The 51587-nt window shown below is 39.2% G+C and carries 46 protein-coding genes and 2 tRNA genes; 34 read left to right on the top strand and 14 right to left on the bottom strand.

What is annotated here, in order from left to right:
• Positions 1–68 precede the first annotated feature (68 nt).
• From ACJ004_RS28235 to tsaD, 6 genes are all read left to right on the top strand, one after another.
• Positions 69–142, top strand: a tRNA-Met gene (locus tag ACJ004_RS28235).
• 3 nt (positions 143–145) lie between these two features.
• A tRNA-Asp gene (locus tag ACJ004_RS28240) sits at positions 146–222 on the top strand.
• Between the two features lie 203 nt (positions 223–425).
• Positions 426–881, top strand: a complete 456-nt coding sequence (gene tsaE / locus ACJ004_RS28245) for a tRNA (adenosine(37)-N6)-threonylcarbamoyltransferase complex ATPase subunit type 1 TsaE (RefSeq protein WP_410896411.1) — start codon at positions 426–428, stop codon at positions 879–881.
• Complete coding sequence (tsaB, locus tag ACJ004_RS28250) at positions 878–1576, top strand: tRNA (adenosine(37)-N6)-threonylcarbamoyltransferase complex dimerization subunit type 1 TsaB (protein WP_410896412.1); 699 nt, start codon at positions 878–880, stop codon at positions 1574–1576. The genes tsaE and tsaB overlap by 4 nt, the downstream gene beginning before the upstream one ends.
• Positions 1577–1597: 21 nt before the next feature.
• Positions 1598–2050, top strand: a complete 453-nt coding sequence (gene rimI, locus ACJ004_RS28255) for a ribosomal protein S18-alanine N-acetyltransferase (protein ID WP_410896413.1) — start codon at positions 1598–1600, stop codon at positions 2048–2050.
• On the top strand, positions 2044–3066 hold the full coding sequence (gene tsaD / locus ACJ004_RS28260; protein WP_410896414.1) for a tRNA (adenosine(37)-N6)-threonylcarbamoyltransferase complex transferase subunit TsaD: 1023 nt from the start codon (positions 2044–2046) through the stop codon (positions 3064–3066). Before rimI ends, tsaD begins: the two co-directional genes overlap by 7 nt.
• Before the next feature lie 372 nt (positions 3067–3438).
• Here tsaD and ACJ004_RS28265 read toward each other — a convergent pair whose 3' ends face one another.
• Positions 3439–5358 (bottom strand): ABC transporter ATP-binding protein, encoded by a 1920-nt coding sequence (locus tag ACJ004_RS28265; protein ID WP_410896415.1) that lies wholly within the window; start codon positions 5356–5358, stop codon positions 3439–3441.
• A 179-nt stretch (positions 5359–5537) separates the two neighbouring features.
• Between ACJ004_RS28265 and moaC the strand changes: the two genes are divergently transcribed.
• From moaC to ACJ004_RS28325, 12 genes are all read left to right on the top strand, one after another.
• Positions 5538–6035, top strand: coding sequence for a cyclic pyranopterin monophosphate synthase MoaC (moaC, locus tag ACJ004_RS28270; protein ID WP_410896416.1), 498 nt, complete (start codon positions 5538–5540; stop codon positions 6033–6035).
• A 35-nt stretch (positions 6036–6070) separates the two neighbouring features.
• Entirely contained in the window at positions 6071–6736 is a 666-nt protein-coding gene (locus ACJ004_RS28275; protein WP_410896417.1) for a redox-sensing transcriptional repressor Rex, read from the top strand.
• Positions 6737–6892: 156 nt separating this feature from the next.
• Positions 6893–8140, top strand: a complete 1248-nt coding sequence (ystJ, locus tag ACJ004_RS28280; protein WP_410896418.1) for an NADP-dependent malic enzyme — start codon at positions 6893–6895, stop codon at positions 8138–8140.
• A 227-nt stretch (positions 8141–8367) separates the two neighbouring features.
• On the top strand, positions 8368–9120 hold the full coding sequence (locus ACJ004_RS28285; protein ID WP_410896419.1) for a sulfite exporter TauE/SafE family protein: 753 nt from the start codon (positions 8368–8370) through the stop codon (positions 9118–9120).
• A 38-nt stretch (positions 9121–9158) separates the two neighbouring features.
• Positions 9159–10760, top strand: coding sequence for a DcuS/MalK family sensor histidine kinase (gene dcuS / locus ACJ004_RS28290; protein WP_410896420.1), 1602 nt, complete (start codon positions 9159–9161; stop codon positions 10758–10760).
• A complete protein-coding gene (locus ACJ004_RS28295) occupies positions 10757–11464 on the top strand; it encodes a response regulator (protein WP_410896421.1) in 708 nt (235 codons plus the stop codon). The genes dcuS and ACJ004_RS28295 overlap by 4 nt, the downstream gene beginning before the upstream one ends.
• Before the next feature lie 117 nt (positions 11465–11581).
• Positions 11582–12928 carry a 2-hydroxycarboxylate transporter family protein gene (locus ACJ004_RS28300; RefSeq protein WP_410896422.1) on the top strand — a complete coding sequence of 449 codons (1347 nt, stop codon included), beginning with the start codon at positions 11582–11584 and terminating at the stop codon, positions 12926–12928.
• A gap of 113 nt (positions 12929–13041) precedes the next feature.
• Positions 13042–14256: an NAD(P)-dependent malic enzyme gene (locus tag ACJ004_RS28305; RefSeq protein WP_410896423.1), complete on the top strand. Its 1215-nt coding sequence runs from the start codon at positions 13042–13044 to the stop codon at positions 14254–14256.
• A 185-nt stretch (positions 14257–14441) separates the two neighbouring features.
• Entirely contained in the window at positions 14442–15065 is a 624-nt protein-coding gene (locus tag ACJ004_RS28310) for a YhbD family protein (protein ID WP_410896424.1), read from the top strand.
• Between the two features lie 12 nt (positions 15066–15077).
• A complete protein-coding gene (locus tag ACJ004_RS28315; RefSeq protein WP_410896425.1) occupies positions 15078–15797 on the top strand; it encodes a polymer-forming cytoskeletal protein in 720 nt (239 codons plus the stop codon).
• 17 nt (positions 15798–15814) lie between these two features.
• The gene (locus ACJ004_RS28320; RefSeq protein ID WP_410896426.1) at positions 15815–16528 is read left to right on the top strand and encodes a cytoplasmic protein; all 714 of its coding nucleotides are present in this window, start codon (positions 15815–15817) and stop codon (positions 16526–16528) included.
• Between the two features lie 12 nt (positions 16529–16540).
• Entirely contained in the window at positions 16541–18067 is a 1527-nt protein-coding gene (locus ACJ004_RS28325) for an MDR family MFS transporter (RefSeq protein WP_410896427.1), read from the top strand.
• Between the two features lie 45 nt (positions 18068–18112).
• Here the strand turns inward: ACJ004_RS28325 and ACJ004_RS28330 are convergent, their stop codons facing one another.
• Positions 18113–18325, bottom strand: coding sequence for a YdiK family protein (locus ACJ004_RS28330; RefSeq protein ID WP_410896428.1), 213 nt, complete (start codon positions 18323–18325; stop codon positions 18113–18115).
• The gene (locus ACJ004_RS28335; protein WP_410896429.1) at positions 18322–19041 is read right to left on the bottom strand and encodes a CPBP family intramembrane glutamic endopeptidase; all 720 of its coding nucleotides are present in this window, start codon (positions 19039–19041) and stop codon (positions 18322–18324) included. The genes ACJ004_RS28330 and ACJ004_RS28335 overlap by 4 nt, the downstream gene beginning before the upstream one ends.
• A gap of 446 nt (positions 19042–19487) precedes the next feature.
• Here ACJ004_RS28335 and groES point away from each other — a divergent pair, with 446 nt between their 5' ends.
• From groES to ACJ004_RS28360, 5 genes are all read left to right on the top strand, one after another.
• The gene (gene groES, locus ACJ004_RS28340) at positions 19488–19775 is read left to right on the top strand and encodes a co-chaperone GroES (RefSeq protein ID WP_026565252.1); all 288 of its coding nucleotides are present in this window, start codon (positions 19488–19490) and stop codon (positions 19773–19775) included.
• A 109-nt stretch (positions 19776–19884) separates the two neighbouring features.
• On the top strand, positions 19885–21522 hold the full coding sequence (groL, locus tag ACJ004_RS28345; RefSeq protein ID WP_410896430.1) for a chaperonin GroEL: 1638 nt from the start codon (positions 19885–19887) through the stop codon (positions 21520–21522).
• 84 nt (positions 21523–21606) lie between these two features.
• Positions 21607–21804, top strand: coding sequence for a hypothetical protein (locus ACJ004_RS28350; protein ID WP_410896431.1), 198 nt, complete (start codon positions 21607–21609; stop codon positions 21802–21804).
• Positions 21805–22289: 485 nt separating this feature from the next.
• Positions 22290–25862, top strand: a complete 3573-nt coding sequence (locus ACJ004_RS28355) for a S8 family serine peptidase (RefSeq protein ID WP_410896432.1) — start codon at positions 22290–22292, stop codon at positions 25860–25862.
• A gap of 479 nt (positions 25863–26341) precedes the next feature.
• The gene (locus ACJ004_RS28360; RefSeq protein WP_410896433.1) at positions 26342–26539 is read left to right on the top strand and encodes a hypothetical protein; all 198 of its coding nucleotides are present in this window, start codon (positions 26342–26344) and stop codon (positions 26537–26539) included.
• Between the two features lie 108 nt (positions 26540–26647).
• On the opposite strand, the gene dsdA is transcribed toward ACJ004_RS28360, so the two are convergent.
• From dsdA to ACJ004_RS28410, 10 genes are all read right to left on the bottom strand, one after another.
• Positions 26648–27988 carry a D-serine ammonia-lyase gene (gene dsdA, locus ACJ004_RS28365; RefSeq protein ID WP_410896434.1) on the bottom strand — a complete coding sequence of 447 codons (1341 nt, stop codon included), beginning with the start codon at positions 27986–27988 and terminating at the stop codon, positions 26648–26650.
• Positions 27989–28057: 69 nt separating this feature from the next.
• Positions 28058–28201: a hypothetical protein gene (locus ACJ004_RS28370; protein WP_410896455.1), complete on the bottom strand. Its 144-nt coding sequence runs from the start codon at positions 28199–28201 to the stop codon at positions 28058–28060.
• Positions 28143–28274, bottom strand: coding sequence for an SMR family transporter (locus ACJ004_RS28375; protein WP_410896435.1), 132 nt, complete (start codon positions 28272–28274; stop codon positions 28143–28145). The genes ACJ004_RS28370 and ACJ004_RS28375 overlap by 59 nt, the downstream gene beginning before the upstream one ends.
• A 156-nt stretch (positions 28275–28430) precedes the next feature.
• Positions 28431–29300 carry an HAD family hydrolase gene (locus ACJ004_RS28380; RefSeq protein WP_410896436.1) on the bottom strand — a complete coding sequence of 290 codons (870 nt, stop codon included), beginning with the start codon at positions 29298–29300 and terminating at the stop codon, positions 28431–28433.
• Between the two features lie 132 nt (positions 29301–29432).
• Complete coding sequence (locus ACJ004_RS28385; protein WP_410896437.1) at positions 29433–30215, bottom strand: DeoR/GlpR family DNA-binding transcription regulator; 783 nt, start codon at positions 30213–30215, stop codon at positions 29433–29435.
• Positions 30216–30242: 27 nt separating this feature from the next.
• Positions 30243–31256 carry an ABC transporter ATP-binding protein gene (locus ACJ004_RS28390; RefSeq protein WP_410896438.1) on the bottom strand — a complete coding sequence of 338 codons (1014 nt, stop codon included), beginning with the start codon at positions 31254–31256 and terminating at the stop codon, positions 30243–30245.
• Positions 31253–32128 (bottom strand): ABC transporter permease, encoded by an 876-nt coding sequence (locus ACJ004_RS28395; RefSeq protein ID WP_410896439.1) that lies wholly within the window; start codon positions 32126–32128, stop codon positions 31253–31255. Before ACJ004_RS28395 ends, ACJ004_RS28390 begins: the two co-directional genes overlap by 4 nt.
• Positions 32125–33063 (bottom strand): ABC transporter permease, encoded by a 939-nt coding sequence (locus tag ACJ004_RS28400; protein WP_410896440.1) that lies wholly within the window; start codon positions 33061–33063, stop codon positions 32125–32127. The genes ACJ004_RS28395 and ACJ004_RS28400 overlap by 4 nt, the downstream gene beginning before the upstream one ends.
• Positions 33064–33088: 25 nt before the next feature.
• Positions 33089–33922 carry an alkaline phosphatase family protein gene (locus ACJ004_RS28405; protein WP_410896441.1) on the bottom strand — a complete coding sequence of 278 codons (834 nt, stop codon included), beginning with the start codon at positions 33920–33922 and terminating at the stop codon, positions 33089–33091.
• Positions 33912–35024 carry an ABC transporter substrate-binding protein gene (locus ACJ004_RS28410; protein WP_410896442.1) on the bottom strand — a complete coding sequence of 371 codons (1113 nt, stop codon included), beginning with the start codon at positions 35022–35024 and terminating at the stop codon, positions 33912–33914. Before ACJ004_RS28410 ends, ACJ004_RS28405 begins: the two co-directional genes overlap by 11 nt.
• 347 nt (positions 35025–35371) lie before the next feature.
• Here ACJ004_RS28410 and ACJ004_RS28415 point away from each other — a divergent pair, with 347 nt between their 5' ends.
• The 3 genes from ACJ004_RS28415 to ACJ004_RS28425 all read left to right on the top strand — a co-directional run bounded on the left by ACJ004_RS28415 (position 35372) and on the right by ACJ004_RS28425 (position 39533).
• Complete coding sequence (locus ACJ004_RS28415; RefSeq protein ID WP_410896443.1) at positions 35372–36367, top strand: LacI family DNA-binding transcriptional regulator; 996 nt, start codon at positions 35372–35374, stop codon at positions 36365–36367.
• A gap of 183 nt (positions 36368–36550) precedes the next feature.
• Positions 36551–37999 (top strand): sucrose-specific PTS transporter subunit IIBC, encoded by a 1449-nt coding sequence (locus ACJ004_RS28420; protein WP_410896444.1) that lies wholly within the window; start codon positions 36551–36553, stop codon positions 37997–37999.
• A gap of 58 nt (positions 38000–38057) precedes the next feature.
• Entirely contained in the window at positions 38058–39533 is a 1476-nt protein-coding gene (locus ACJ004_RS28425; RefSeq protein WP_410896445.1) for a glycoside hydrolase family 32 protein, read from the top strand.
• 300 nt (positions 39534–39833) lie between these two features.
• Here the strand turns inward: ACJ004_RS28425 and ACJ004_RS28430 are convergent, their stop codons facing one another.
• On the bottom strand, positions 39834–41195 hold the full coding sequence (locus tag ACJ004_RS28430) for a sigma-54 interaction domain-containing protein (RefSeq protein ID WP_410896446.1): 1362 nt from the start codon (positions 41193–41195) through the stop codon (positions 39834–39836).
• Positions 41196–41583: 388 nt separating this feature from the next.
• Between ACJ004_RS28430 and ACJ004_RS28435 the strand changes: the two genes are divergently transcribed.
• The 8 genes from ACJ004_RS28435 (at position 41584) to ACJ004_RS28470 (ending at position 51557) form a co-directional block, all read left to right on the top strand.
• Positions 41584–42666: an aromatic ring-hydroxylating oxygenase subunit alpha gene (locus ACJ004_RS28435; RefSeq protein ID WP_410896447.1), complete on the top strand. Its 1083-nt coding sequence runs from the start codon at positions 41584–41586 to the stop codon at positions 42664–42666.
• On the top strand, positions 42663–44111 hold the full coding sequence (locus ACJ004_RS28440) for an aldehyde dehydrogenase family protein (protein WP_410896448.1): 1449 nt from the start codon (positions 42663–42665) through the stop codon (positions 44109–44111). Before ACJ004_RS28435 ends, ACJ004_RS28440 begins: the two co-directional genes overlap by 4 nt.
• A complete protein-coding gene (locus ACJ004_RS28445; protein ID WP_410896449.1) occupies positions 44111–45193 on the top strand; it encodes a tartrate dehydrogenase in 1083 nt (360 codons plus the stop codon). Before ACJ004_RS28440 ends, ACJ004_RS28445 begins: the two co-directional genes overlap by 1 nt.
• A 220-nt stretch (positions 45194–45413) precedes the next feature.
• A complete protein-coding gene (locus ACJ004_RS28450) occupies positions 45414–45602 on the top strand; it encodes a DUF3311 domain-containing protein (RefSeq protein WP_410896450.1) in 189 nt (62 codons plus the stop codon).
• On the top strand, positions 45599–47077 hold the full coding sequence (locus ACJ004_RS28455) for a sodium:solute symporter family protein (protein WP_410896451.1): 1479 nt from the start codon (positions 45599–45601) through the stop codon (positions 47075–47077). The genes ACJ004_RS28450 and ACJ004_RS28455 overlap by 4 nt, the downstream gene beginning before the upstream one ends.
• Before the next feature lie 85 nt (positions 47078–47162).
• Positions 47163–48920, top strand: coding sequence for a CocE/NonD family hydrolase (locus ACJ004_RS28460; protein ID WP_410896452.1), 1758 nt, complete (start codon positions 47163–47165; stop codon positions 48918–48920).
• 115 nt (positions 48921–49035) lie between these two features.
• Positions 49036–49743 (top strand): hypothetical protein, encoded by a 708-nt coding sequence (locus ACJ004_RS28465; RefSeq protein WP_410896453.1) that lies wholly within the window; start codon positions 49036–49038, stop codon positions 49741–49743.
• An 821-nt stretch (positions 49744–50564) separates the two neighbouring features.
• The gene (locus ACJ004_RS28470; RefSeq protein WP_410896454.1) at positions 50565–51557 is read left to right on the top strand and encodes an ABC transporter substrate-binding protein; all 993 of its coding nucleotides are present in this window, start codon (positions 50565–50567) and stop codon (positions 51555–51557) included.
• Positions 51558–51587: the final 30 nt, after the last annotated feature.

Here is a 51587-nt window from a genome sequence, read left to right on the forward strand (position 1 = left end):
GGTTTAAAAAAACCGTATATATTACTTAATTTAGTGATATAATAATATGGTGCAATAATTTCTATTGTCGCGGGGTGGAGCAGTCTGGTAGCTCGTCGGGCTCATAACCCGAAGGTCGCAGGTTCAAATCCTGTCCCCGCAATTTGGTCTGGTAGTTCAGTTGGTTAGAATGCCTGCCTGTCACGCAGGAGGTCGCGGGTTCGAGTCCCGTCCAGACCGCCATTTATATTGTAAAATGAGTACGAAACAAGGTTTCGTCTTTTTTTATGCAGTTTAATAATCGACAGCTTTTTTGCTCAATTGTAAAAAATCAGGTAAACTACATATGAAATAGGTATCCTTAGGAGAGATCCTAAGGTTTTTTTGCACATAAATAAGGTAAAATGAAGATATGTGCCACAATGTTAAAATAAAAAGGTGATTGAATGAACCAATTCGAACGGATTACAACAGATTCTGAAGAGACTTCCCAATTTGCTGCAAGATTGGCTGGCTTCTTACAGCCTGGAGATGTCATCGCGCTTGAAGGTGATTTGGGTGCGGGAAAAACAACCTTCACAAAGGGGTTGGCTAAAGGATTAGAAATCAAGAAAACGGTGAACAGCCCGACTTTTACCATTATCAAAGAATATAAGGGGAAGTTGCCATTATATCACATGGATGTCTACCGGGTTGCAGATGCCTATGAAGACCTGGGTTTTGATGAGTACTTTGAAGGAGATGGAGTAACTGTTGTGGAATGGGCTCATTTAATTGAAGAGCAGCTCCCGCAGGAAAGACTGACCATCTACTTGTATCGTGAAGAAGGGGATCAGAGAAGAATGGTTTTCGTTCCACAGGGAAAAAGATATGAGCAATTATGTAAGGAGACTTTTTCATGACCATATTAGCGATTGATACTTCTAACTATACCTTAGGAGTAGCGCTTTTAGAAGAGAACCAAGTACTTGGTGAATATATAACCAATTTAAAAAAGAACCATTCTGTTCGTATTATGCCTGCCATTCAAACACTGATGAAAGATTGTGATCGGGTGCCATCGGATTTAACGAAGATAGTGGTAGCCAAAGGACCGGGTTCCTATACAGGAGTTAGAATAGGGGTAACCATTGCTAAAACGTTAGCCTGGACCTTAAACATTCCACTTGTAGGTATTTCAAGCCTTGAAATACTAGCAGCGGGTGTCAGCCGTTATTTTAATAGCTATGTCTCGCCTATTTTCGATGCTAGAAGGGGACAAGTTTATACAGGCTTGTATCAATATCAGAGAAATGAACTTCTAGCGGTTAAAGAGGATCGCTTAGTCATGTTAACTGATTGGGCTGAATCTCTAGTAGAAGCCGGGAAACCGATCTTATTTATCGGGAATGACTTACCGCTCCATCAAGCAACCATCGAAGCTCATTTGGGATCGCAGGCGATTTTCGCGGCTATTACGGAACATAATCCTCGTCCATCCGAGCTTGCCCTTCTTGGTAAGGATAAACCAGGTGAGGACATTCATTCTTTTGTTCCAAATTATATCCGTTTAGCTGAAGCAGAAGCAAAATGGTTAGAAGCGAAAGGAAAAATATGAAATGGATAGGAATAGAGCGTTATGGTAGATTCATTTGTTTTTCGTAACATGAGGGAAGAGGATATTGACCAAATCTTAGAAGTAGAGCATGCATCCTTTACAACTCCATGGAGTCGTGAAGCTTTTTATAATGAATTACACAATAATCGATTTGCTGTTTATATTGTACTAGAGGAAAATAATAAAATCCTTGGATACTGTGGGGCCTGGATTGTCATTGACGAGGCCCATGTTACGAATGTAGCGATCTTGCCTGAATTTAGGGGCAGGAAACTTGGGGAAGCTATATTGAGAAAAATGATGTCAGTAGCCCGAGAGATGGGAGCAAAAAGCATGACTCTAGAAGTGCGAGTGTCCAATCATGTGGCACAATCTCTTTATCGAAAGCTAGGCTTTCAAAATGGCGGAATCCGTAAAAATTATTATTCTGATAATCAGGAAGATGGTTTAGTGATGTGGGTAAAATTATGTTAAAAGATCAATGGATTATGGGTATTGAAACGAGTTGTGATGAGACTGCTGTCGCCATTATTAAGAATGGCCGTGAAATTGTTGCGAATGTAGTGGCATCGCAAATTGAAAGTCATAAACGATTTGGGGGGGTTGTCCCTGAAATTGCTTCCCGCCACCATGTAGAGCAAATTACCATTGTTACAGAGGAGGCATTGAGGCAAGCAAATATTACGTTTGCTGAGATTGATGCGATTGCTGTTACTGAGGGACCAGGACTAGTCGGCGCCCTTTTAATCGGAGTAAATGCTGCGAAAGCATTGGCTTTTGCTCAAAACAAACCACTAGTTCCCGTTCATCATATTGCAGGACATATTTATGCAAATAGGCTGGTTACGGAAATGAAATTCCCGCTTCTTTCCCTTGTCGTTTCAGGTGGGCATACAGAGCTAGTATATATGAAGGAGCATGGTCATTTTGAAGTGATTGGGGAAACAAGAGATGACGCTGCAGGAGAAGCCTACGACAAGGTTGCCCGCACATTGAACATGCCTTACCCTGGCGGACCTCATATTGATCGCTTGGCCCAGTCGGGTAATCCGACGATTCACTTACCTCGGGCTTGGCTGGAGGAAGGATCCTATGATTTTAGTTTTAGTGGCTTAAAGTCAGCTGTTATTAATACGGTCCATAATGCTGAGCAGCGTGGTGAGGTGATTGCCCCAGAAGACCTAGCAGCCAGCTTTCAAGACAGTGTGATTGAAGTGTTAGTAACAAAAACAGAAAAGGCTGTCGCGGAATACGGGGTAGAGCAAGTATTGGTAGCTGGCGGGGTAGCGGCAAATAAAGGGTTAAGAAATGCGTTAGAAAAGGCTTTTTCAAATAAGCCAGGGATTGAATTAGTGATTCCGCCGTTATCGCTATGTACGGATAATGCGGCAATGATTGGTGCCGCTGGAAGTGTGATGTTTGAAAAAGGAATTCGAGCAAATTTGACGTTAAATGCCAATCCTGGACTAGATATCGAGTTATATAATTAAAAACTCTTCTGGATAAGAAGAGTTTTTTTGTTGATAAGATATTTTTAAAATTAATAGGAAAAGGTTTTAATGTGGATAAGTGACCTGTTTTCTGTGTATAATGTGGATAACTCAGGTTATTATTGTGGATATTGTGGAAAAGTAATAAAAACATTGCAATAACTCTGTTTACAATGTGAATAAGCTTGTGGAAAAGTGAATAAATTTTATCAAAAATACACTTATCGAATGTTGTCGAGATATGTCTTTTCTTCTCTTATGGCTTTGTTAAACTTGTCTGTTGATTTCTGCTCCAATCAACAGAGTGGAAAAATTAACAATAACCTTTAACACAGCCCTTCTAATAGAAAAAAACCGAGCTCTGCTCGGTTTTTACTCTGCCAGCTCCGCCCATGCTTCCATTAATTGCTCGAGCTCCGCTTTAGCTTTTTCATTTTTTATGTTGATTTCTAATACCTTCTCATGATTTTGAAAAATGTCAGGTTCGCATAATTGCTGCTCGAACTCCTGAATTTGTTCCTCTAACTCTTCAATTCTTTGTTCTACTTCGTCTAGTTTTCGTTGTCGTTGTCGTTCTTGTTTCTTACTTTCCTTATCCTGTTGATAAGTATTTTTCTCAAATGCATCCGTTTGGGCAGACTTTTTTGGTGAATCCGCCAGGGCTAGTGCAGCGAGTTCTTCCTGCTCAAGCTTCTTCTCTAGATAATAATCATAATCACCCAAATACTCCGTACTTCCATGACGGCTTAGCTCCAAGACCTTTGTGGCAATCCGGTTAATAAAATACCTGTCATGAGAGACAAAAAGAATCGTCCCAGGGTAATCGATTAATGCATTCTCAAGAACTTCCTTACTGTCTAAATCTAAATGGTTTGTGGGCTCATCCAAAATTAACACATTTGCTTTTTCCAACATTAGCTTAGCCAGTGCCAGTCGTGCCTTCTCCCCGCCGCTTAAGGTGGAAACAATTTTTAAGACATCATCACCGGAAAATAAGAAATTACCAAGTACCGTTCGAATCTCTTTTTCATTTTTTAACGGGTAATCATCCCATAGCTCATTTAAAACACGCTTATTGGAAGTTAATTCTGCTTGCTCCTGATCATAATAGCCGATGGCAAGGTTTGTCCCATAGAGAATTGTTCCTTCAAGGGGAGCCAGTTTTTTAATAAGGGTTTTTAATAAGGTTGATTTACCGATCCCATTCGGACCTACTAAGGCAATGCTTTCACCCTTAAAGGCGCGAAAAGAGATGTCCGCTGAAACCCTTTCGCCCTGATAGCCTACAGCTAGGGAATCGACCGTTAAAACGTCATTGCCGCTTTGTTTTTCAATTTCAAACGAGAAGGTAGCCGACTTTTCATCCCCAAATGGGCGGTCCATCAGTTCCATCTTCTCAAGCTTTTTGCGACGGCTTTGGGCACGTTTGGTTGTCGATGCCCGTGCTAGATTTCGGTTAATGAAGTCCTGCAGATCAGCAACCTCTTGCTGTTGTTTTTCAAAAAGCTTTAAATCACGCTCATAATTAGCCGCTTTTTGATCAAGGTAGGAACTATAGTTACCTGTAAACCTTTGAATTTGCTTACGGGATACTTCATAAACCTGCGTAACCACTTTATCTAAAAAATATCGGTCATGGGAAACAATTAAAATGGCCCCGTGGTAACTTTGCAAATATTGCTCCAGCCAGGAAAGGGTATCAATATCGAGATGGTTGGTCGGCTCGTCCAATATTAAGATATCGGGCTTGGTTAAGAGCAGCTTACCAAGGGCAAGCCGAGTTTTTTGACCTCCGCTTAAACTGGATATCATCAGGGATTTATCAGGAAAATTTAACCCATGAAGGACAGAACGCAGCTCTGCCTCGTACTGATATCCACCTTGCTCTTTAAATTTCACCTGCAGATGATCGTACTCTTTTAGGACTTTCTCGTATCTCCCATGGTCATCAAAAACAAGAGGATCGGCCATTTGTTCTTCAAGGGTACGGAGTGATTTTTCCATTAAAAGCAGTGGTTCAAAGACTGTCAGCATTTCTTCCCATATGGACAAAGAAGACTCTAAACCAGTATTTTGTGCTAGATAGCCAATCGTTACTTCTTTTGGCTTAATGATTTCTCCGCCATCATGCGACAGGTGTCCAGCAATAATCTTCAATAATGTCGATTTTCCTGCCCCATTGCGTCCCACTAAAGCCACACGGTCTCGAGTTTGTAATTCTAGTTTAATATTCGATAAAATAAGGTCAGCACCATAATATTTTTGTAGTTGATTAACCTGTAACAAAATCATTCTCATTCACCTCTATTACATAGGTTTAGTGTACCTTATTCCCGGTATGTCGGCAATAAACTGCTAAGCAGGTTAGGAGGATGAGAGTTTTAATTCGACAAAAAACCTTGGATTTAGTTCAAAGTTTCACACACATAGAAGGAAAAATAGTGTATGATTTGATGGGAGGATTTTTTTATATGGCAGAATTTACTCATTTTAATGAAGAAGGCCGAGCAAAAATGGTCGATGTCAGTGATAAGCCTGAAACGGCACGTACGGCAATTGCTCATTCCAGCATTACCATTAGTAAAGAAATTTATGATAAAATTACCAATAACGAGATGAAAAAAGGCGATGTCTTAGCAGTGGCTCAGGTAGCTGCAGTCATGGCAGCAAAAAAGACTTGGGATTTGATTCCGATGTGTCATCCGATTCCATTAACAGGGGTTAATATTTCTTTTTCCTGGGAACAGGACACGCAAGAGAACTATCGTTTAAATATAGCAGCAGCCGTTAAAACCAAGGGGAATACAGGGGTAGAAATGGAAGCGTTAACAGCCGCTTCAGCGTGTGCTTTAACGGTTTATGATATGTGTAAAGCCGTTGATAAAGGTATGGTGATTGGACCGACGTATCTTGTCGAAAAAACGGGCGGTAAAAATGGTGATTTTAAGAGAACTGAAAAAGTTAAATGATATTTAACTAAATTATCCAAGGGGTGTGGGAGATTATGAGTAATGAAACAATGAAAATACCACAGGCGACAGCAAAACGGCTGCCCCTCTATTACCGATTTCTAAAAAACCTGCATACATCCGGTAAACAAAGGGTCTCTTCAGCCGAACTAAGTGAAGCAGTAAAGGTAGACTCCGCCACAATTCGCCGCGATTTTTCTTATTTCGGTGCATTGGGGAAAAAGGGTTATGGGTACAATGTTAATTATTTGATATCCTTCTTCCGTAAAACTTTGGACCAGGATGAGTTAACAAAGGTTGCCTTAATAGGGGTTGGAAATCTAGGCACGGCGTTCTTAAATTATAATTTTTTAAAAAATAATAACACAAAAATAGAATGTGCCTTTGATGTTGATCCAGAAAAAATGGGAACCAAGATTCGCGAGGTCCCAGTTTATCATATGGATGAATTAGAGAAGGTTTTAACTGAGGGGGGTATATCCGTTGCCATTTTAACGGTTCCGGCCCCTGTAGCACAGATGATTACCGACCGACTTGTAAGTGCAAATGTAAAGGGGATATTAAACTTTACTCCAGCACGATTAAATGTCCCTCCACTGATTAGGGTGCATCATATTGACCTGGCAGTGGAGCTGCAATCGCTTGTCTATTTTTTAAAGCATTATCCGACGGTGGAAGTAGAGGAAGAAGAAGAAGAATAACTAGTTAAGAGGCTTTTCACAGAATTTGTGGAAAGCCTTTTGTATTTTTAAACCCTGCTTTTTTTAATTACATAATCTATCAAAATACGGACGTATGGACTAAGATTTAGGTAGATTAATGCAAACGGTTACTAAACCGGAAAGTGGGGAAATCCAATGTCAAGTTTACGAGTTGAAGCGTTAAAAATGCACAAGAAGCATCAAGGAAAAGTCGGGATTTATTCAAAGGTTAAGGTACATAATGCAAAGGATTTAAGCTTAGCATATTCACCTGGTGTGGCAGAGCCTTGTATGGATATTTATGAAGACGAAAGCAAAGTCTATGATTACACTTCAAAGGGCAATCTTGTTGCGGTCGTTTCAAATGGAACTGCAGTCCTTGGGCTGGGAAATATTGGACCAAAAGCAGCGATGCCTGTTATGGAAGGAAAGGCCGTGTTATTCAAATCCTTCGCAGATGTTGACGCATTTCCTATTTGCTTAGCCACCACTGACACAGACCAAATTGTAGAAACCGTTAAGTTACTAGAACCAACATTTGGAGGCGTGAACCTAGAGGATATTGCGGCTCCACAATGCTTTGAAATTGAAGACCGCCTCCGCAAAGCCTGTGAGATTCCAGTTTTTCATGATGACCAGCATGGAACTGCGATTGTAACAGTGGCTGGTTTAATTAATGCATTAAAATTGGCGGAAAAGAAAATTGAAGAAATTCGTGTCGTAGTTAATGGAGCAGGTTCGGCTGGAGTAGCAATTGTTAAGCTCTTGTTACATATGGGTGTTAAGGATGTTATTTTATGTGATACAAAAGGAATTATTTATGAAGGCCGGCAGTCCGGAATGAATCGATTCAAGGATGAAATGGCGCGAATGACTAATCGCAATCAAAAGCAAGGAACGTTAGCCGATGCACTAGTTGATGCAGATGTGTTTGTAGGGGTATCAGCTGCTGGTGCCGTTACAAAGGAAATGGTTGGTTCGATGCACAGTGACCCGATTATTTTTGCCATGGCAAACCCGGTACCGGAAATTATGCCGGATGAGGCAAAAAAAGCTGGCGCACTTGTAGTGGGGACAGGACGTTCTGATTTTTCAAACCAGGTCAATAATGTGCTTGCCTTCCCAGGCATTTTTCGGGGTGCTTTAGATGTACGTGCCAAAGAAATCAATGAGGAAATGAAGCTTGCCGCGGTATATGCGATTGCTGGTTTGATTTCTAATGAAGAGCTTCATGCGGATTATGTCATACCGGATCCATTTGACCCTAGGGTTGCTGCAGAAGTAGCGGCGGCAGTGGCTTTTGCTGCAATGAAAACAGGGGTAGCCAAAAGAAATGTCAATGTTGCAGAAATTAAACTGCGCCTAATGGAATTAACAGACACCAAACAACCAGTGCTTGTTTAAGTCCAAGTTTCAAAAAATACTAGCTTTTAATGAAGGACTATCTCATTCAAGTGTGAGATAGTCTTTAAATTTATGGAAATTAGAGCATGATTCAGATAGGATATAAAATTTTTAGTACAATAATAGATGATTCTGCAATTTTTTTTTCAAATCAGTCTGTAATCAGGACTATTTATAAGTCATTTCCTAGAAGGATATCTAGGGTTTTGCAATTGGAGGGGATGAAGTTGGCAATTGTGCTGACTATGTTTGTGCTGGGGGTTTTATTAGGATTTGTTGGAGCAGGGGGCTCTGGCTTTATTATTGCCATCTTAACAGTTATTTTTGGAGTTCCAATACATGTGGCGTTAGGGACTTCTCTAGCAGCAATGGTGTTTACTACTTTGTCAGGTGCCTACAGCCATTTTCGTCAAGGAAATATCTCTATTAAAACAGGTCTAATTGTAGGTGGGTTTGGTTCAGTTGCTTCCTATTTTGGTTCAAAGCTCGCTGGATTGATTCCAATCCATTCTTTACATTGGTTGACAGCGGGGATGTTATTTCTATCTGCGGTGATCTTGGTGGTCCGCTTATTCATTGTTCAGAAAATAAAGGCAGATAACAAAAAAGAGACAACAAGCAACCTTATTCTTATTAAGAGAGCGGCTGTAGTCGGAGTGGTTACAGGGTTGTTGTCGGGAACATTTGGGATTGGTGCTGCACCGTTTATTCAAATTGGCTTGCTTTTGATTATGGGACTCACACTTAAACAATCAGTGGGTACGACAATGCTCGTTATTTTGCCGATCGCTTTAGCAGGGGGAGTCGGCTATTATTTCCAAGGGTACTTGAATTTTACCCTTTTAATTGAAGTGGTCGCAGGAACAATGATTGGCACCTATGTTGGTGCTAAGTTTACAGACCTTGCACCTCAGCCTGTATTAAAAAGTGCGATGGTCCTAACCCCTATTTTAGCAGGAGCAATTTTACTCATAAGTTAATATATGGGGGCTGTCGACTGCCAAAGATGGAGGGAAATATGAGAAAGGGAAGATGGAGTTTAAAATCGGTGATTATTGTATTTGTTTGCCTTGTGGTTACTTTTTCCCTATTGATAACTGATTTACTTATAAGTTCCAGAATTGCTTCAGAGACGGAAAAAAATCAGGCTGCACAGGCAAGAAATGTAGCTCGAATGGTTGCACATAGTCCGCTTGTAATTGAAGCGATGAGTGGGAAACGGGATGAAAAGGAAATTCAGACCTATGCAAATGAAATGAGAAAGGTCACAAATGTTTACTTTATTGTGGTGATGGATATGAAGGGAATCCGCAAATCCCACCCCGATAGTAAAAAAATAGGGTTAAAGTTCAAGGGTGGAGATGAAGGACCTGTCCTAAAAGGAAAAGAGAATGAGTCTATTTCAAAGGGGTCTCTTGGACCTTCATTACGCTCGTTTACACCAATTAAGGATGCAACAGGGAAGCAGATTGGGGCAGTAGCCGTTGGGATTTCTCTAGATAATGTGGAAAAGGCAGTCAGAAAGAGCCGAACCGGGATCTATATTGGGACAATGATTGGAATCTTAATCGGTGTTATCGGGGCTGTTATTTTAGCGAGGTATATAAAAAAAATCTTACTTGGGCTTGAGCCGGTTGCGATTGCTAAATTATTAGAGGAACGGAGCGCGATGCTTCAATCAGTCCGTGAAGGGATTGTCGCGGTTGATCAAGAGTCAAACATAACACTTGTCAATCGAGCTGCTTTAAAGATGTTTAAAAAGGCGGGCCTGCCCGATAACCCAATGGGGAAAAATATAGAAAAATATATGTCGACAACTCGCTTAAATGATCTCTTAAAAACAGGTAAAGCGGAATTGGATGAAGAACAGAACGTAAACGGGATGACCATTCTAACCAACCGAGTCCCTGTTATTGTTGGGAATAAGGTAGTGGGTGCAATTGCTACTTTTCGCGATAAAACAGAAATACAAGTACTCGCTGAAGAACTAACAGGAGTAAGAACTTACGCAGATGCACTTCGTGCCCAAGCACATGAGTTTATGAATAAACTTCATGTTATTTTGGGGATGGTCCATACTGGGTATTATGAAAAAGTTGTCGAATATATCAATGAAATAGTAGATCATCGTAATAATGAAATTGGCTTCGTTACCAAAAAGATAAAGGACCCTGTTTTAGCAGGCTTTTTAATTGGAAAGTTGAGTTATGCAAGGGAATCAGGGACGGAGTTATCTGTTTCCTGTGAACAACCCCTTCCTCAACCAGCGGATTCAGATGTAACACACAAACTAATTACCATTGTTGGTAATTTAATTGATAATGCCATTATGGCTGTGACCGGTTGTGCAGTCAAAAAAGTAAAAGTAGAATTTGATTATGCAGATGATATTTTAACAATTGAAGTAAAAGATACAGGAACAGGGATGAGCGATGAAATACAAAATCAAATTTTTAACAAAGGATTCTCCACAAATGGTGAAAATAGAGGGTTAGGATTGTATCTCGTCTCGCAAGCGGTTAAAAAGTTGGAAGGGGACTTAATTCTTTCATCAAAGCCAGGAATAGGGACCGTTTTTGCTGTGTATTTACCATATAATCGGGAGGGGGGGTCAGAATGATTCGTGTGATGATTGTTGAAGATGATCCAATGGTGGCTGAATTTAATAAACGTTATCTCGAGCAAGTTCATGGGTTTACATTGATGGCAATGGCAACATCTGTGGACGAGGCGATTAAGTACATTGAAAAACTAGAAATCGATCTTATCTTATTGGATATATTTATGCCGGGGAAACTAGGATTAGAGCTGTTAACCTACCTCCGTGAAAATGACAAAGAGACCGATGTTATTATTATTTCAGCAGCTTCAGATATGGAGCGGATTAAAAAGGCCTTAAGGTACGGAGCTGTAGATTATTTAATTAAGCCTTTTGAATTTGAACGCTTCAGTAAAGCGTTAGTCGCCTATAAGAACCAAACAAAGGTTATTCAGACTCAACCTGTGATTAATCAAGACGTCTTGGACCAACAAATCCTGCACCGAGAGGAAAGGCCCCTTATCGAAGACCTGCCGAAGGGATTGACGAAAGATACCCTAAAACAAATTTGGGAGACAATTTTGGAGTTAAAAAATGCCCCGTTTTCAACTGAGGACGTTGTAAAAGTCGTCGGAATTTCCCGGGTTTCTGTCCGTAAGTATTTAAATTTTTTAAAGGAAATTGGAATCCTGGATGTTAAGGTAATTTACGGTACAGTTGGAAGACCCGTATACCAGCATGAATTTAATCAATTGAAAGAATATCTAATCAAAAACTTTTTGTAAGCAGCGTAAAACTGCTTACTTTTTTTATTTACAAAAACCTTTTTAAATTTACATAAACTATGAAAGCGTTTTAATACGAAATATGATAGAAACATGAAAAGATGGGGGGATGAGATGATGGAACCAGCAAGAAAGTTGCAACCGCTTACGGTTGTTGAGGAGGAAAAAGTAGAAAAGAAAGGGCTTCTAGGTAAATTTGGCAGTGTGAAGATAGGGGTTGTTCCATTGCCGCTTTATATCGTTATTGCAGCTGTTGTCTACTTTTCAGCTGTCTATAAACTGCTTCCGGCAGATATGATTGGCGGCTTTGCCATCATTATTGTAATGGGTATTTTACTGGGTGATCTTGGCATGAAGATTCCGGTCTTGAAGGATATTGGCGGCCCGGCAATTTTAGCACTCTTGATTCCGTCTATTTTAGTCTTTTTTAATGTGATTAACACAACTGGAATGAACGCGGTTACACAGTTGATGAAAACATCCAATTTCCTTTACCTTTATATCTCTATTTTAGTAGTAGGAAGTATTCTTGGGATGAATCGCAGAGTCTTAATTCAAGGCTTCACACGCATGTTTATCCCGCTTATTTTCGGGACCATTGCATCTGTTACAGTAGGGGTTCTTGTTGGATTGCTTTTTGGATATGACATGAAACACACCCTGTTCTATATTGTTGTTCCAATAATCGGTGGCGGTATCGGAGAAGGAATCTTACCTCTTTCATTAGGCTATGCAGAGGTTCTAGGAAAATCTTCAGAAACATTTGTTGGCCAATTGATTCCAGCCGCTGTTATCGGGAATATTGTCGCGATCGTTTGTGCGGGTATTTTATCACGCATAGGTGAGAAAAAGAAGCATCTTACTGGTAATGGAGTATTAGTGAAAACAAAAGGCGGCGATGGAATCACAGAAGCCGCAACGATTGATAAACCGGTTGATTTTCCACTCATGGGTGCTGGACTGTTAATTGCATGTAGTTTCTTTATCTTAGGCGGGCTTGGAAATAAATTCCTCGGTATTCCTGGACCTGTATTAATGATTATTGCAGCCGCAGTGGTAAAAAGTATAAAGGTTATGCCAGCTAAAATGGAACAAGGTGCCTATCACTTATATAAATTTGTATCATCGTGCTTGACGTGGCCATTAATGGTTGGGTTAGGTATGCTTTATATTCCGCTTAAGGATGTAGTGAAAATCGTAACACCTGGATATGCGGTTGTTTGTACCTCTGTGGTAGTCGCCATGATTACTACTGGTTACTTCGTAGGAAAGTGGATGAAGATGTACCCGGTAGACTCAGCGATTGTTACAGGCTGCCATAGCGGTTTAGGAGGAACAGGGGATGTGGCGATTCTTTCAGCTTCCAACCGGATGTCCTTGATGCCATTTGCCCAAGTTTCGACTAGAATCGGGGGAGCTTCAACTGTTATTTTGGCTATTTTATTGCTGAAATTATTAAGCTAGTCACTCGTAATTCGGGATGTGCCTGACTGTATCGTCCCGAATTTTGTTTAAGATTGGTTGATTTTCATCCGAATGAACAATTAGTTTAAAAGTGACCAAAGGAGAAGGTTTTAATGAATGAAAGCAAGATAAAAGAACAGGCAGTGCTGCTCCACAAAAGGCTTGCAGGTAAGATTGGCATCGTCAGTAAAGTAGAGGTTAACAATGCGGATGATTTAAGTTTAGCCTATACGCCAGGTGTAGCGGAGCCATGTAAGATTATTGCGAAAAATAGTGAGGCTTCATTTGAGCATACAGGGCGTGGTAATTTAGTAGCAGTTGTCACAGATGGAACAGCAGTATTAGGGTTAGGAGATATTGGCCCTGAGGCCGCTATGCCTGTAATGGAGGGAAAGGCGGTTTTATTTAAACAATTTGCGGGGATTGATGCTTATCCACTGTGCTTGGGAACAAAAAATGTCGAGGAGATTGTCAATATTATCAAAGCATTAGAGCCAACGTTTGGCGGAATCAATCTGGAGGATATCTCCGCTCCAAGATGCTTTGAAATTGAAGAACGCTTAAAAAACGAACTAAACATTCCAGTATTTCATGATGACCAACATGGGACAGCGATTGTTGTACTAGCCGGCCTTTTAAATGCACTGAGAATTGTTAAGAAAAGTATCTACAAGGTAAAGGTTGTCCTGAATGGTGCAGGTTCTGCCGGGATTGCGATTGCCAAGCTTTTATTAACAGCAGGATTTAAGGATATTACGTTAGTAAGCCTGGAGGGAATTCTTTGTCCAGGTGAAGAGTGGATGAACGATCGGCAAGCAGAAATAGCAGAAAGAACAAACCTGCGCAGGATACGTGGAACCCTACAGGATGCTATTAAAAACACTGACATTTTTATCGGAGTGTCTGGGCCCAAGGTTTTAACAGGGGATATGGTCAGAACCATGAATAAAGATTCAATCGTTTTTGCAATGGCAAATCCAGTACCAGAAATCTATCCAGAGGAAGCGCTAGAGGCAGGTGCAGCAGTAGTCGGCACTGGTCGTTCTGATTATCCTAATCAGGTAAATAATGTGCTCGCATTTCCAGGAATCTTTCGCGGGGCACTCGATGTTAGGGCAACCGATATCACGGAGGAAATGAAGCTTGCAGCCGCTTATGCCATTTCAAGTCTTGTAACGGATAAAGAGCTTCTTCCGGAGTACATCATTCCTAACGCCTTGGATTCACGAGTGGGGGATCGAGTTGCAACAGCTGTTTCGAATGCTGCAATTGAAGCCGGAGTAGCAAGAAAAGTCTCTACTTGCAAAAAACTAGAAGAAATCATTTGAGTGAGCGAATTTTATCTCTGCTGGTTGGATTAAAAGTAAATAGATCTCAAAAGGTCTTTCGCGTGTAAACATCGTGAAAGGCCTTTTTTATGTCAATAACGAGTAGGACAGACTAATATTTTACATTTTTACTTTACATGCGTAACAGTGTTATGTTACATTGTTTTTAGAAAGGGGTTTTTATTATGAGCGAGGAGTTAATCTCTAAGAAAGACCTATTAGAATTAGCAGGAATATCCTACGGGCAGTTATATAGATGGAAACGGAAGGACCTTATTCCGGAAGAATGGTTTGTACGCAAGTCTACATTTACGGGTCAAGAAACTTTTTTTCCAAAGGAAAAAATCTTAGAAAGAATCGAGAAAATCCAAACGATGAAAGAAAACTTATCCTTGGATGAACTAGCCGACATGTTTTCACCTAATGTGGCAAATTTAAATTATACCAAAGATGAATTAATAAAACGTAACATTGTTTCGACAGCGGTTGTCGATTTTTACTTAGAGCAGGAAAAAGGTAGTCTTCAATTTAATTTTACAAGAATGCTGGAAGTGTTTGTTTTAGAAAAACTACTTCAATCGGGTGAAATTAACTTGGAGGAAGGAAAAATGGTCCTGCAAGTGTTAAAGGACCATGCGTCGATAATTAAGCAAAAAAACTGCGAGTTGGTCATAACCCGAAAACTGGGCATGTCATCCTGCCTATTGCTGATCAATACAGAAACGTACCATTTTGAACGGGGAACAAAAATAGTTGCAACGTTATCGCTGATGACGTGCATGGAAGAAATTAAAGCGAAATTATTATAAAGGGGAATGACGATGGATACGAAAAGCAGAGGAGACTTGGTTATCAATGGCTTCGGTGCATCCAACGGGGGCCAGTTTAACGTGGTCACAATAAATGGCAGAGGGACAATTAACAACGATTTAGAATGTGTGGAGCTCGATTGTAATGGTTCCGGTATTATCAATGGTAACGTCGTTTCTGAAAAAGCAAAAGTAAACGGGCACGCGAAATTCCGAGGGAATATCGATAGTCAGCTCATCAAAATCGACGGATCCGCAAGAATTGACAAAAACCTTTCTGCTGAAAAGGTAAGGGTATCCGGTAAAGCAACCGTTGGCGGAAGAGTCAGATGTGAGGAAATCAGAATTCAGGGGACCTTTACGGTGGGTGAGGATTGTGAAGCGGAGGTCTTTAAAGCGGAATCGCAGTTTACTGTTGGCGGGCTTCTAAATGCGGACCAAATTGACATAAAAATGTTTGGAGAGTGTAAAGCAAAAGAAATGGGCGGGCAAACGATTACGGTAAAGGCAAAGGGATCACTAATCGGGAATTTGCTCAAATCATTTTTTAAACCGCAGCTGGAAACAGAACTAATTGAAGGGGACAAAATTGAACTTGAAAATACAATTGCCAAAATAGTTCGGGGGAATCAAGTTCGAATTGGTCCTAATTGTCATATTGGTCTGGTCGAATACACAGGAGAATTTTCGATGGATAAAAAGGCTGTTGTTACTGAAAACAGAAAGGTTTAAGAGGAGGGAAAAAAGAGATGATGGAAAAGAACGGAAGCCTTATTATCAATGGAACAGGAAGCTACCCTGGCGGCCATTACAATAAAATCAGTATCCGCGGGGAAGGAACGATTATTACCAATGTAAAATGTTCGGCTTTCAATATATATGGCACGAGTGAAGCCGTTGAGAATGTCGAAACAGGCTCTATGAAAGTATTTGGCGAAGTAGAGGTCAAAATGAATATGGAGGCACAGGATACCCTTGTCATGGGGACGATGATGGTCGGCGGTAATGCTCAATTGAAAAAAATGAAGATCTTTGGATTGCTGGAAGTCGGCGAAAAACTATCGGGTGATGAAGCGAACATTAAGGGAAGTATCTCTGTTAATGGCGATGTGGAGTATGAGACATTTGACTCCAGTGGCGGCTTTGAGATCAAAGGATTACTATCCGCGGATACGATTAAAGTGGGTCTTCGTTTTGGAGAGAGCTGTGCGGAGGAAATCGGCGGCGGGAAGATAACGGTGAAAAAAAAGAGTTACACTCTGCTGCCCTTTGGAAAAGAGGTAGGGTCCCTTCGTGCAAATGTTATTGAAGGCGATGACATCTATCTTGAAAATACAAAGGCGGATATAGTCCGGGGCAACAAGGTTAAAATCGGACCTGGCTGCCAAATCGGAGTGGTGGAATATAGGGATGATTTCACACATGATCCGAAAGCAACGATAAAAACAACGACAAAGTTATAAAGGAGAAATGTGATGGTAACGAAAGAAAGTAAATTAGGATTGGTAGTTGCGGGGCTCCTGCTAGGGATTTTAATGGCCTCGATGGATAATACGATCGTCGTGACGGCGATGGGAACAATTGTTGGAGATCTAGGCGGACTTGAAAGCTTTGTCTGGGTTGTTTCCGCTTATATGGTTGCTGAAATGGCCGGGATGCCGATTTTCGGTAAGTTATCCGATATGTATGGGCGAAAAAGATTCTTTATTTTTGGATTGATCTTGTTCATGGCAGGTTCCGCCTTATGTGGAACTGCTGAAACGATCACCCAATTAAGTATTTATCGTGCGATCCAGGGGATTGGCGGCGGAGCGCTTGTTCCCATAGCATTTACAATCATGTTTGACCTGTTTCCGCCAGAGAAGCGTGGGAAAATGGGCGGTCTGTTCGGTGCGGTTTTTGGATTATCGAGTATTTTTGGGCCATTGCTTGGCGCATATATAACAGATTATATCAGCTGGCATTGGATTTTTTATATTAACATGCCTCTAGGGATTTTATCCTTTATATTTATTACCATCGCTTATAAGGAATCGCCTATTCACAAAAAGCAAATCATTGATTGGTCCGGGGCGGTTAGTTTGGTTGGAGCGGTCGTATGTTTAATGTTTGCGCTTGAACTTGGGGGGCAAAAATATGACTGGGATTCTACGGTAATCATAAGCTTGTTTGCTGGATTCGCGCTTCTGTTTTTGATTTTTCTATTTGTGGAGACCAAAGCAAAGGATCCGATTATTTCCTTTTCGATGTTTAGGAACCGCTTGTTTGCAGGTAGTACCATCGTTGGCTTATTTTACGGTGCAGCCTTTATGGCAGCAACGGTTTACATCCCGATTTTTGTGCAAGGGGTTTATGGAGGGACTGCCACCAATTCAGGGTTAATATTATTGCCAATGATGCTGGGCTCGGTGGTTACCGCTCAAGCGGGAGGGTTCTTAACAACGAAGATGAGCTACCGGAATATTATGTTTATATCCGGAGTTATTTTGATTGGCGGCTTATTGTTATTGAGCACGATTACACCAGAAACAACGAGAGCAGTGTTGACGCTTTACATGATTATCATTGGTTTAGGAGTGGGCTTCTCCTTTTCGGTATTGAGCATGGCTGCGATCCATCCGTTTGGAATGGAGCAAAGGGGCTCTGCTACATCGACAAGTAACTTTATTCGTTCCTTAGGAATGACGATTGGGATTACCATTTTTGGTACGATTCAACGCAGTGATCTCAAAGAAGGATTGGAAAATGCTTTTGCGGGAATGGGGCAGGTTCCAAAGGGGCAGAATTTCGGAGATTCACGGGCCTTATTATCAGAAGAAGCAAGAAAACTAATTCCACCACCAATTCTCGATAAAATTACCGATGCACTCGCAAGTTCAATCGTCCACACATTCACATGGGCACTCGTCCCAGCTGGCCTGGCCTTCCTATTTATCTTTATCCTCGGGAAAGAGCGAATGGTCATTAACCGAAGCGAGACCTCAAAGTCGGAAGGAAAATAAAAAAGGTGTCAGCACCATGTGAATTCTTCACATGGTGCTGACACCTTAATTTTTTTTCTGCTTCTTAAACTTATCTTTGTATTTGATGTGAAAGATGATCATTTTTAGGCCTGAGCCAAAGTCAAAGGTGGCTAATAAGATGAGGAGATAGCTGAAAAATCCCCAGCCATTACTTTGAACATTATCAATGGCGAAGTAGGTAAATAGCCCGCCAAGGAGAAAGTAAATTAATCCGGAAAACAAGGGTGAACGTCTCATAGAAATCCTCCGATAAAGTTTTGAATGGCCTCAGCTTGTCTTTGCAATCGTTCAATATCGTCCTTGTACACAGACTGAACCAAGACAACTAAGGTATTCATTGAAACATGGGCAAATATTGGGACGAAAATGGATTTAGTTTTGACATAAAGAAAAGCGAACGTAAAGCCCATGGCCGAATAAAGCAAAATGTGCTGGAACTCCATATGCGCCGCAGCAAAAATGACCGAACTGATCAGCGCAGAAATAAAGAAATTATATCGATTATGAAGAGATCCGAAAATGATTTTTCGAAAAACAATTTCTTCTAAGATCGGTCCAATGATACTTGTAACAATGATCGCCAACGGAAAGGTCTCGATAATGGTCAGAATATCTTTGGTGTTTTCAGACCCCATTTCCACCCCTAATAGGTTCTCGATGATTGCCGCAACGTATTGGGCAAATAGCGCAAGGAAGATGCCGGCAATGGCCCAGATGACGTTATTACCGATGGAACCGCCCTTTCTAAAGCTGCGATTGTTCATTTCCTTTCGTAACATTAAAATAATGATTACTAAGGCAATTGTAAAACTAGCGAGGAGCCATAAAGGAACAGCAAGGCTTTGATTGATCCCAAAATATTTAAAGCCGAACAAAAAGAGTGGTATTCCGACTAGGCTGGAAAACTGCATAGCGATGTAAACAATTAAGATGATCCAATATTCCCGTTTCAAATATCTAGTCCCCTTTAGATTCTATTTTATATTTTTGGACGAATAGGTAATTAATAATCATCCATTTTTAAGGATTCTAAATCGCACAAGCCTTTAATACATACTATTCTTCATTCTACTCTTAAAACCGGTATTGTTTCAATTTAGAAATACTTTTAAATAAAAGGTATAGAATACCGTGTTTTTCGCATACTTTATAAGGTTGTCAAAAAGGATAATTGTCTATCTCCAGCGCTTAGGGGCTCTAGTCATAAGCTCCTAGGAAAAAATGAACTATTTTTTCCCTGAGGAAAACGCTTCCGCGTTTCTATTTTTTTTTGTAAATTTTTATGCTTCATACTTGCAAAAGATTTTGAGATTCATTATTATAATAATTGTGTTAGCACTCATTAATCGAGAGTGCTAATAAGTCAGAATTACATATATCTTTGAGGAGGTTGTTTGATTTGTTAAGACCATTAGGTGATCGTATTATCATTGAGCTTGTTGAATCAGAAGAAAAAACTGCAAGCGGGATCGTATTACCGGATTCAGCGAAAGAAAAGCCTCAAGAAGGAAAAGTTGTTGCCGTTGGTACTGGCCGCGTACTTGAAAGCGGAGAACGTGTAGCACTTGAAGTTTCTGTAGGCGATCGTATTATCTTCTCAAAATACGGTGGTACAGAGGTAAAATATCAAGGTACAGAATATTTAATCCTACGCGAATCAGATATTCTTGCCGTCGTTGGTGCTTAATAGAAAAGTGGCAGCGCCCGTTTAGCTGCTTATACGCTGGGCGCTCGAGTTGAACAAATATATACGTTTTAAATAAAGAAGTTAAACAATATGAGGAGGTTTTTAAACAATGGCTAAAGAGATTATGTTTAGTGAAGATGCACGCCGCGCAATGCTTCGTGGTGTTGATGCTCTAGCAAATGCGGTAAAAGTTACTCTTGGACCTAAAGGACGCAACGTGGTTCTTGAGAAAAAATTCGGTTCACCACTTATCACAAATGACGGTGTAACGATCGCAAAAGAAATCGAATTAGAAGATGCATTCGAAAACATGGGTGCAAAACTTGTTGCTGAAGTAGCAAGCAAAACAAACGATGTTGCCGGTGACGGTACAACAACTGCAACTGTTCTTGCTCAAGCGATGATTCGCGAAGGCTTAAAGAACGTAACTGCTGGTGCGAACCCAATGGGTATCCGTAAAGGAATCGAAAAAGCAGTAGCAACAGCTGTTGAAGAATTAAAAGCTATTTCTAAACCAATCGAAAACAAAGAATCGATCGCACAAGTTGCCTCTATCTCTGCGGCTGACGAAGAAGTTGGTCAATTAATCGCTGAAGCAATGGAGCGCGTTGGCAACGACGGCGTTATCACTATTGAAGAATCTAAAGGTTTCACAACTGAATTAGACGTAGTAGAAGGTATGCAATTTGACCGTGGTTACACTTCTGCTTACATGGTAACAAACACAGATAAAATGGAAGCTGTCTTAGAAAATCCATATATCTTAATCACTGATAAGAAGATTTCTAGCATTCAAGAAATCCTTCCAGTTCTTGAGCAAGTAGTTCAACAAGGCAAGCCGCTATTATTAGTTGCTGAAGATGTTGAAGGTGAAGCACTATCTACTTTAGTAGTTAACAAGCTTCGTGGAACATTCAATGCTGTTGCTGTTAAAGCTCCAGGCTTTGGTGATCGTCGTAAAGCAATGCTTGAAGATATCGCTGCTTTAACTGGCGGGGAAGTTATCACTGAAGAGTTAGGCCGTGAACTTAAAACTACACAAATCGGCTCTTTAGGACGTGCAGCTAAAGTTGTTGTGACTAAAGAAAATACAACTATCGTTGAAGGTGCAGGAGATACTGCTGAAATCGCAGCTCGTGTTAACCAAATCCGTGTTCAATTAGAAGAAACAACTTCTGAGTTTGACCGTGAAAAATTACAAGAGCGTTTAGCTAAATTAGCTGGCGGTGTAGCAGTAATCAAAGTTGGTGCTGCAACTGAAACTGAATTAAAAGAGCGCAAACTTCGTATCGAAGACGCTTTAAACTCAACTCGTGCTGCAGTTGAAGAAGGTATCGTATCCGGTGGTGGTGTTGCCCTTCTTAACGTATACAGCAAGGTAGCTGCACTTCAAGCTGAAGGCGACGTTGCAACAGGTATTAACATTGTACTACGTGCGATGGAAGAGCCAGTTCGCACAATTGCTCACAATGCAGGCCTTGAAGGATCTGTTATTGTTGACCGCTTAAAGCGTGAAGAAGTTGGAACAGGCTTCAACGCTGCGAACGGCGAATGGGTAAACATGATCCAAGCTGGTATCGTTGACCCCACTAAAGTTACTCGTTATGCATTACAAAACGCAGCATCTGTTGCGGCTATGTTCTTAACAACTGAAGCAGTTGTTGCTGATAAGCCTGAACCAGCTGGTTCTGGAATGCCTGACATGTCCGGTATGGGCGGCATGGGTGGAATGGGCGGCATGATGTAACCCATCATTCTTGTGAAGCTGTCATGTAAAAAGTTTATATCTTTAACAATAACCACTTCCTAATAAATTTAGGGAGTGGTTTTTTTGTTGTTAAAATTCGCTTATCAGGATTTTCTAGATGATAGGAAATTTAAGAACACAACCAAGACAAACATTAAAAATTACGAAATGATTTTAAAGAAATTTATTGATTATGCAATCAAAAACCAAGTGGTTAATGTTGAAGATATTACTTACAGTCATGGCTTTCTTAAATTACATGGTGGAATGCGAAGTCATTAAGAACAATCCAGCTCACAAAGTAAAGATGCAGAAGGACGATGTAAAAATTGATGTTTTCACAGATGAACAAATACGGCAAATGCTGAATTTCTATAGAAGAATAAAACGGCGTGAGAAAACCTATGTAGCTTTATTTAATTGATTTTTAAAATATCTGCCCAATTTAAAGGCTAATTGCAATGTCAAAAAAATAGAAATTATAACAAAATATAAGAACATTTTCGAGCGAATAAATGAAAATTCTACAATATTCTTCAAATAAAGACAATTTACTTCATAACAACTGATAAGAAATATGCGTTGATCGATAAATAATTATTTTAAAATTCCCCCAATTTACAATAAACTGAATATTTTTTATAATCGTAGATGCATAAGTAATTTTTAATAGAGACACACGCAAGGAAATGAAGGCTAATCTTTTTAGAATCATTTCGTACTTTATTAACATCTGCATATGTAATAAATTGGAAGAGGGAAACAATTTGAAAAAAAGAATGGTTATTCCATACAAAGTACTCACAACTGTAGGTCTTTCAGCATTGATATTATCATCAAATGTTTTTGCAGAAAGTACAAATATTGGGTTTAGCTCAAATGATAATTCGAATGATCGTACGTCACTTCATAGTAGAGCAGATTTATTTAAAAGTTCATTAAATGAACAAGAACAAAATGTAGTAGAGGAAAATGTTAATAGTGATTCTGATTTATATGGTGCGAACAATCAAGAAATTAATCAGTTCAAACCAAATGATAAAGTAAGAGTAATTGTAGAAGTTGAAAGTCCTGTTGGAGTATCATCAATGTCTAAACAAACGAAAGAAAATGAATTTAAGGCTAATCAAGAAAAAGTTATTAATAACCTAAAAAAATCTAAAAATCTTGATTTGAGTGTTAAACATCGCTTCTTTGAAGGTTTTAACGGATTTAGTAGTGAAACAGAATATAAGAATCTAGAAGATATTAAATCTATAAAAGGTGTAACGAATGTTCATATTGCTAGAGAATTCCAGCCTTCGATGGGAGCAAGTAAAGAATTAGTACAAGCCCAAAAAGTTTGGGAATCATACGGATATCAAGGAGAAGGGCTAGTAGTTGGGGTGGTCGATTCAGGTATTGATTGGTTACATAAAGATATGACGATAACTGATAAAGGTAAGCAACAAGAAAGATGGGCAAAAGATAAAATTCAAAGCAAATTTGATGAAACTGATGTGAAGGAAATATGGTACAGCGATAAAGTACCTACTGGCTATGATTGGGCGGACAATGATACCGATGTCATTCCTCGTGGTACTTATGGAAGTCCTCATGGTACGCATGTTGCAGGTACAGTTGGAGCAAATGGGGATGAAACAAATGATGGTGTAAAAGGTATTGCACCAGGTGTTCAGCTTTTGGCAGAAAAAGTGTTTTCTGATCAAGGCGGAGGCGCTATGGAGGATGACATTATTGCAGGAATCGAGCACGCTGTAACAATGGGTGCAGATGTTATCAATATGAGTTTAGGTAGCGATGCAGGACCCGTTGGAGAAGATGACGATCCAATTCAGAAAGCGATTCGACAAGCTACTGAACAGGGAACATTAGTAGTCGTTGCAGGAGGAAATTCCGCTTATAGTACAAAAAATAGTAAACTACTTAGAGCATTACAGCCTTACGCTGATAACCTTGATATTGGAACAGTAGGATCACCAGGGGTTAGCCCATTTGCTTTATCCGTAGCATCATATGAAAATTCGAAAATTCATATGAATTCCTTAGAATCTACAGATGGAGATAGACTTCCATTTAAAGATCAAGCTGGTAAAAAGCTTTCAGATGTATTAACCCCAGGAAAGAATTATGATTTAGTTTATGTAGGTGAAGGTACAGCAGCTGACTATGCTAAAGTAGGAGATGTTACAGGTAAAATCGTAGTTATGAAACCAAAAAATGAATATGGCTACGGTGGAAATGTAACTTTCCAACGAGAAGCTCAAAATAGAAAAGCAGTAGCATTACTACAGGTACCAGCTTCAAAAGTGCCAGATTATCCTGCATTAGACTTCTCACCGTACTATCTAACATCTTTTACAACAAGTAAAGAGGTAGGAGATGCTTTAATTACAAAACTAAGTAAACAAAATGTAAGTATGCAAATTTCTACCGGTGTTTATGTTGACAATGGAAGTAAGAATAAGATGTCATTTTTCTCATCTTATGGTACTCCATCCACATTAGATTTTAAACCTGAAATTTCAGCCCCAGGTGGTAGTATTTATTCTACTTTACCAGGTAACAACTATGGCGTTTTTAGTGGTACATCAATGGCAACTCCACATGTAGCAGGGGGCTCTGCATTAGTACTACAATCTCTTTATAATAAAGGTCATGTCCATTCTGAAGATACAGCATTAAAAGCTAAACTTGCTTTAATGAATACATCAACAGTAGCAATGGATCCGTCTACAGACTATACAATACCTTATTCTCCACGTAGACAAGGCTCTGGTTTAATGCAAATCGCAAATGCAATTAAAACTCCTGCAATCATTAGAAGAACGAATGTACCACTTGAGCAAGCTGGTGCAGTAGCTTTAAAGGAAATTAATAATAAAAATTTTGTGACGTTTAATTTGAGTTTAGAATCATTAGAAGCTAATAAAGGTAGTAATGAAAATGATTTAGAATATTCTGTTTTTGTAGATGTGTTAACCGATGATACAGAGAACAAATCATTTGATAATAACAAAGATGGAATAGTAGACGAATCACATGAATATTTAAAATTAAAGAGTAAGCGTTTAGAAGGCGCAGATATCATTGTAAATAATCAATCTGTTACTGATACAAATGGTGCGATTGTAAAAGTTAAATCAGGACAAATGAAAGAGATTGAGGTTAAAATAAGTCTTCCGTCAAATATTAAAGATAAAGAATTTTTAGAAGGATTTGTTCGTCTTGTTCCAACTGGGGCTAATAAAGATCAAGCTGTACCATTATCAGTTCCTTATATGGGCTTTTTAGGAGATTGGACTGAACAAAATAATCTGGACCCAGCTGCTTGGAGTGATAATGCATTTTTACCTTATACCGCGCTTTGGGATGATATGAGTGACACTCCATTAGGGTATAATGTAGCAACAAAGAAATTTGAATTAGAACATGCGGCAATTTCACCAAATTCGTATGCACCAGGTGTTTTCTCCTCATTTACAGTTTTACGTAATCTAAATGAAACTGAAATGTATATTGAGGATGAAAAAGGACAAAGAGTTAAACGCTTAGGCAACTGGAGTGAATTCACACCGGACGGTTCACCATTTCAATTCAGAAAAAATATCATGTCATCCGGAAATTATTTCTATAAGTTTGATGAATATCAAGCTCCCCAGTATACATGGAATGAGAGAAACGAAAAAGGTGAAATTGTTCCAGACGGTACTTACTATTATGTTATCAAGACAACGATGGATTCTAGCACTGCTAAGCCACAATATGTGAAGCTTCCAGTAAATGTAGATTCAACTCTAATGAAAATTTCAGATGTTCAATACACACCGAAAGATGGAAAATATGAAGTTACATGGAATGCAACTGACAGTGAGAATGGTAGTGGCTATCTTGATGCAGTTGTTTTTGTAAACGGCCAATATTATACACCAAAACCAGGCACAAAATCGATTATCGTACCAAATGAGCCAAAGAGCATCGTTGTAGAGGCTTACGATTATGCAGGAAATTTAAGCTATAATTTATGGGGAGACCCATCTTACCTTAAACAGAGTATGTTATTAACCTACTTCAATGTTTCTGGAACAAATGTTAATGAAAATAATCCAGCCAAAATAATGGGTTATGCGAATAACCGAGTTGACTGGAAATTCTATTTGAAAGATGCAAATGGAAATATCATTGAAACGAAAGATATAAATAATGAACATACTTTACGTATGAACTACACACCTGGATCGAATGTTCCAGATGGTACCTACTATATTTCTGCAGATGTTACTTCATTAGATGGCTTTAAGGTTACAACAACATCTAAAATGATAACAGTAAAGCATTAATATATTTCTGAAAAGCCACATATTCATAGGAAATAAATTAAAAACCACCGAAATGGTGGTTTTTTTTTATAGTAAGAAGATGTAAATTTTAAAAATTTAATATTGTTTGGGTTGGTTTATCTATGCGATGCATATAGAATTTGCATCGCTTTTGTTATTAGAGTCATCAAGTCAATTACATATCATTTTCTGCTAACAACATGCTAACATTTTGCTAACGAAATATAATAAATAGCATTAAATTCAGGTTAAAGATGTTACACGCAGTAATTGCAGAACGTTGATTTTACGTGGTTTGTTTCTACTATGGTTAAATATATTACAGTTTGAAACTATATGGGCGGCATGATGTAAGGCTATTAAGCCAACCATCTGTGAAGTAGTGAAAGCTATTTTTCACCCTTTCTGAGAACTAGTCATGTAAATAATTTATATCAATAGCGAAAACCACTTCCTATAAAATTAGGAAGTGGTTTTTTGTGTTTTTAAAATTTGCGTCCCAAGACTTTTTGGATGACAGACGTTTCAAGAATACGACCAAAACGAATATCAAAAATTATGAAATCCTTTTAGGAAAATTTGTTGATTATTGCATTGAGAACCAAGTAGCAAACGTTGAGGAAATTTCGTATAGTTATGCGCTTCTTTACACAACATCTGTTTATTGGAAATCATAAAGAAAAACTCCGGATCAATACTGAAGTAGTTATCTTTAATCTGCTTAATATCTTTAGTCACTTAACTTCCCTTGTTTAGGGATACAATTCAAATCTGAACTAAAACATTTAAAGTGATAACGTTACTCCTTTTTTATAATATTCGTTCAGCGTTTCTTTAGGAACCATACTTCCACCGGTAGCCCACATGAGATGTGTAGCATTTTTCATTTTGTCTGTTAAGTTATGATTTTGTATGTATTCATTTCCTTCTTTCTCAGTCCATAACTTTATCGGCCCTATTACACCGGCTAATGCGGAAGGCTCCAGGTGAATGTTTTCTGTATCGACCAATGCGCTTAATAGTTTAAATAATTCATTATCACTTACCGTATAACTTCCGCTTAATAAAGGCTCGATGGTTTGACCAACGAAACCTGATGGCCTTCCGACAGCAAGGCCGTCTGCTGATGTGATGTTGTCAATTCCAAAATCTTGTACAGAAACTTTATCATGCAGACCTGTTACTAGTCCAAGTAACATAGATGGAGAATGTGTAGGCTCTGCAAAGAAGCAATGTACTCGATGTTGATACATTAGTTTTAAACCAAAAGCCACTCCTCCCGGCCCACCGCCTACTCCGCATGGAAGGTAAACAAATAGTGGATGGTTTTCATCTACAGTTACATTTAAATCCTCTAATTGTTTTTTTTGTCGAATTGCTGCCACTGCATAGCCTAAAAATAAATCACGAGAGTTTTCGTCATCAATGAAGTAACAATTCGGTTCGCAATGCGCCTGCTTTCGGCCCTCTTTGACGGCTTTGCTGTAATCTTCCTTATATTCGATAACCGTTACTCCTTTGCTTTTAAGAAGATCTTTTTTCCACTTCTTTGCATCAGCAGACATATGGACCGTTATTTTAAAACCTAATTTAGCACTCATGATACCTATACTTAACCCTAGGTTGCCTGTAGACCCTACTGCAATTGAGTATTGTGAAAAGAAGTTTCTGAATTTTTCACTATCAAGGATCGAATAATCATCATTTACCGTTAATAAACCATGGTTAAGAGCCAACGTTTCTGCGTGTTTCAACACTTCGTAAATGCCGCCTCGTGCTTTAATGGAGCCTGAAATGGGAAGGTGGCTGTCACATTTTAACAAAAATCTCCCTCCTAATGGATGCTCATACATGTGTGATAACTGTTGATGCATCGCCGGGATGGGTACAATAGGAGATTCAATGATTCCGTTTAGTTTTCTTGTTTCAGGAAAAACTTTAGCAATGTAAGGAGCAAAACGCTTTAACCTTTCCTCGGCATCTTTTACATCTTTTTCATTAAGTGGAAGTTTTTTAACATCAGTTTGAAACGGTTCATATTTAGGATTTGACCAAAACACTTCCTTTGTAGCAACTAACTCGTTTATTAAAGGATATTCTTTTATCCAATCTCGAATAGTTTTCATCTCTCTTCTCCTCCATAGGAATCGTACCTTTTTTACTGTATCTACTTATTGCCATTTAAAACCCTGATCTTAATGTCCAAAAGTCATTTTAATACCTGCAGCCCCTGCAATAATACACATAATCAATAGGGCTAATCTTAAACTTCTAGGTTCATTAAAGAAGTTCATTCCTGCTAACACTTCCAATAGAGCCGATACCGGTCCATATTGCATAGGCAGTCCCCACTGGAAGAGAAGTTAATGACAAAGAAACAAAATAAAAGCTTAAACTCCCAAAAAAAGACACGCTACAGAGGGGAGCAATTTTTTAAACCCATCTGCACGTTTCAGGCTTATAACCCTGAATATTTTAGACCGATCACCCAGACAATTTCCAAAAGTCCTGCTATTATGATATAGATCCATGCCATTTTATCGCTCTCTCCTTCGTCATTGACATTTATTATTGAACCACGAAGTTCTCCATATATCGATAAATCGCATAAGCTACCCCATTCTCATCATTTTTAAGGGTTGTCGTTGTACAAACAGCTTTTATGACATCTTTCGCATTTCCCATCGCTACGCTGTATCCAACTTTCTGGAACATGGATAAATCATTGTTGCTGTCCCCGATTGCCATAGCCTGATCTAAGGAGCCATTCATCGAGAAAACCAATTTTTCAAGGGCCATCCCTTTTGAAGCTCTTTTACTAGTCATTTCAATGTTATGATCAGCAGATGAAACAATCATCAACTCATCACACTTTTTGAATTGGTTCCATGCTTCCTCTAATTTCTTTTTATCAAAAGAACATGCTAAAATGTTATAGAATTCTTCCTCCTGTTTTAAGATATCATAATAGTTTTCAACTAAAACATATCCAAACTGGTCAAATTGCCTTTCCGCTACTTCAACTAATTCTTTCATATCTTTATTCAAATCTGCGCTTTTCAAACTTTTAATCTCATTATGGAAATGTTCTCTTCCCTTTTTAAGGGTATAAATGGCTTTATCAGTAAACACTTCGTAATAATAATCCCGTTCATCTAACCATTGGAGAATAGATTCGACACGATCTTTAGATATCGTAATAGAAGAAATGCACTTTCCGCTTTTTGAATGTATGGTTGCGCCATTTGTCCCGATTACAAATGGGGAAATCCCGGCTTTTTCACAAATTGTTTGAACGTCAAAATAAGCCCGTCCTGTTGAAATAACTACTTCAAAGCCTCTATCTTGGGCATATTGAATCGCCTTTATATTTTCTTCACTAATTTCATTCTGGTCGTTTAATAATGTTCCGTCTAAATCTATCGCAATGAAACTCATGCTATATAGCTCCTTTTCTCATTCTATCTATTAAATTTTCTTTCTAGCTTTTTTACCTGCTATCAATAAAAATCTAATCAAAAAAGAGAGAGAACTCCCTCTTCAGTCTCGATATGTCCTTTAATGGATTGACTATGCTTGAATCCAATTGAGTTCCTCTAATTTTGAATGATTTCTCCATTCCTCTGGAAATGGTTGCTCGCAGACAATCACATCGACTTTTTCTAGAGGACAAACTTTACAAAATGTATCGACACCCATTTTGGAGTAATCCGTAAGCATGATAACTTGCTTTGATACCTCGACCATTTTGCGTGAAACTAATGTTTCATGTAAATGATAGTTACTAACCCCACTTTGAATAGAAACACCACCAGCTGAAATGAACGCTTTATCAATATTAAATTGATTTAACATTTGTTCAGTGAGACCGCCGCATATAGATTGCTGCTTTGGATCAATTTGACCACCTAGTAATAGAATTTGTCCTGTAAACTTATTTTGATTGAGCGATTCGGTCAACACAGACGACACAGGAAGAGAATTGGTTAAAATCGTAATGTCTTTTTTATTTTCAATACACTGCGCAAATTCAAGCGTGGTTGTCCCTACATCAATGACAATCACATCTCCGTTAGAAATGAGTTCTACTGCTTTTTTCCCAACCTTAACTTTCGCTTCTTGATTCACCGTTGTACGCTGTGTGAATGGAGGTTCCTCAAATTCAAAGACTGTTTTAATCGCTCCACCGTAAACCCTCTTTAAAAGTCCTTTTTCCTCTAATATCATCAAATCGCGTCGAATCGATTCCACTGAAACATTAAATTGATCAACTAATTCCATAACTTTTACTTTTCCCGATTTGTTAAGTTCTTTTAAAATTTCGTTCCTTCTTTCTTCTGGCAAAACAGACATATTTCTTCCCCCGCGATCATTAATAATTTATAAAATAATGCATTCTTTCTTCGGTACAAGTATATGAACGCGTGCTCCTTGCTCAAACATTTTTCCTCGGTGGTGAAGATAGTCTACATGGAAAGCGGACTCCTCTGTTTCTACTTCATATCTTAAAACATTCCCTATCATGGAAACATCTTTAATAAACCCTTTAATGTCCCAGTTCTCCTGTAAATCCAAGCTATCCTCACCAACAGAAACTAATTGTAAAACTTCAGGACGAATGGCGATTTCATTCCCTTTTAATTCTGTGCTGCGAACAAGTTTACGGAACACTTCCATATTACAAACATTATAATTTCCGATAAATTTTGCAACAAATGTATTAACTGGAGAAGTATAAATTTCTGATGGAGAACCGGATTGTACAACTTGTCCTTTATTCATGACAAAAATTCGATCAGACAGCGTCATTGCTTCTTCCTGATCATGCGTAACAAAAATAGTTGTAATATCTAATTCTTTCTGTATTCTCTTTAATTCTTTTTGCAAACTTTTTCTAATTTTAGCATCCAAAGCGCTTAACGGCTCGTCCAAAAGCAGTACTTTCGGCTCCATGACAAGCGCACGGGCAAGAGCAACCCTCTGCTGTTGTCCACCAGATAATTGATGAGGATAAGACTCTTCTTTTCCTATTAAATCAACCATCTCAATCATCTTTTTTACTCTTGATTTAACATTTTTTACCTTCTTCATTTTAAGGCCGTACGCGATATTATCAAAAACGCTCATATTTGGGAAAAGCGCATAAGACTGAAATACCATACCGACTTCACGCTGACGTGGTGATAAATTAGTAATATCTTTTCCGTCAATTAAGATTGTTCCTGCATCAACACCTTCAAGCCCCGCAATGGAACGTAATAATGTACTTTTTCCGCATCCGCTTTGCCCAAGAAGTGTAGCAAATTCTCCTTTTTTTAATGTTATAGAAATGTTATTTAAAACGACTTGATTTTCATACCCCTTAGTCACTTGATCGATGGTTACATAGTTCATTGGTTTTCACCTTCTAAAGCAGTATTTTTATGACGGTATTGTTTTTTTAAAAAGGAAAGGATTCGCTTCTTATTAGACACGACAGGATTTTTTTCATTTCTAAACGTCAGTTTTAATACAGTTCCCGTTAAAAGTAAAATCATTGAATAATAAGTAATAACAATTGCACTTGTTAAGTGACCACTGCTGTTTAGTTTGTCGGCGAGATAAATTTGAAGGGTTTCAAATCGGCCCCCAACAAGCAAATTGGCAAAAGCAAACTCACTAAATAAAAGAGCGACTGATAATAAGGTAGACACTAAAATACCAGATATAATATTTGGAAACACCACTGTGCGAAACGCCTGGAATTTTGTAGCACCTAATAATTCAGCTGCATCAACAAGCTGTACAGCATTAAGCGTACGAAGACTGTTACGAATACCTTGATACATAAATGGTAGAATGGTTATGAAATATGCACCAATTAAAATCCAAGGTGTTCCGGTAATTTGAATCGGTCCATCTGAATATATCTTGATTAATCCAACAGCTCCAACAATGGGAGGAATTCCATAAGGAAGCATAGCTGCTGCTTGAAGTAATCCTTCCCATTTACTGAAATATACTGTGATGATAAAAATAGTCGGAAGCATAATAACAACACTAAGACCTACAGACATGACAATTAAAAACAGCGTTCGTCGAAAAGCATCATAAAACCGTTCATCTTGAAACAATTCAATATACCATTTCATTGTATAACTCTCAGGTAAAATAGTATGATCCCATTTACCAGCAATAGAGAATAATAATGTTCCTACAAGCGGAATTAATAAATACATAACTAGTAATCCCACAATCACTTTATGAAAAGTCAATGAAGATTTCATCGTAAATCCCTCCTAATGCGACGCATCATTCGTTCATTGAACCACATCGCCCCTATCATGGTCGCTGCTAGAAGAACTCCCAACGCACTGCCTAGCTGCGGCTTTAATGCAACGTCACTAGAAACTAGAGAGGCAATTTGCAATGACAATAAATTATAGTTGCTGCCGACCAATGCATAGGCTGTAGCGTAAGCTCCCATCGCATTCGCAAACAAAATACTGAATGTACCTACAATACTAGGTAAAAGAACCGGAATCCCAATGTGAAGCCAAAATGATAATGTTGACCCTCCTAATAATGAAGAGGCTTCTTTCCATTGTTTCTTAATTCCTTGATAAGACGGGTAGATGAGCATAACAGCAAGCGGAATTTGAAAATAAATATAAACAAGAATGAGGCCTGTCCATGAATATAAATTAAAATCTGCAAACACATCCCAACCAATCTTAGAAAAAAGCAATGTAAACAACCCATTGTTTCCAAGTAAAATAATATATGAAAATGAAAGAGGAATCCCCTCAAAGTTCGACGTCATATTGGCAATCATCAGTAAACGATTTTGTATTTTTTGTGAGAACTTTGTAAACGAATAAGCTGCAATGACAGCTATAATCACAGAAGTTATAGCAGCAAATAAGGAAATGACAAGGCTATTTTGAATGGCTTGTAAGTAAAATTTACTTTTAAATATGGTTGTATATTGATCAATCGTAACTTGAATTCCATCGTCTGCATAAAAACTATTTTTAATCATTGCCACTAATGGCCCCAGTTCAAATCCAATCACAAACATAACAAATGGCAGTAAAAGAGCTAATAAGTAAATTTTTTGTTTTTTTATTTTTCGCAAGACTTCTCGCTCCTCTATGTTCACTAACAATTTGGGAATTGGTTTAACAGTACGTTCGTTAAACCAATTCCAGTCAACCTTCATTCTAATGTTGAAGAGGGTATCTTTTCTAAATGGAAATTTTTCCTTTCAGACCTGGCAATTGATATGAAATCATTTTATTGGACGGCTCAATATTTAAAAGTTCACAAACTAGTGGTGCAAAAGCTAATTGCGGAACCACTTCACTGTAGACACCAGGCTCAACTTTTGGACTAATGATAAAGAGCGGTACATCACGCTCACCATCAGTTGTGCCGCCATGGTTGCCATATTCACTCATTCCATGATCAGATGTAATTAAAATGTGGTAACCTTCTTTGATCCAAATTGGCAAAAGTTGTGCCAACAAGCTTCCCATTTTTAAGATTTGTTCACGATATTCTTTCGATTCTGAACCGAAAATTTCTCCTTTTACATCTACACCGAGCGGATGGATATATAAAAAGTGTGGGTCATACTTTCTGCGCAAGGCTTCTGCGTCCATTAACACATGACTGTCTGGATAGTCATCGTCCCAATAGAATTTTCCATATTGAATCGGCTTAGACTCATCCTCCTGCTCACGATCTTCAATAAAATGGAATGGCGCCCGATTATAAAGTTCGCTTACCCAGTAATACGATACCGTTCCGTTCCTTAAGCCGTTTTCTTTTGTAAGATGAAATAGACTTTTCTCGGTAGATAAGCGAACGGCTTGATTGGACGTAATTCCGTTCACTGAAGCCGGTGTACCCGTTAGTAACACTTCATATAATGGGCGGGATAGACTTGGGAGTTCCGACTTTACTTTGTATAGTGCCGCCTGATTTGACTCAACTAGATGTTGAATAAATCCTAGAGCCTCACATGCTTTATCATATCTCATACCATCAACAACAATTGCTATTACTTTATTTGACATGGACTAACACCTCTTCTTGCCAAAGCTGCGGTAAATTTTTAGCCGTTTCTTCCCAAGCTTTGTAATCTTCAATTGGTTTTGCATTTTTGTACTGTTCTTCTGGAACCATTTTTTCAGCTACTTCTTTCGGAAGTTCTACATCGCGAATTGGACGGGCAAACCCTTTAGCTAAGTTAATTTGTCCTTCATCGCTTAAGATATATTCTCTAGTTGCCATCGCTGCATGAGGATGCTTTGCAAATTTGTTAATAATAGTTGCATAGCCGCTTACGATTGAACCTTCTCTAGGAATGGTTACTTCAAATTGATCACGTTTAATTTGATTAGCGTAACCAAGGGCATTGAAATCCCAAACAAGGGCAACTTCCACTTCCCCTTTTTCGATGTTAGCCGGCTTGGCATCAGTTAAGCTAAGGCGGCCTTGCTTAGCAAGCTTAGCAAAATAGTCAATTCCTGGTTGGAGATTTGTTTCATCACCGCCGTAAGCGATGGCGGCTGCAAGAACGGCCATTTGGTTCTGTGTACCACGCTGAACATCTCCAACTGTTACTTTATAATCTCCTTTTAATATGTCATCCCAAGATTTTGGCGGGTTATCTACTAATTCTTTATTAGTAAAGAATGCAATTGTTCCTTGGTAGCCAACAACCCAATCCCCGTTGTCATCTTTTGCCCAGTCAGGTACCTCGTCCCAATAGGAAGTTTTGTATGGAATCGTTAATTCTTTTTGTTCCGCGATTGGCCCAAAGGAAATCCCTACATCGCCGATATCAGCTGTTGCATTCTCTCCTTCAGATTCCATTTTGGCAATCTCTTCGGCACTGGATAAATCTGTATCATTGTGTTCCAATGTATATTTTTTCATCACTTCATTCCACGTTTCTCCCCAGTTCGCCCATGAATCAGGCATACCGACACTATTAATTGTTCCCTCTTCTTTTGCCTTTGTTTCAATTTCTTTCAGGGTTAACGAACTTGGATCCTTAACAACTGGAGCAGCCTCCTCTTTAGTAGCTCCACAAGCAGCTAATCCTAGTACACTCACTCCTAACATCACAGCTTGAATAGACTTGTAACAATTCTTCTTGAATGTGTAATTCATAAAAAGTGCCTCCATTTAATGTGGAATTTTTGATGTTTATTACTGTTTGTTACAGATTAATCATAATTGGACAATGTTAATTCCACATAAATCCAACGTTAAGATTTTGTAAATCAGCTCTTTATTTCTCCAATTCATCAGCTTTGGGAAAATGTTGTTTACTATCTTTGTGGGTAATGCTCAATTTGAGAGAGAGTTAACTTTCATTTGATGGTGCCGTAACGCGGCATGGGAGTCTACTTTGAAAATTAAATTATGTAAGGAACAGAAGAAGGCAATACTAAGTGGATGACTTTTCATGATACTATAATAGTATATGAATTTGAAATGCAATGAGGTTGAGGATAATGAATACAATTTTAGATATTGCCAAGCTTGCGGGTGTGGCGAAGAGTACGGTTTCTCGGTATTTAAATGGGGGCTCTGTTGGAGAAGCGACGAAGAAGAAAATTGAACAAGCGATCAAGGAAACAGGGTATACTCCGAATCCATTTGCGCAGAGCCTGAAAGCGAAGAAAACGAATATTATTGGCACGATTGTCCCGAGGCTTGATTCCTACGCTTCTTCGCAAACGTTAATTGGTATTGATGAGCAATTAAAGCAAATGAATTATCAGATGTTGATTTCCAATACAAGTCAAAACCTTGAGCGAGAGATTGAAAGCATTTATAGCTTTGCCAATCAAAAGATGGCGGGAATTATTTTGCTTGCTACCGAAATCACGGATCAGCATATCGAGGCATTTGCAACGGTTAAAGTTCCTGTGCTGTTAATAGGACAAGAGCATGAGAACTTTTATAGTCTGATTCATGATGATTTTTACGCTGGTTATGAAATGGGGCGGTATGTCCTTGAAAAAGGATATCGGAAAATTGCATATCTAGGCGTAACGGAACGGGATATTTCAGTAGGGGTGAAGCGAAAACAGGGCTTTAAAAAGGCGATTCAAGAAGTAGAGGATTGTGAGGTTCGCTTCTATGAGACATTGTTCAAGATTCCAGCTGCGCAAGCTAGTGCAATAGAAATCATCCATGAATTTCAGCCTTCTATCATTGTTTGTGCGACAGATAATATCGCCCTTGGGGTTCTGAAGACAGCATATTCAGAGGGGCTAACGATTCCAAAAGATCTAGCATTAACGGGTTTTGGCGGATATGATGTGACAGAAATCATGCATCCTGGCTTAACGACGGCTAAGTTTTTTTACAAAGAAGCGGGGGAAACGGCTGCAAAACATATTGTAGAGTTAGTCAATGAACGTCCTGTGGAAAAATTAACTATTTCTAAATTTGAGATTATTGAGCGAGAAAGCGTTGACAATCTATTTAATCATACACTATAATCAAAACAACGAAACCGGTTCCAATCAAGAGAACCTTTTCACTTGGTAACAAATCGAATTCGGTTTCTCTTTTAAGCAATTATTTTTTTAGTATATTTTGGAACCGGTTCCATTGCGATGAATTTTATTTTTTACCCAATAATGGAACCGGTTCCAAATACAGATGATTAGAGGGGGATTAAGATGGATCATAAAAAAATTGCACGGGAAGTTCTCAATGCCATTGGTGGTCAGGAAAACGTATCAGCAGCAGCGCATTGCGCCACACGCTTACGTCTAGTTTTACATGATGAATCAGTCGTTAATCAAGCAGCGTTGGATAACATGGATGTCGTGAAAGGGACCTTTTCAACGGGAGGTCAGTTTCAAATTATCTTAGGATCTGGAACGGTAAACGAGGTCTATAAGCACTTGGCGGAGATGTCTGGTCAAACGGAAATGTCAACGAGTGATGTGAAAGATGTGGCGACAAATAAACTGAACCCGATTCAGCGATTCGTCAAAATGCTGTCAGACATTTTCATTCCGATTATCCCAGCGATCGTAGCTGGTGGTTTACTAATGGGGATTAACAATATCCTAACGGCTCCAGACTTGTTTATTGAAGGAAAATCCTTAGTGGATGCTAATCCGGAAATGGCGGATTTAGCGGCACTCATTAATACCTTTGCAAATGCTGCCTTTGTCTTTTTACCGATTTTAATTGGCTTTTCAGCTACGAAACGGTTTGGAGGGAATCCTTTCCTTGGGGCCACACTTGGAATGCTAATGGTTCATCCGGACTTATTAAATGGGTACGGTTACGGTGCCGCGTTACTGAAAAATGAAGTCCCGGTTTGGAATATTTTTGGCTTAGAAATTGAAAAGGTAGGCTATCAGGGAACCGTACTTCCTGTTCTTGCCGCGTCTTTTATTCTAGCAAAAATCGAAACGTCTTTACGGAAGGTTGTTCCCTCTGCTTTAGACAATCTATTAACACCGTTATTCTCTATCTTTATTACCGGAGTTTTAACGTTCACTTTGGTAGGACCGCTGACACGCTCAGCTGGTAATCTATTAACAGATGGAATTGTCTGGTTATATGACACAACGGGTGTCGTTGGCGGAATCATCTTCGGTTTACTTTATGCACCAATTGTTATAACAGGTATGCACCATAGCTTTATTGCGGTAGAAACGCAATTGCTTGCCGATGTTACGAAAACGGGTGGATCGTTTATCTTCGTTATTGCGGCGATGTCAAACATTGCGCAAGGAGCAGCGACACTTGCTGTGTTAAAGACAACGAAAAATGCCAAGATCAAAGGAACCGCTTCAGCAGCTGGGATCTCTGCCTTATTAGGAATTACGGAACCAGCGATGTTTGGGGTTAACTTGAAATTACGCTATCCATTTATCGGTGCCATTATTGGTTCTGCTGTCGGGTCAGGCTTTGTTACGATGTTCAAGGTTAAAGCGACTGCGTTAGGGGCAGCTGGTATACCAGGAATCATCTCGATTCGCCCAGATACAATTATTTCTTATGTTATCGGTATGGCCATCGCGTTTGCTGTAGCCTTTATCGTCACGATTGTTTTAGCGAAAAGAGACGAAAAAAAGGCAGTTAAACAATCATCTGGTCAAGCAGCATAATCAAAGAATGAATAGGAGAATCCAGTGATTCTCCTTTCTGTATTAGGAGTGAATCAGCATGGAATGGACAATAGAGCAACGATACAGAAGCATGGACGACGTGACCGAAGAGGAAATTCAAGGGTTAGCCAAACTAGTGAATCAATGCCCATGGCGGCAGACTTTTCATATTCAGCCGCCGACAGGATTGTTAAATGACCCGAATGGCTTTAGTTATTTTAATGGGGAATATCATTTATTCTATCAATGGTTTCCACTTGGGCCGGTTCATGGGTTGAAGCATTGGTATCATACGAAGTCTAAAGACCTTGTTCATTGGGAAAATGTTGGAGTGGGCATTGAGCCGTCGAATGAATTTGATAGTCATGGGGCGTATTCCGGAAGTGGAATTGAGCATGATGGGAAATTATATTTAATGTACACGGGCAACTCGCGCGATGAATATTGGAATCGACACCCGTATCAATGTTTGGCTGTAATGTGTCTGGATGGAAGCATTGTGAAAATGGATGCACCGGTGATTGCAGATATTCCAAGTGGCTATACCGATCATTTTCGCGATCCAAAGGTTTGGCAACATGGGGATCACTTTTACGCGGTGATTGGTGCTCAAAGGAAAAATGAGACAGGATGTGTCGTTTTATATCGCTCTAGCGATCTAAAAGATTGGCAGTTTGTGGGTGAAGTAAAGACCGGATTAGGTGAAGATTTCGGTTATATGTGGGAATGTCCGGATTATTTTGAGCTGGACGAGCAAGGTGTGTTCCTTTTCTCCCCACAAGGGTTAAACGCAGAAGGTGACCATTATCAAAATATTTATCAATCAGGGTATGTAATTGGAAGTCCATTAGATTTAGAGAATATCGAATTAAAGCATGGCGCATTTCATGAGTTGGATCGCGGGTTTGATTTTTACGCACCGCAATCAACGGTAGATCATCGGGGGAGCCGGATTTTAGTTGGCTGGATGGGATTACCGGAAATTAACTATCCTACTGATAAAAATGGGTGGGCACACTGTTTAACACTCCCTCGGGAGCTATCGGTTAAAGCCGGAAAGCTAATTCAGCAGCCAGTGCCTGAGCTAGTATTGCTTCGTGGGGAAAAGGTGGAAACCAATCAAACGGTTGAGAATGAAAATGTTAATTTGGATAACTTCGAGGGATACGTGTATGAGCTTCTTGCAGAATTCTCTGATAGTACGGCTGAGGAGTTTGGTTTGGAGCTTCGGGTTGGAGAAATTGAGAAAACCGTAATTAAATATGATGCGGTTGCGAAAAAGGTTGTATTTGATCGGACTGAATCGGGCAAATCCTTTGCTGAGGAGTTTGGTACCGTTCGGAAATGTATGTTGGACGCTGAAAAGATTTCGTTTCAAATCTTTGTTGATGTCTCCTCTGTTGAAGTGTTTGTAAATAATGGGGAAGAAGTATTCACCGGAAGGATTTTTCCTGATGAAAATAGTAATGGAATTCGTGTGTTTGCTCGTGGTGGCCAAACGAAAGTAAAGGCTGTTAAATGGGATATCATATAAACTTTTTAGACTTACCCGAGGTGACAGAATGGGAAAGCTTTTTTCGATTGGTGAAGTGTTAATTGATTTTATTCCTTCTGAAGCGGACGTCATCAAAGACGTATTGATAAAATTGCTGAATATGAAAAATTCTCATGCACCTAGAAAGAGGCCATTTTTCCTTAAACATTATGCTCAACAAAAAAACCACTTCCTATAAAAAAATAGGGGTGGTTTTATGTTGTTCATATTCTTTATCAAGACTTTTTGGATAATAGACGCTTCAATAGTACGACTAAAACCATTAAAGGGCCGCCGCGTTTAGTTTTCCTCTAATTCCCCGCAATACTGGCTAATCAGCTTTACCGCCCTCGTTTGGCTGATATTTAAATCCTTGGCAACTTTCCTTGAACTTTTATGTTTTTTATAGGACTGCATCACCAGCGTTTTCTTTACATGTTCAATTGCATGATCAAGTTCAGAAGGGAGGATGTGTTGAGTGTACGGTTTCATATTCTTTAAGATTAAATCGGGTAAATCGCCTTGCTGGATGATCGAATCGCTGGTGACGACAAGTCTCTCCATGACATTTTCAAGCTGACGGATGTTCCCCGGCCATGAATACCAGTAAAATAAGTCGAGGCATTCTTGAGAGATAATTTTATTCATTTCATATTTTTTATTAAATCTATATAAAAAATTATAGGTTAGTGGAATGATATCTTCCCTTCGTTCCCTAAGTGAAGGCAGCTCGATATCAATTATGTTCAGGCGGTAAAATAAATCTTCACGAAAGTGATTGTTTTGCACCATTTCTACCAAATCACGGTTTGTTGCCGCGATGATCCGGACATCTACTTTTTTCAATTCGTGCCCGCCTACTGGAAGAAACTGTTTTTCTTGAATGACTTGCAGCAGCTTGGCCTGAAGCGATAACGGCATTTCGCCAATTTCATCCAGGAATAATGTGCCCTTGTCGGCAATTTCAAGCAATCCCTTTTTTCCATATTTGCTTGCACCCGTAAAAGCCCCTTCCGTATATCCAAAAAGCTCCGATTCAAGTAAATCTCCAGGCAAGGCTGCACAGTTAATTTTTAAAAACGTTTTGTCTCTGCGCTTACTAATTTGATGGATGTATTGAGCTAATACACCTTTTCCTGTTCCCGACTCTCCTTGGATTAAAATAGTTGAATCGACTTTGGCAATTTTTTCGCAAACCTTTAAGATGTTTTTCATCTTTTCACAATTTGTGATCGGAGTAGAGCTATTAGAGCTATCCAAAGGTAATTTTTCTTCTTTTTCTGTTTTAATACTTTTATAGTTTTGCAGCTCTTGAGAGGTAGTAACGACAAATTCTATTTCATTTTTATCATTTAAAATTGGGACGGCTGTCGTTAGTAGTTCTGCCCCAAGATAAGTAGTCATCTTGATGGTGACTGTTTTTTTTTCTTTAAACACGATTGGGACAATAGAGGGTTTCCAATACCCTTTTTCATATAGTTCTGAGTTATATTTACCCACGACATCCTCAGGTTTTAACCCGTAATGTTTTTCACAGACGCTGTTAACGTAAATGACTCGCTGCTCTGCGTCGAGGACAAAAATTTCATCTGATGAATAATCGAGTATTTTTTTTAATGTTTCTACTGTGATTTCTAACGGACTTTGTGTTTCGGAAACCATTCGAAACTACCTCCCTGCAAATTCGAGTTGATTTTAATTCGCGTGAGTTGAAATCAACTCAATTATTGAACGAAATTTGAACAAATTTCGAATGATAGTAACGATTTTAATAGGAATTAGATTATTTTTAATTTTGGCACAATAATTGCATTAATTAATAGTGAGTGTCGGTAGAAGGAAACGAGAAATCTCGTTGAATTTATTAAACAAAATATCCAGCACTTTGTAAACGCTTAATTATCACTATTTACATGTTGAATTTAGGAATTTATGAGGTGAATTGTTTTTGACTCAATATTTAAGGGGGAGATAGTATTCACTTTTGAACTTATCTGGAAATAGAAATCAGTGATTAAACTATTAAAGTATATTTAGGGGGAAAATTGAAATGGCCTATAATGAAGTGGAAAATAAAACGAATCGAACATTTGAACGAACATTAACCTATGATTTATATACAGATCCGAAGATTTATGAGCAAGAAGTGAAGGATATTTTTGCGAAATCGTGGCAAGTTGTCGGTCATGTGAGTCAGTTAGAAAAACCAGGACAATTTTTTACTATAGATGTAGCGGGTGAACCGATTATCGTCACTCGTGGGATGGACGAAGTGATTCGTGCTTTTTATAATGTTTGTCCGCACCGTGCGACAAAACTAGAGAAAAATGAATCAGGACAAAAGAAAATTCTTCAATGCGGCTATCATGGCTGGACATTCCATTTAAATGGAGCGTTAAATAAAGCTCCTAACTTTACAGGTGAGGATGCTTCATGTGTCAGTGACCGCTGTTTAAGGCCTGTCAAAATGGAAATTTTAGAATCATTAATTTTTGTTAATCTTGATGATGATTGCAAGTCCTTAAATGAAACATACGGAGATTTCTTTGAACGATTAGGAAAATTTCCGTTTTTAGGAGATCTGAAAAGAGTCAATCAAAAAACTCGTGTGATCAAGTCGAACTGGAAAGCATTCATTGATAACTATTTAGAGTGTGATCACTGCCATGTGGCACATCCTAGCTTTGTCGCTACTTTGGATATGAAAAATTATCAAATTGCTACCTGTGAAAATTATTCTGTTCAAGGATCGGTTGTCAAACCTAATAAAACAATGGGCACTACTCAATTAAATGAAGCTGAGATGCAAGGTGGAGAATTCTATTGGTTATGGCCTAACCTAATGGTTACGATTTATCCAGGTCCAGGAAATATGGCAACGATTGAAATGATTCCGATTGATCATGAAACAACATTAGGAGTTTACACCTATTATTTTAGAGATGAGAATTTATCACAAGAAGAAAAAGATTTAGTAGCATTTGCCGAACAAGTAAGACAAGAAGATGTAGAGTTAGTAGAATTAGAGCAAATTGGATTCCGTTCCAGAGCCTTTAACAAAGGGGTCTATTCAAAATCTGAAAAGGCAATTGTTCAATTCCACGAAATGGTATTGGAGGCGTTAGGTCGATGACAAATGTGGGTGTGGTAGAGAAAAAACATTTATTTATTAATGGTCGAGATGTAGAGACGGAAACTTATACAGCTCTTTACTCTCCGTACACAGGGGATGTAATAGCAGAGATTGCCATGGCGGATGAAAAACTGACGAAAGAAGCTATTCGAGCAGCACAGGAAGCCTTTCAGGTGATTTCGAAAATGCCAGCATTTGAGCGGTCTGCAATTTTAGAAAAAGTGGTAGAATTATTGAAAGAAAGAGCTGACCTAGCTGCAGAAGTCATTGCACGAGAATCTGCCAAACCGATTACCTTTGCGAAAGGTGAAGTTTCGAGAACAATCGAAACCTATAAGTTTGCAGCAGAAGAGGCAAAAAGAATCCACGGTGAAACGATCCCCTTCGACGCCGCACCAGGCGGGGTTGGAAGAATCGGTTATACCGTCCGTAAGCCAATCGGAGTGATTGGGGCGATCACGCCATTTAACTTTCCTATGAACCTAGTTGCTCATAAGGTAGGACCGGCCATCGCATCGGGTAATTCGATCGTGCTAAAGCCAGCATCGCAAACTCCGTTATCTGCTTTATTTATTGCAGAGATTTTCAAAGAAGCTGGCCTGCCGGATGGTGTTTTAAATGTGGTGACAGGATCTGGTTCAGTTGTAGGTGAGGCCATTATAAAAGATGATCGTGTACAAATGATTACATTTACTGGAAGCCCGGCAGTAGGGATTGGGATTCGAAATAAAGCTGGTTTAAAGAAAACTACTCTAGAGCTTGGATCAAATGCTGCGGTGATATTAGATAAGGATACGAATATTGATCAAGTAATTGAGCGTTGTATTTTAGGTGCCTTTTCGAATCAAGGACAAGTATGTATTTCCTTGCAACGCATTTACGCCCATGAAGAGGTGTACGATCAATTTGTTGAGAAGTTTGCCGCAGCGGCGAAGCAATTAAAGCTTGGTGACCCGTTATCACCTGATACGTATATTTCTTCTTTGATCTCGAAAAAGGAAACCGAACGTGCGATAGGCTGGATTGAAGAAGCAAAACAAAACGAAGCAGCTGTTGTTGCAGGGGGAAAATTAACGGATGGTATTTTAGAACCGACAGTGATCGTCAATGTTGATCCATTGTTAAAAGTATCCTGCCAAGAGGTATTCGCTCCTGTCGTGATTGTCAATAAAGTAAGTTCAGTAGAAGAAGCGATTGGATATGTAAATAATTCAAGGTATGGCTTGCAAGCCGGTATTTATACGAAAAATATCGATAAAGCCTTATTCGCGAGTGAAGCGCTTGAAGTAGGGGCAGTGATGATTAATGATGTTCCGACATTCCGTGTTGATCAAATGCCATACGGTGGTGTAAAAGAGAGCGGAACTGGCCGTGAAGGGATAAAATATGCAGTAGAAGAAATGACAGAGTTAAAACTAGTTGTATGGAACAGAGGCGAAAAGTAATGAACAAATATAAAATTGCTGTGATTCCTGGTGACGGGATCGGTCCTGAAGTACTTCGAGAGGGAATTAAAGTATTAAATAAAATCGCAGAATTGGATTCCTCTCTCCACTTTGAATACACCTATTTCCCATGGGGCTGTGAGTATTACAGCAAGCACGGCGTTATGATGGACGAAGATGGCATTGAAAAATTAAAAAACTTCGATGCGATTTTTCTTGGTGCTGTCGGTTTTCCAGGCGTACCTGACCATATTTCATTGTGGGATTTACTTTTAAAAATTAGAAAAGGCTTTGATCAATATATTAATATTCGTCCGATTAAATTAATAAAAGGTGCTCACTGTCCGTTGAAAAATGTGAACAGAGAAGATGTGGACATGCTGTTTATCCGGGAAAATAGTGAGGGTGAATATGCGGGAGCGGGAGATTGGTTATTTAAAGGCCAACAAAACGAAGTGGTTTTACAAACAGGTGTATTTTCCCGAAAAGGAACGGAACGCGTCATCCGCTATGCATTTGAAACAGCTAGAAAAGAAGGAAAATCACTTACCAGCATAAGTAAAGGGAATGCTCTGAACTATTCGATGGTTTTCTGGGATCAAATCTTTGCAGAAGTAAGCAGGGAGTACCCTGATGTTAACACAGCTTCTTATCTCGTAGATGCAGCAGCGATGCTGATGATTACTGATCCAAAAAGATTTGAAGTGGTGGTTACTTCGAATTTGTTTGGCGATATTTTAACAGATTTGGGCGCAGCCTTAGCAGGCGGTATTGGGCTTGCAGCAGGGGCGAACATCAATCCGGAAAGAACTTATCCATCGATGTTTGAGCCAATTCACGGATCCGCCCCGGATATTGCAGGGAAAGGTCTGGCCAATCCTTTAGCGGCCATTTGGTCTGCCAGCCAGCTGCTCGATTTTTTTGGGTATGAAGATTACGGAAAGCTCGTGCTGAATGCGATTGAGGAACTGCTGGTAGAGGGAAAAGTTTTGACACCTGATATGCAGGGAACAGCTTCTACTGCAGAAGTAGGTGACAAGGTTGCAAATATCATTCAATCGATTGTTTCGCTAAAAGCTTAATTCGAATCTAAAGGGTTTTGTTTAATGGAAAAAGCAGTTAACCATACCTGAAATTAATCCCCTTCTATTTATCCGACTAAAAGAAGGGGAGGATTTCCAACCACCACGAATTAAATTATCTGATAATAAAAAAGATTCATTCTTCGGTTTATTAAAAACGCCTACACTCTATTGGGACAGGGGTTACTCTAAAAATTCACATTGGAAGGGAATTTTGCGTATGAAGAAATGGATTGCATTTCTGACTATCCTACCTGCAATTGGATCATTGACTGTAATAAATAAAATTGAACCATATGTTTTTGGCTTACCATTTATTGTATTTTGGTCTACTTTATGGCTTATTCTCACGTCGGCCTGTCTTCTTGCTTGTAATATCATTTATGATCGAAAGGAGCAAAATAAATGAATAGCTCCATGATCATTATTGGTGTAACGCTGGCTTTTGCCATGTACCTAGGAATAAGAGCTCGAAAAGGGCGGGATATGAGGCTCGAACAGTGGGCAGTTGCGGAGAGAAACTTCGGTTCGCTTATCATGTTTGTGTTAATGGCAGGAGAAATGTTTTCGACCTTCGTGTTTTTAGGAGCAAGCGGCGGAGCTTACCGCATGGGCGGTCCGACGATTTATGTGTTTTGTGCCCTTACTTATGTCATTCCTTTTTGGATTCTGCCGCCCATTTGGCGATATGCGAAAAAACACAATCTAATCACTCAATCTGATTTTTTTGCAAAAAAATATAAAAGCAAGTCATTAGGGCTGCTGGTCGCAATAATTGGAGTGATATCAATCATCCCTTATATTGTTCTGCAATTAAAAGGCTTTCAGATTATTGTCTCGGAAGCCTCATATGGAATGATCCCTCCTAAAATTGCTGTTTGGATCGGACTGATTGCTGTAACGGTTTTTGTTTATATTTCAGGGATACATGGGTCAGCATGGACAGCAGTTTTAAAAGATATTCTTATGCTTACGGTCATCCTATTTTTAGGATTTTATCTGCCGAATCATTATTACGGCGGGATTCAGCCAATGTTTGAGACATTAGATAAAGCAAAACCAGGATTCCTATTAATGCCTGATAAAGGGTTAAGTATATCATGGTATGTTTCAATCTGTTTGACGATTGCGTTAGGCCAATATATGTGGCCGCACTGCTTTGGCGCAAGTTTGTCTTCTAAGAGCGAAACGGCATTAAGGAAAAACACTGCAATTTTGCCTTTGTATCAAATCGTCCTTGTATTTATTCTTTTTATTGGTTTTACGGCTGTACTGCAAATACCAAATTTGCAAGGGACTGCCTCCGACCTAGCGTTGTTTAAGATTGCAAAGCAATCACTTCCGCCTTGGTTTATCGGAGTGGTTGGGTCAGCTGGATTACTTGCAGCCCTAATTCCTTGTTCCTTGCTCATACTAACAGCTGCAACACTTATTTCAAAAAATATTTATAAAGAGTTTAAGCCAAATACATCCGATAAAAAACTTGCAAAATTAACGCGTTTGTTTGTTCCAATCATTGCTCTAGTTTCATTGTTTTTTACATTTTTTGGAGGTAACACAATGATTGCCCTACTGACAATGGCATACAGCTTTGTTCTTCAGTTATTTCCGCCGTTGGCATTCAGTTTAATGAAGAAGAATCCAGTCAGTAAGATTGGCGCTTCTGTTGGGATGATTGTTGGAGTTGGAATTGTCGCTTACCAAACGTTGGAAGGCACAACCATGGCTACAATGTTTCCAAGTGCTCCACACTTCATTCAAGATTTAGACATCGGCATCATTGCGATTACCATCAATACGATTATCATGCTTGCTGTCAGCCTATTTACCACCAAAGTGTCTGTGATTCAAGAAGAACCCATCAAGCAAGCAAGCAATCTATAATAAGAAATTCATACTATCCCATGAAGTCTGCGACTCGTGGGATAGTGTTTTATGAGTCAAAAACAGTTGAAATGTGGTGGTTAAAATGAAACAATTTCAGATTATCGTTGAAAAAAATGTACCGTGTGAGATGAGGGATGGCGTAATTCTTTTTGCAGATGTTTATCGTCCTAATGAGAAGGGGACCTTCCCAATCCTGTTAACTAGGCTTCCATATAGTAAAGATTTGCCCCATTATTCCCATCGTTATTTAGATACAAACCGCCTTGTTGAAAATGGTTTTGTTGTCATTTTTCAAGATGTGCGGGGACGTTTTCAGTCGGAAGGTGATTTCCAATCATTCAGACAGGAAGCGGAAGATGGGTACGATACAATTGAGTGGGCGGCGGCACTCCCGTACTCAACGGGAAAAGTTGGGATGTTCGGCATGTCTTATTATGGTTATACACAGCTTTTAGCTGCAACGAAAAAGCCGCCTCATTTGGCAGCGATTTTTCCAGCGATGACTTTGAATGACCAACGTAATGGTGCGAGTTTTCGTAATGGTGTCTATCAGCCAGGTTTTACTGAGACTTGGTCACTCGAATCGATTGCACCGGATCTATTGAGGCGAAAATATGAAAATCCGCAAGAAAGATCCAATGCATTACGAAAACTTGCAAATCAACTTAATAGAATAGATGAACTATACCATTTTGCCCCGATCAATCAGTGGTCGCCTTTAAAAGAGCTGGATATTGCCGATTATTTTTTTGAGGAATTGTCTCATCCGCTTGAAGATGAAGCCTATTGGCGGAAATCAAGTATTACTGACAAATATGAATACTTAACGCTGCCGGCTTTTCATTTAGGCGGCTGGTATGATTGTTTTATTGGACCGACATTAACAAATTATCAGGAAATGACAAAGGCGAATATTCACACTGGTCAGCATCAAAAGCTGATGGTCGGTCCATGGGGACATGGTGATTTTTCTTCTGTGCAGGGTGAAGGTTCTTTCGGCGTGCATGCATCAGGAGATTGGATTGATTTGGAACAAAACATCACAGATCTCCATATTCGCTGGTTTAATCATTGGCTAAAAGGAATGGCCACCGGTTTAGAAACGGAGCCGCCTGTAAAAATCTTCTTGATGGGGATTAATCAATGGCGAGATGAATGGGAATGGCCGCTTGAACGGACGAAATTTACCAACTTTTATTTGCACAGTACTGGAAAAGCAAATACGAAAAATGGCGATGGTCAACTTTCCATCCATCACCCTGTTGATGAGGAAGTAGATACCTTTATTTATGATCCCAAAAATCCTGTGCCTACAAAAGGTGGAAGTACCTTGTTTGCGGGACCGTTGACAATGGGTCCGTTTGATCAACGGGCGATCGAAGTGAGAGAAGATGTGCTTGTTTATTCAACCCAGCCATTAACCGAAGCAATCGAAGTGACGGGACCTGTAAAGGTAAAGCTGTGGGCTTCCTCCGATGCCAGGGATACAGATTTCACAGCCAAGCTTGTTGATACCAGACCTGATGGAAAAGCGTTAATTTTAGCGGAAGGAATTGTCAATGCAAAATATCGAAATGGTGATCAGCCTGAAAAAGAATTGGATGGAGAAATCGTAGAATATGGCATAGATCTTTGGGCAACATGTAATGTGTTTTTGCCAGGGCATCAGATTACACTCGAAATTTCGTCAAGCAGCTTTCCTCACTATATGCCGAATCCAAATACCGGAAAGTCATTGATTGACAGCAATCAGACTGTAGCAGCAAGACAAACAATCTATCATAATGAGCAATATCCTTCACATATTATTTTGCCTGTTATTCCTTCAGACAAAAAATAACCCCCAAAGCATGCTTCCAAAATGAAAGGAGGCTGTTTTTGTTTCATATCGCTGGGCGATATAGCTTGCAATTATATCTAAAAACCTTCATATTTAATAGAAAAGGAGGTCCGATATGCGACGTGATATACAAGCGAATGAACGAGCTTTCTCTTCCAAGGAAGTGGCAGAAGAGGTAGGGATTGCAACTCCCACTGTCCGAAAGTATGGCCAAATCTTAGAGCGGAATGGATATGAGTTTTTGAAAGATGGCGATCGACGTATCTTTGTACAATCTGACATCGGCGCGCTTATAGCGTTACGCGATACGGACAAGCCCCTAGACGATACAGCTAAAGACCTTGTGTTTCAACAAAAAGAAAGATTAGAAGGATCCAAGGAAACAGATATAGCGGTACCCGATATATATGAAAATTTACCTCAAGACCCCAATCAATTAAAAGAGGTCTTAATGTTTTTAGTCAATGAAATTGCAGCCACACGTGAAATAAATGTCCAACTGACAGACGATATGTCACAGCTTAAGACATCGGTTTCCCGACTTCAGCAAGATCACCATGTTATAAGTTCTAGTATTGGAAATTCAGCGCAAAAAACTAATGCTAAAATTGAAAAATTAACGGAACAGCAGAAGAACCATTACGAAACATTGCTGCAACAAGAAAAACAGAAAAGTGAACTCTTACAAAAAGAAATACAAAAGATGCGGGACGAACAAAGAATAGAGTGGAGTTCACAAAATGATTTTAATAAACGTTTAGAAGAAGCGATACAAAAACCTAAAGAAAAATGGGGAGGACTTTTCTCGATCTTTCGAAAATAAGGTACCAGTTTAGGTTGATCAACTCTTTTTTTGTGTTACGTATCGCCGGGCGATATAACTAGCAAATAAATCCCCAGCACCTTTATCGTTAAATAAAGGAACGATATGCGACACGATATCAAGTTCATGATCATTCTCTTCCAAGGCCTGACAAACGATATGTCTCAGCTGTTTTTTCGGTTCGTATCGCTGGGCGATATAACTTGAAAATAAATCCTCCGAATCTTCGAGTTAAAAATAGGAAGAAATGGGTATGTATTGTTGGAAAGGTGGAGCTTGTTGTATCATTGTCAATCCAATATCGAATTGATTATAGCGTTACGCGATACGGACAAGTCCTATACGATAAATTACCTTCTTCTCTAAAGTCCCCATTAAGATATTCAAGTGGTGAATTTGCGTTAAGCATTAATGACTAATTAAACCTAAGGAAACTAAATAAAAAAGTAGAAATTCCTTTATTCCAAATATTGGTATCCGTTATTTTTCAAATTTCAACAAATTCCCGGGAAATATCTACAAATTCTGAGTAGATATCGACAAAATTAGAAGTCTTTATACAATCTATGTGCCATAATGAAATAATATTATCCCTCAACAAAGCATCAAACCTTGATTATTCAGGGATTGATGTTTTTTTTATTTATTTTTCTAATGATTGACTTCAAAATATGAAATTTACTATTGTCTCACACTTAGTGGACGTGATAGAATCTGAATATTATAAATTTTCAAAAGTTATGTCGATAAAGGAAACCGCTTTCTTTATTGTTCACCACGAGACTACATAAATAGGGGATTAATTTTAGGGGGATTAACAGATGAGAAAGAGATTAGCGCTAGTATTGTGTGGAGTTCTATTATTACTTTCTGCATGCGGCGGGGGAAGTAAGGAAACGGGAGGAGCGGCAAAAGAGAAGATTGTTAAAATAGGTATTACACAAATTGTTGAGCATCCGTCTCTTGACGCTGCTCGAGAGGGTTTTATCGCGGCTCTGAAGGATGCCGGCTATGAAGAGGGAAAGAACTTGAAGCTTGATTACCAAAATGCTCAGGGAGATATGAACAATAATACCTCCATTGCCCAAAATTTGGTGGCAGACAAGAATGACCTTATTTTGGCAATCGCTACTCCTAGCGCTCAGGCGGTGGTCAATCAGACGAAGGATATTCCAACCTTATTTACCGCTATTACTGATCCAGTCGGGGCCGAGCTAGTTCAAAGTTTGGAAAAGCCAGGCGGAAATGCGACAGGCACATCTGATACGCATCCTGATGCGATAAAGAATACGATTGCTGCTATTAAAACTTTTATTCCCGATGCCAAGAAGGTTGGCATCATCTATAACAACGGTGAACCCAACTCGGTTGTAAATGTTAAACATGCGAAGACCGCTTTAGAGGCTGCCGGACTAGAGGCAGTTGAAACCACCATAACAGCTAGTTCAGAAGTAAAGCAGGCAGCCGAGTCAATGGTAGGGCGTGCGGACGTATTATACATTCCAAAGGACAACACCGTTGTTGCTGCCCTGGAATCGGTGATAACTGTAGCCAATGCCCAGGATATCCCAACCTTTGTCGGTGAAGGCGATTCTGTCAAACGCGGAACCTTCGCATCCTATGGATTTGACTACCACGATCTAGGCTACACTACTGGGAAAATGGCTGTGGAAATTCTCAAAGGGAAAAAACCAAGCGATATTCCTGTCGGCTTCCCGGAAAACCTTGAACTATTTATCAACAAAAAAGCAGCTCAGGAGGAAGGGATCACCTTAACAGACGAGATGCTAAAGAACGCGAAGATCGTAGAGTAAAATCTACGAAAATCTTAACCTGCCGTGAAC

It is taken from the genome of Neobacillus sp. 204 (assembly GCF_046562815.1).
Taxonomy (GTDB): Bacteria; Bacillota; Bacilli; order Bacillales; family Cytobacillaceae; genus Neobacillus.

Excerpts from the sequence above, each read along its gene's own strand:
- ACJ004_RS28425 (WP_410896445.1), top strand. The coding sequence starts at position 38,058 with ATGGAATGGACAATAGAGCAACGATACAGAAGCATGGACGACGTGACC.
- ACJ004_RS28460 (WP_410896452.1), top strand. The coding sequence starts at position 47,163 with ATGAAACAATTTCAGATTATCGTTGAAAAAAATGTACCGTGTGAGATG.
- groL (WP_410896430.1), top strand. The coding sequence starts at position 19,885 with ATGGCTAAAGAGATTATGTTTAGTGAAGATGCACGCCGCGCAATGCTT.
- ACJ004_RS28435 (WP_410896447.1), top strand. The coding sequence starts at position 41,584 with ATGGCCTATAATGAAGTGGAAAATAAAACGAATCGAACATTTGAACGA.
- ystJ (WP_410896418.1), top strand. The coding sequence starts at position 6,893 with ATGTCAAGTTTACGAGTTGAAGCGTTAAAAATGCACAAGAAGCATCAA.
- dsdA (WP_410896434.1), bottom strand. The coding sequence starts at position 27,988 with ATGAAAACTATTCGAGATTGGATAAAAGAATATCCTTTAATAAACGAG.
- ACJ004_RS28470 (WP_410896454.1), top strand. The coding sequence starts at position 50,565 with ATGAGAAAGAGATTAGCGCTAGTATTGTGTGGAGTTCTATTATTACTT.
- ACJ004_RS28445 (WP_410896449.1), top strand. The coding sequence starts at position 44,111 with ATGAACAAATATAAAATTGCTGTGATTCCTGGTGACGGGATCGGTCCT.
- ACJ004_RS28455 (WP_410896451.1), top strand. The coding sequence starts at position 45,599 with ATGAATAGCTCCATGATCATTATTGGTGTAACGCTGGCTTTTGCCATG.
- ACJ004_RS28430 (WP_410896446.1), bottom strand. The coding sequence starts at position 41,195 with ATGGTTTCCGAAACACAAAGTCCGTTAGAAATCACAGTAGAAACATTA.
- ACJ004_RS28310 (WP_410896424.1), top strand. The coding sequence starts at position 14,442 with ATGAGCGAGGAGTTAATCTCTAAGAAAGACCTATTAGAATTAGCAGGA.
- ACJ004_RS28320 (WP_410896426.1), top strand. The coding sequence starts at position 15,815 with ATGATGGAAAAGAACGGAAGCCTTATTATCAATGGAACAGGAAGCTAC.
- ACJ004_RS28325 (WP_410896427.1), top strand. The coding sequence starts at position 16,541 with ATGGTAACGAAAGAAAGTAAATTAGGATTGGTAGTTGCGGGGCTCCTG.
- tsaB (WP_410896412.1), top strand. The coding sequence starts at position 878 with ATGACCATATTAGCGATTGATACTTCTAACTATACCTTAGGAGTAGCG.
- ACJ004_RS28315 (WP_410896425.1), top strand. The coding sequence starts at position 15,078 with ATGGATACGAAAAGCAGAGGAGACTTGGTTATCAATGGCTTCGGTGCA.
- ACJ004_RS28450 (WP_410896450.1), top strand. The coding sequence starts at position 45,414 with ATGAAGAAATGGATTGCATTTCTGACTATCCTACCTGCAATTGGATCA.
- ACJ004_RS28265 (WP_410896415.1), bottom strand. The coding sequence starts at position 5,358 with ATGATTTTGTTACAGGTTAATCAACTACAAAAATATTATGGTGCTGAC.
- ACJ004_RS28385 (WP_410896437.1), bottom strand. The coding sequence starts at position 30,215 with ATGTCTGTTTTGCCAGAAGAAAGAAGGAACGAAATTTTAAAAGAACTT.
- ACJ004_RS28275 (WP_410896417.1), top strand. The coding sequence starts at position 6,071 with ATGAGTAATGAAACAATGAAAATACCACAGGCGACAGCAAAACGGCTG.
- ACJ004_RS28410 (WP_410896442.1), bottom strand. The coding sequence starts at position 35,024 with ATGAATTACACATTCAAGAAGAATTGTTACAAGTCTATTCAAGCTGTG.
- ACJ004_RS28380 (WP_410896436.1), bottom strand. The coding sequence starts at position 29,300 with ATGAGTTTCATTGCGATAGATTTAGACGGAACATTATTAAACGACCAG.
- dcuS (WP_410896420.1), top strand. The coding sequence starts at position 9,159 with ATGAGAAAGGGAAGATGGAGTTTAAAATCGGTGATTATTGTATTTGTT.
- ACJ004_RS28465 (WP_410896453.1), top strand. The coding sequence starts at position 49,036 with ATGCGACGTGATATACAAGCGAATGAACGAGCTTTCTCTTCCAAGGAA.
- ACJ004_RS28390 (WP_410896438.1), bottom strand. The coding sequence starts at position 31,256 with ATGAACTATGTAACCATCGATCAAGTGACTAAGGGGTATGAAAATCAA.
- ACJ004_RS28300 (WP_410896422.1), top strand. The coding sequence starts at position 11,582 with ATGGAACCAGCAAGAAAGTTGCAACCGCTTACGGTTGTTGAGGAGGAA.
- ACJ004_RS28295 (WP_410896421.1), top strand. The coding sequence starts at position 10,757 with ATGATTCGTGTGATGATTGTTGAAGATGATCCAATGGTGGCTGAATTT.
- ACJ004_RS28405 (WP_410896441.1), bottom strand. The coding sequence starts at position 33,922 with ATGTCAAATAAAGTAATAGCAATTGTTGTTGATGGTATGAGATATGAT.
- moaC (WP_410896416.1), top strand. The coding sequence starts at position 5,538 with ATGGCAGAATTTACTCATTTTAATGAAGAAGGCCGAGCAAAAATGGTC.
- ACJ004_RS28395 (WP_410896439.1), bottom strand. The coding sequence starts at position 32,128 with ATGAAATCTTCATTGACTTTTCATAAAGTGATTGTGGGATTACTAGTT.
- ACJ004_RS28305 (WP_410896423.1), top strand. The coding sequence starts at position 13,042 with ATGAATGAAAGCAAGATAAAAGAACAGGCAGTGCTGCTCCACAAAAGG.
- ACJ004_RS28330 (WP_410896428.1), bottom strand. The coding sequence starts at position 18,325 with ATGAGACGTTCACCCTTGTTTTCCGGATTAATTTACTTTCTCCTTGGC.
- ACJ004_RS28400 (WP_410896440.1), bottom strand. The coding sequence starts at position 33,063 with ATGAAGGTTGACTGGAATTGGTTTAACGAACGTACTGTTAAACCAATT.
- tsaD (WP_410896414.1), top strand. The coding sequence starts at position 2,044 with ATGTTAAAAGATCAATGGATTATGGGTATTGAAACGAGTTGTGATGAG.
- ACJ004_RS28370 (WP_410896455.1), bottom strand. The coding sequence starts at position 28,201 with ATGCAATATGGACCGGTATCGGCTCTATTGGAAGTGTTAGCAGGAATG.
- tsaE (WP_410896411.1), top strand. The coding sequence starts at position 426 with ATGAACCAATTCGAACGGATTACAACAGATTCTGAAGAGACTTCCCAA.
- ACJ004_RS28415 (WP_410896443.1), top strand. The coding sequence starts at position 35,372 with ATGAATACAATTTTAGATATTGCCAAGCTTGCGGGTGTGGCGAAGAGT.
- ACJ004_RS28420 (WP_410896444.1), top strand. The coding sequence starts at position 36,551 with ATGGATCATAAAAAAATTGCACGGGAAGTTCTCAATGCCATTGGTGGT.
- rimI (WP_410896413.1), top strand. The coding sequence starts at position 1,598 with ATGGTAGATTCATTTGTTTTTCGTAACATGAGGGAAGAGGATATTGAC.
- ACJ004_RS28440 (WP_410896448.1), top strand. The coding sequence starts at position 42,663 with ATGACAAATGTGGGTGTGGTAGAGAAAAAACATTTATTTATTAATGGT.